This is a genomic window from Paraburkholderia kirstenboschensis (assembly GCF_904848585.1).
Taxonomy (GTDB): domain Bacteria; phylum Pseudomonadota; class Gammaproteobacteria; order Burkholderiales; family Burkholderiaceae; genus Paraburkholderia; species Paraburkholderia kirstenboschensis.
The window spans coordinates 57,672-115,342 of the sequence record NZ_CAJHCR010000020.1; the positions used below are offsets into that span (position 1 = coordinate 57,672).

Consider the following 57,671-nt stretch of genomic DNA (forward strand, 5'->3'; position numbering starts at 1 on the left):
GGACGGCCCGCTTCGTCCGAAACCCCGACAACCGCGATCGACCGCGGTTCGAGCAAATATTTGAAATCGTTCATCTCCGATCCGTCTCCAGCTGGTTGTTCCTGAAAAGTCTGCTCTGACAGCGAGCGATTTCTCGGCGGCCACTCCATTTCGTGAGCGATCCAATGGAACCGACTGTAGACCTTGAATCGACCGACGTCAACGATAAATGAAATGCGTTCCGATCAATGAAACTATAGAAAGCAGACTACGGACCGCTAAAAGTGATGCCCCTCAAAAGCTATGGTTTCGATGGTCGGAATCGATGCTGTTCCTCAAAACTCATGCTACGATCCCATCGTGGTTTGCCAGATGCCGGCGAACGCAACAAGCATCGCAGAGCGATCTGCGGTCGATGGCAGATTCAAGGAGACTTTGAATGATCTACACACGAAGCGGCGCCGACGCGCTTTCCAAGAGAGACGTCGTAGTTTCTCCGGGTACCGGAAACCAGCATTGGGGAACGGTGTTTTTTGGCCCTCGCAGCTCAAACGCCACGGGTTCAGGGCCGCAGGCCACCATGTCAGAACTGCAACCGCACGAGTCGGTTGTTTCGCATTTTCACGGTGTGACGATGTTCCAGATGTTCATCGCCGGCTCCGGGACGCTTGGGAACAAGCAACAGCCGCTCGAGCCGCTGACGGTACAGTTCAAGGACCACCACACGGCTTACGGGCCAATCGTCGCAGGTCCGCAGGGTCTGTCGTTTGTCGCCATGCGGATGTACACCGGGAATTCGGAACCCGTGTATCTGAACAAGGAAGGGTATCGGGACCGGCTCAAGCCGAGCAAGCGCCGTCATCTGACCTCGGAACGCGTGCGCTTCTCCATCGAGCCGGTGCTGAAGGAACGCGCTGAGCCAGTCTGGGAAACGCTTCTGAAGGACGACTCGGACGGCATGCACGCGCAGATCGTCCGACTCGGAGCCGGTCAGAGTGTCGAAGGCCCAAATCCGAAAGCCGCTGCCGGTTACTATGTCTTTGTCGGTAACGGTACCCTTGTGCATAACGAAGAAGAGCTTCCGCTCTGGTCCATGGTTGTCGTCGAGCCGAACGAAGAAAAGTTTACGATCCGGTCCGGCGACAAGGGGCTCGAGGCGCTGGTCCTCCAGTATCCGCGCGAGGAAAATAACGCCTGACGCAGCAATCGGGCTTTCAGGTCGGCCCCCGGGGACACGGAAGCTGTCTCCGGGGTATTTACTTTTCCTGCGACGAACGTTCCGATCGGCGTTTGGGGAACGGGTTCGCCTCATCGCGCAACAGGGTAAGGCCGGGTTCTTACTCGGCCGTCGACCAGCGATCGGAAATGACTGCCCCGGCAGTCTCAGACATGAGCGATGCGGGCGTTGCCGTCGCTCGCAGCCATACGGCATCCATCACTATGCAGAGGCTGGTGCGACGAGACCTTCGATCCTGTATCACGTGAATCGAAGGTCATCGGCATGTCGATATCAGATGCCCGGCGCGCGCAGGTCACGCAGTTGAGACCCTACAGCCGCGGCTTCGAGCAAGAGGCGCCCCGGCTTCCAGCGTTTGCCGAACTGCTCGTGCCACGCCTGGACCTGCTTGCCAACCGTCCTTGCCCCGACGGTATCCGCCCAATACATCAGGCCGCCCCGGTGGCGCGGAAATCCGAAGCCGTACAACCACATCACGTCGACGTCGCTCGCGCGGTACGCTTTCCCATCCTCGAGAATCTTGCAGACCTCGTTGACCGACGCGAAGAGCAGGCGCTGAAGAATCTCGTCGTCCGAGAACTCCCGCTGTTCGACGCCGAGTTCGCGTGCCACGCCTGCAATGATCGCGTCGACCTCCGGGTCCACAATCGGCTTGCGGTCGCCAAGGTTATACCGATACCAACCCGCGCCGCTTTTCTGCCCTTTGCGGCCAAGTTCAACCATCCGGTCAGGAACGTGCAACTTGCGATAGGTGGGATCCGCCGCCGCTCGCCGTTTTCGGGTGTCGTAGCTAACATCGAGACCTGACAGGTCGCTGACCGCGAATGGTCCCATCGGATACCCGAACGTTTTCATGACGCGATCGATCTGGTCGGGTCGAGCACCCTCTTCGAGCAGCAGCATCGCCTCGGTGACCAGCGGTGCACGACTGCGGTTTGCGGCAAAGCCGTCGCATGACCCCGCAACGACGCTTACCTTGTTCAGGTCGCGTCCAAGCCTGGCGGTACGCAGGATGGTCTCGACAGAACTACGGGTGCCTCGCACCACCTCGCACAGCTTCATGACGTTCGCCGGTGCGAAGAAGTGCGCTCCAGCCACGTCCGCTGGGCGGCGCGTCACGTTGGCCATCGTGTCGATATCGATCGCCGAGGAGTTGGTCAACAGCAGCGCGCCCTCCTTCATTACGCTGTCGATTTTTCCGAAAACTTCCCTCTTGAGATCAATGCGCTCGAAAACCGCCTCAATCACCACATCTGCGTCACCGATCTGTTCATAGTCCATCACGGGCCGGATGTACGCGAGGCTCTCGTCCATCTCACCCTGAGTCAGACTGCCTCGACTCACCCTTGTCGCATATGTATCCCGGATTTTCTGCATTCCGCGATCAAGGGCCTCCTGACTTGCTTCAAGCACTTTCACCGGAATGCGGGCATCGGCGAAACAGATGGCAATCCCTCCGCCCATCGTTCCCGCTCCAATCACAGCGGCGCTGCGGACCGCCTCGGGCTTGTAGTGGTCCGGCTTGCCCGGAATCTTCGCAGCTTCGCGCTCCGCAAAAAATGCATAACGGAGCGCCTTTGCCTCATCTGAACTTTCGAGTTCGCTGAAAAGCGATTGTTCAAGCGCAATGCCTTCCTCGAACGATCCGTTTACTGCCATCTCGATACAGGCCAATGCGCTGTGTGGTGCCTTGACGATTCGCGCCTTCCTGGCGGCTTCGTCACGCGTGGGTGTCCACTCCTGCGGATTCGCTTTGGCGTGCTCAATGCGGTCGTTCATGTCGCGAACGCGGCGCACGCCCTGACCCTGCGGCAGACCTTTTACAAAGTCCACCGCTTGCGCGAGGACCAGTTCGTCCGCCACGACGCGGTCGATCAGACCCAGTTCCAGAGCGTTTTTTGCAGACACGTGGCGCCCGCTGACGATGATGTCGATAGCCGCTTTCGGGCCGACCAGTCGCGTGAGGCGTTGCGTACCTCCTCCGGCAGGAATGATGCCGATCTTGACCTCGGGCAAACCCAGTTTTGCGTCGGGCGAGGCGAATCGATAGTGGCATGCGAGCGCATGCTCCAGTCCCGCACCCAATGCGTAGCCGCGGATGGCCGCCACAACTGGCTTTTGACTGGCGTCCAGTGCTGCAGTGCTGACCGACGATGAAATCTTGCGCTCCTTGCCGAATTGCCGGATATCGGCCCCCGCCACGAAATTGCTCCCGCCTCCCGTCACGACAACGCCCTTCACCTCGTTGTCGGCATTCGCGTGCTCAAGACATTCAATCAGTCCCTCCCGCATCCCGGGCGCAAGCGCATTCACCGGTGGATTGCTAAGCGTTATCACCGCTACGCCATCTACGACCTTATATCCAACTAACGTTTCTTCCGACATCGCCGGTCTCCTTTCAGCAAAAATCCGATTCCGAGCGCGCGATGCCCGACACCTAAGTCCCTGCAGCGCGTGTCGACGTGAGTCGACCCACCGTGAGTGCACCTTCCCGCCCGCATATTAGATGCGACCGATGTTATCACGCGTTCTACTGGATAGCATTAGTTCCATTCAATGAAACTAATAGCCTGAACTTTTGCGTGTCAGCCGCTGATGCGATGGGTAATCGTTCCCGTATTTTTCCCGAGAAACTGGGACTCTCCATGAAAGTCCACCGACGCGGCGCCGAACTGGCGCGAGATATCGGCTGCGGCAATCAGGACGCTGCGTACGATTTCATCCTCGTTAATCCTCATTCGAACGGTGGGAGCGCCAACAGAAATGCAGTACCTGACCTGGTCGGCCGAGTCGTGAATCGGCGCGGAGATCGCTGAAATGCCGAGAAGACGCTCGCCGTGCGACACAGCAAACCCCTGAGTGCGGATCTTTTCCATTTCCTTCTCGATCTCGGCCCTTGGCCTTCTTGTCACTCGCGCGACATCGACCACCATCGCAGACAGCTTCTCCGATGACATGTACGCCATCAGCACCTTCGACGCAGCGCCCGCCACCATCGGCACCTGCTCGCCAGGTTGGGCGACCATTCTGAGCGGGGCAGCGACGGTTGCCACCGCGTCGATGCAGATCCGGTAGCTACCCGAAAGCGTGTGCAATGAAGCTGTCTCGCGAGTGCGGTCGGCAAGCTGAAGAAGGAAAGGTCTTGATATCTCGCGAATCCCCAAGGTGCTGCGCACGTTGCCCGCCAGACGGGTAAACCGGAATGACAGGCAATACTGTTGATCTTCAAGGCGCACCAGATAGCCCGCCTTCTCCAGGCTCTGGACGATACGGAATGCCGTCGACTTGGGAAGCGCAATGCGGTCCGCTATCTCCTGAAGCATAAGACTTGTTCTGTCGACGCTGAAACTTTCGAACACAGCCAGGATGCGTTGCACCGAGCGCATGGTCTCTTTCACGGAAAACCCCTCAAATATCTTGCTACAGCTCGCGTCGAACACCACGCAAATCATCTCGGCTCGAAAACCGACTCATCAGTGAGCATGCGCTCTGGTCAAATCAACGCTGTCACCCCAAGCCACCGCCCTTCTTCTACCTGCTTCAGTGCCACTTCCCGCAAAACGAGACGCGCTGCCAGACCGGATGGCGTCAACTCTTCATCCGCCAGAGACGCGACAAGATTGATACGGCTGAGGGTGGTTCCAATAATCGGCGCCGTGTACAGCTTTGAGCCCTTGCAGCGCGCCAGGGCCGCAGCGGGCTGAATCGTCACGCCCAGGCCGCTGCTAACCGCCTCCATCAGCGTTGCAAGTCCATCTATCTCGGCCGTCACGCTCATTGCGCAACCGGCTCGGGAAAAGGCACTATCTACCAGAGACCGCAGCCCATGAGGACTACTTGGGAGGATCAGGGGAAATTGCGCGAGTTCAGCGATGTCATAACCAGACGGATCGACAGGGACCGGCAACGTGTCGGCAGAAATCACATACAGCCGCTCGGAAAGCAGTGGAGCGGTCTGGACACGCTTCGCCCTTGGACCGCCAAAGAGGATGGCTACGTCGATCCGCCGTGATGCAAGCAAAGATTCGAGGTTGCCGGACAGACTCTCTACGATGCGAATACCGACGTCCGGATACCGGGACCTCATTTCCCAAAGGAATGGCAGCGCAAGCACTCCCGAGGTGCTCGGTGCGAGTCCCACCGACGCTTCGCCCGACAGACGTTCCATCTGCGCCGCCCTGGCTGCATCGTCGGCCATGCGCAGAATCAACTGCGCCTTGTGCCAGAAAGTGAGACCTGCACTTGTCGGCTGTACACCGTTCTTGGTGCGTTTCAGAAGACGCACGGAAAGCTCGCTTTCCAGACGACTGACCTGCTGGCTTAGTGCCGACGTGACGAGATCGAGCTCAATGGCAGCACGGCCCATGCTACCGCTCTGAACGACCTGCACGAAATAGCGAAGCTGCCGGATTTCCATATGCGTTGCCTTATTGAGCACGTCCAGTCGGGTCGAGGCCCCTTCGGTATCGCAGTGGCGAGTTGTCGGGATACCCCGCCCACAGCACAACGAATACCGACTCCGGCGCGAATCGGGGACGTCCGTCCACGCGGGTATATTGCGTTCCGACTGTCGGAACTCATGCCGTTTAAAACACTCTACCGCATCGATCAGGCAAACTGTTAGAAATTTCATTGACGGGAGGAAGACATGCACAGCCACTGGAGATTCGGAGCTATTGGGCCCTTGCTTAGAGCAATCGTGTGGATTTTCGCAGCCGCGCTCATTTCGGGACACGCGTGCGCAGAAAGTAGCTATCCGGCGCGACCGGTGAGGCTGCTCGTTGGATTCAATGCTGCGGGCGCGACCGACACGATCGCCCGGTACTATGCGTCAAAACTCAGCGACGTCCTGCGAGCGAGCGTATACATCGAGAATCGACCCGGCGCGTATCAGATGATTGCGATACGGACTCTGAAGTCCGCGCCCGCCGATGGGTACACTTTGTTCCTCATCACCGGCAGCGCCGCGTCCCAGTACCCCGGCCTGCAGAAGGACCTTCCATACGACCCCGTCAAAGACTTTTCGTTTATCGGTCTGGTCGGCGAGGCACCCGGCGTGATCGTTGCGAGCCCGTCGCTCCCCGTCTCAGACATTTCAGAGCTTGTAAAGTACTGCAAGGCTCACCCCGGCTCACTGGACTTCGGGTCTTCCGGCATCGGCTCAGCCAGCCATATACAGATGGAATATCTGTCGAGCCTCGCCGGGATACGGATGACGCACATTCCCTTCAAGGCTGACGCCGAAATCATCACTGCACTGCTGTCCGGATCGGTACAGATCGGGATGACACCCATTCAGGGCGCGCTCCCGTCGATTCAGGGTGGCATGGTGCGCGCTCTTGCCGTTACGGGTAACAAAAGGGTGGCCTCACTGCCCAATGTCCCGGCGCTGGGGGAGGCGAAGATCGCCGGTCTGGGCAACGTCGATCCCTACACGTACTACGTGCTGGTAGGACCAAAAGGGCTTCCCGCGGACGTCATCCAGAAGCTTAACGTTGCAATCAACACGGTATCCCGTATGCCCGAGACAGTCGCTTACATGCACAAGCTCGGGTACGAGCCAGGAGTCAGCACGCCCCAGTCCGCGATGGACTACGTCCTTCGGGACACGAAGAAATGGACCGACTTCCACGCAGCGACGCATTTTGATTTACACATTAACCAATAAATTACGGGTTCCGTGCATCGGAACTGAAACCGACCAATGATTTGCGTGATAGGATCGCTGCAAACAGGTCGCTGCCTCGGGATTACCGCACCATTGCCGGCAGCATCCCGACAACAACCAGATACCATCAATCAAACTGTCATGTGAGGCGACAATGAAGATCGGATATATTGGGCTCGGCGCGCTGGGCGGCCAGCTTGCCCGGCGATTCCTTCGGGACCATCAACTGACGGTATGGGACATCAGCGCGACTGCGGTGGGAGAGTTGGCTTCTCTCGGCGCCAGCGTGGCGTCCACAGCGGCTGAACTCGCGAGGCGCTGCGACGTCGTCTTCCTTTGCCTGCCGCGCAGCGCTGATGTAAAGAACGCAGTGTTTGCACTAGAGGGGCTGGCTGCGGGGTTGAGCCCCGGAAAGATAGTGGTTGACCAGACTAGCGGTGTACCCGAAGAGACCCGCGAGATTGCGGCGGCGCTTTCCGAGTCGGGCGTACTGATGATGGACGCCGCTGTGTCGGCAAGCCCTCAGATAGTCTCCACGGGAAACGCCAACCTTATGGTGTCGGCACCTGCCGAGGTTCTGGACCGGGCAGAACCGGCTCTTCGAGCGATTACGGACAAGATTTTTCGCTGTGGACCCCGCGTGGGTGACGGTCAGGCCATGAAAACCGTCAATAATGCGATGAACGCGGGCAACCGTCTCGGCATGCTTGAGGTGCTGGCATTCGGCCGGAAGTCCGGACTCACGCTCCAGACGATGGCGGACCATCTTTCAGACAGCGAAGCGTGCTGTCAGATCACCGACCGTATGTTGCCCGCCCTTCTTCAGGGGAAGGCATCGACCGATTTCGCGCTGTCCCTGATGCTGAAGGATATTCATCAGGCACTTTCCCTTGGCATGACGCACGGCGCCCCGATGCCGATCACTGGTATCGTTCAGGGTCTCCTGCAGATCGGTGGGAATCTGCTGGGTCCACAGGCTCGCCTCGAGGACATGGTAAACATCATTGGGTCGATGGCGGGCTCGAGTATTACCGGCGATGCGGTTAAGTCTGCGGCTACACAGTCGGAAACCGATGGAGCCGGCATACTGGAAACCATCGCCAGCATCGGTGCGTCACAATCACGGGCGATATCTTACGAATGTATTTCTGCTGGCCTGAACTACGGGCTGCAATTGAAGGACATGAGCGAGGTTCTCCGTGATAGTTCGGGTTGGAGTACCGGGTCGCGATACATCTTTAGCGAGCTCATGAGCGGCGAACGGCCGAGCAACTCGTCCGTCGACGATGCGCTCAGACACCTTCAGGAAGGTTGTTCACTCGCTAGCCGAATCGGTGTTCCGTTGATGATCGCAAACGGGACGCGCTCTATCTTGGAGCAGATGCGCAGCCAGTTCGGACACGGAAAGAGCGTCCATGAACTGTCGTTGCTCTACCCCGCCACGCCTCAAAATTCGACCTAACTCGCCCGATACAGATGATGCGGATCTGACTCGGGTCTGTTGATCGAGCTGCCTGTCCCTGAAGAAAGGGTCGGCGGTTCTCCGTCATCTTTTCCATTTTCTACGGCTGCCCTACGAACTCCTCTGTGCCTTCGATGGGTGGTAGCCATGCGAACCTCCCCTTCGTCCAGATTTGCCTTGCAGGCTTCTGAAGTTCATATCGCTGTTCAAGCGCCCCCACCCGCAACGAATAGGCCTGTGCGTTTTCTGCTGCCGATGAATAAACGGGACCACCGCAAGTTGCGCAGAATGCGTGGAGTCGCCTGTTTCCTCGCTCAGAGATCTTCAGGTAAATCTTTGGCGTCCCTTTCAACAGACGGAATGTGTCCGCAGGAGCCGATATGTTCATTCTGAAAACGGAACCCGATTGACGTTGGCAGTCCGAACAATGGCAGATTGAAGCGGTTCCGGGCTCGACCTCTGCCTCATAGACAATTCCTCCACACAAACATCGACCTTCGACTCGCATTCTCGCCTCCATCTACCGCGATTGGATTCCAGGCGAGACACTGGCTCGCCGGCTTTAACTATAGGAGCGGAATCGTTGCAGCCGCAAGTCGAGCCTGTCAGCGAAGCTGTCGAGCCCCTCCGCGCTATTCAATTCATAGACTCGCATGTTGTCAAGCACACATCAGACCCGCCCGCTGACGGAAGCACAGGCGAGGCTACTCCACTCGTCCTCCCTATTGGCCGGACTTCGGAAGCTAGGATGAAGCGCGCTCGCGAACGCGCTGACGGCCCACCACCCGCGCCGCTCACACGCGCCGCGCTGCACGCGATCAACTCGCCAGACTGGCGTTTGATCGCGGCGACGTCGTTGGCTGGAGTACGCGGCGCGGTTTCGCTCTCCGGCGTGATGACCCTGCCGTTGTTTCTCGACGACGGCTCCTCGTTCGCGGCGCGAGACCTCGCCATATTGCTCGCCGCCGGCGTGATTGTCGTTACCCTGGTCGCTCTGAGGGCACGTACCGGCTTCAACATTAACCAGCTCATCGCAGAATACCGTGCACTCCGAGTCAGTGTGCTTCGGCTCTGGATAGACGATTGCGAGCCCGATCTGACTTATCTGGATGACGTCGTGCGCTTTGACGAAGCGATGGACCAGGCACTCGCCGAATCTGTCTGCTTTTTCAGTGCGCAGGTCGAACAGAGCCGCAATCTCCTCCTCGGCATGCTGGGCCACGACATGCGGAGCCCGCTTCAGGCAATACAGATTACTGCGTCGCACCTGGCCGCACTGAACGCGGACGAGAAAGTGTCGGACGCTGCGGCCCGTCTCATACGCAGCGGAGCCCGGATGCAAGCACTGCTTGACGACCTGAGCGATTTCAACTGGACCCAACTGGGCTAGGCATCAACGTGACACGCACCGGTATCAATGTGGCGGACGTCATTGCAGACGAACTGGACGAGGTGCGCGCCGTTCACCCCGACCGGCAACTCGACCTGCACGTGAATGGCGATTTGCATGGAGCCTGGGATGCGCACCGAGTGCAACAAATCGTACAGAATCTTGTACTCAACGCCATCAAGTACGGCGCACGGGACACGCCTGTGCGGGTTGAGGTGACAGGCGATTCAACACATGTCCGCATCGACGTCAGAAACCGCGGACGTGCGATTGAACCCGTGACTCTAGCCTGCATGTTCAATCCCTTGGCGCGAGTGCCCAGCCAACAGCAAGCATCCCACAAGGAAGAAAGTCTCGGACTGGGCCTGTATATCGCCAATGAAATCGCCAAGGCCCATCACGGTTCGATCGAAGCGCGCTCGGACGAAACGGAAACTTCCTTTTCCGTGTCCCTACCGCGCCAATGAAGCCAGCTTCCGCATCGACTTCGACGGCATGTGCGTTCGGACCCACCTCGCCATCGCCAATCTTCGAAATCTCCGATCCGGAAACGCTGAACGTAGATACGATGCCCTTCTCGCCCGCTACGTAGACCGTATCTGACTCGGGATCAGATGCGAGCACGTCTTGACCGCCACCAACGTCGAAAGTCGCGGTGACCTTCATCGTGCGCATATCAAATGCGAGCAGGCGATCCGTTATCTTCGCACGCCATAAAGGCAAGGCATTGTTACAGGGACGATGAGCAATCCATGCTTGCCTCGCACCCCGGCAATTCGGTGCGAGCGGCAATCTGATCGCGGTGGGATCAATCTCAATGTCCGCTAACGAACTTGGGGAATCGAAGTTGACTTTATCCTCGTAAGCCTCAGATTGTTCGTCGTTCGAGTCGACCATTAGCAAAAGCCAGGCCGACAGACGTGCTGTTCCCTCAGTCCGATCAATCGCGCTACTCGACAGCCTGACCAGTGCGCCTTAACCTTTTCCAGTTGATGAGATTGAACCGACCGGAGGGTTCGCCACATTCACGCGGGCCAGTCCGAACTCGAATTGGCTCTTCTTAACATATCGATCAACGCGCACGAAGCAATAGACGGGCGGGGCCGGCTGTCGCCTTTGCGGTATTGATGTCTCAACCGCTGCATTGGTTCGACCAGCTTACCCGCCGCTCGCGCCGGTGATGTCACCGTCCGCGCCCATTCGTGCATGACCGCGTGACAGGGTCAGGCCGGTATTGACTAGTGCAATGTGAGAAAACGCCTGCGGGAAGTTTCCGACGAGCCTTCGCGTGCGGACATCATATTCTTCGGATAACAGTCCGACGTCGTTCCTCAGGCCGAGCAGACGCTCGAACAGCTCCCGTGCCTGGTCGCGCTTGCCTTGCAGGAACAGGTTGTCCGCGAGCCAGAAGCTACAGGCCAGAAAGGCGCCCTCGCCTTCGCCAAGTCCGTCGTCAGCGTGCCCGGCACGATAGCGAAAGACCAGGCCGTTGCCCGTCAGGTGCTGTTCGATCGCGGCGACCGTGCCCTGCATGCGAGGATCCTGCGGCGACATGAAGCCCACGAGCGGCAGTAGCAGCAAGTTTGCGTCGAGTTCGCTGCCGCCGTACGTTTGCGTGAATGAATTGAGGTCGATCCGAAAAGCATGGCGGCAGATGTCGGCGTGAATCCGGTCGCGTAACTGTTCCCACTCGCGTACCGGTGCAGTCCGACCGAATTGCGTCGAGGACTTGATGGCGCGGTCCACCGCGACCCACGCCATGACCTTCGAAACGGTGTAGTGCTGCGGCTTGCCGCGACTCTCCCAGATGCCCTGATCGGGCTGCTGCCAGATCTGCGCAAGGTGCTGCACCATTTCGCTCTCGAGCGTCCATGCGGCGCCGTCTGGCCCGAGACCGGCCTGACGCGACAGGTACAGCGCATTCATCACCTCACCGAAGACATCGAGCTGCAACTGGCCGACCGCCCCATTGCCGAAACGCACCGGCCGCGCTCCCTGATAACCGTCCAGCCACGGACATTCCCACTCGGTCACATACCGTGAGCCGTCGACGGTGTAGAGGATTTGCATCTGCGAAGGCGCGCCGGCGACCGCCCGCACCAGCCAGTCGCGCCAGCGCCGCGCCTCGTCGGGGTAGCCGCCCCGTAGCAGCGCGAGCAAGCTCAGACTCGCGTCGCGCAGCCAGCAGAAGCGGTAGTCCCAGTTGCGCGACCCGCCCAGGCGTTCGGGCAACGAGGCAGTAGGCGCCGCGACGATCCCGCCGCCCGGCTCATGGATCAGCGCCTCCAGGGTGATCAGAGATCGCTTGAGCGCGTCGTCGTATGGGCCTTCGGTTTGCGCCCGGGCAGACCATGATTCCCAGAACGCCGCCGTATTCGACAACTGACGCTGCGCATCATTGTTCACCGCTGCCATGTCGCGAACAGCGCTGTAGTTCAGAACGAACGACACGCACTCGCCCGCGCGCACGACGAAGCGACCTGCGACGGTGCCGGCTTCGTCGCGCAACGCGGCGCGCGTGTGCAGGGTCAGCCTGTTCGATCCTTCCATGAGCGACCAGCCGGTTGCGTCGGCGAGCCGCCGGACCGCAGGAACGGCGCGTCCATAAGCGAAGCGCGGCGCCAGTTGCATGTCGAACTCGGCGTTTCCGGTCTCTCCGAAGACCATGCGAATCAGTTGCGGGCATCCCCCGCGCATCGGCATGAAGTCGACGAGTGTCGCGGTACCGGTTGCCGTGCTAAAGCTCGTTTCGAGAATCAGCGTTGAACCGCGGTAGCGGCGCGTGACATTCGCGGGCTCCTGCACCGGCGCGATCTGCCACCGGCCATTTTCTGCATGACCTAGCAGCGCGGCAAAGCAGGTGTCGGAATCGAAGCGCGGCCAGCACATCCAGTCGATCGAGCCGTTGCGCGCTACCAGCGCTGCGGTGTGCCCGTCGCCGAGCAGCGCATAGTCCTCAAGGTTCGATGCCATAGGGTGACTCACTGGATGGTGGATGGGACGACGACGCGCGGTGCTGTGCGCGCTACGGCTGGCGACATACGGAAGGCGCGCCGTCCTATCTGCGGCGAATGGCGAGCAGCGTGGCGATCAGCCCGGTCGCCGCACCGGCCAGCAGCCAGTTGCGATGCTCGTCGACCCACAGTGCGGCACTCGATGCGCTGACCCGGTCGCCGAACGGTCCGCAGGTCGCATGCAAATCGGGCACCGGATGCCAGAGATTGGACGCTCGATCGCTCGCCACGCTGCGCTCCTGCATTTGTGCGCTATAACCCGCACGAGCCAGGTAGCGGTCGAGCAAGCCCGCGACAAATTTGTTCGCCCAGATCGCCTTGATCGTGGAGGACCCGACATAGAGTTCGCGGCGGCGGTGAGTCGCGGCCCAAACGACCGCATGCGCGGCGACTTCCGGCTGAAAAATCGGCGGCACCGGTTGTGGCGGGTGCGGCAGCTTGCACTCTGCCCACTCGAACTGCGGCGTGTTCAACGCCGGCATCTGCACCATCGTCAGATGGACGCGGCTATGGTCATGCATGAGTTCGCTGCGCACGGAATCGGTGAAGCCCCGGATCGCGTGCTTCGCGCCGCAATAGGGCGATTGCAAGGGAATCGACCGGTAGGCAAGCGCCGAGCCGACCTGCACTATCGTGCCCCGGTTTCGCGGCCGCATTCGGCGCAACGCGGACATCGTGCCCCAGACGTAACCCAGATAAGTGACCTCCGTGGCGCGCCGGTACTCGTCCGGTGAAATGTCATGCAGCGGCGCGAACACGGTCGTCATCGCGTTGTTCACCCAGACGTCTATTGGACCCAACTCGGCTTCCGCGCGCGAGGCCGCGGCCTCGACGGCCGACGCGTCCGAAACGTCCAGCGCAATTGCGATCGCCTCGCCGCCGAGTTCTTTCACCTCGCGGCGCACGTCGTCGAGCGCCGCCTGGTCGCGACTGATCAGCGCGATCCTTGCGCCGCGCCGCGCGAACTCGTGCGCGCTTGCACGGCCCACGCCAGCGCTCGCTCCGGTTATAACAACGGTCATGCCATTCCTGTTCGCTCTCATCGTTGCCTCACCTGTGCAGGAAGGTTCGTGGACTGTGACGCTTAACGCTCACCCTTCATTTCTTGAGCTTGCCGCGCAGCACCGCGACGTCGCGGGTCGAAACCGGCGCCGCGCGGTTTCCCCACGTGCCCCGCACGAAGCTCAGCACGCGTGCAACCTCGGCGTCGGTGAACTGATCGGCAAAGGCGGGCATCTTGCGGTGGACCGGCCCCTTCAGCGTCTGCGGACTACTGCCGCCCTTGAGTACGAGCCGAACCAGCGATGAAGTGTCGGACGCCAGCACAGTGGGATTGCCCGCGAGCGCAGGATATTTGCCGCTTTCACCACGCCCGTCCGCGTGATGGCATTTCGCGCAGAACGACATGTAGAGCCCCGCGCCGGGACGCTCGACATCGCCGGTTTTCAGCGAGATGGCCGTTTCGTGCGCCTCGGGCGAGCCTGGCGCGTAAGCCCCCGACGGTTCGCGCGCAGGCAGGCTTTTCAGATAGTGCGCGATCGAATCCAGATCCTCGTCGTTGAAATATTGCGCACTGTCTTCCACCACTTCGACCATGCTGCCGAACGCGACCACGTGCGTATCGCTGCCATGTCCGGACTTGAGGAACGAGGCGATGTCGCGCGGCGACAGACGCCCCAGTCCCGACCCAGGGTCGCCGGTCAGGTTCGGCGCGAACCAGTGATCGTTCGTTCCGCCCGTCAGATACAGCTTCGATGACTCGTCGTAGCCGCGCTCCTCGTACCCGGGGCCGCGCGGCGTGTGGCACGCGCCGCAGTGGCCGAGCGATTGCACGATATAGGCGCCCCGATTCCATAGCGCGTCGTGCTTGCTGTCGGGAATGAAGCGCTCGTGCCGTACGAACGCAAAATCCCAGAAGGCCAGGCCCCAGCGCTGGCTGAACGGGAACGGCAATTTCGTTTCCGGCGGCCGGTGCGTGACCGGCTGCACGCCATGCATGAAGTACGCGTAGAGCGCGTGCATATCGGCGTCGTTGATCTTCGTGAACGACGCATACGGCATGGCGGGATAGAGCCGCTTGCCGCCGGGCGCCACGCCGTCGCGCAGCGCGCGCTCGAAGTCGGCATAGCTGTAGCGGCCGATTCCAGTTTGCGGGTCGGGAGTGATGTTCGTCGAATAGATGGTGCCGAACGGCGAGCCCATCGCGAGGCCACCCGCGAACGGCGCGCCCTGCTTCCGCACGGTATGGCAGCCAGCGCAGTCGCCTAGCTTCGCGAGATACTCGCCGCGCAAAATCAGCGCGGGGTCCGATAGCGCGACAGCATCGTCGGTATCTACTTGAGGGGGCCCCGCGACGCTGCGCACGCACAACCCCGTCAATGCGATGGACAACGCGAGGGCGAACGTGGCGTAGGCGGTGCGTCGCTTGATCCGTTTCATGCCGGTCACCGCCACGTGCTGCACGGCGAGACGAGCACGACGGCCAAACCGGTCGCCACCAGCCCGACGACGAATAGCAGGCTCAGTATCAGTCCTGCCATCGCGAGAAAACGGGTTCGTCCCGGTGCGGTGTCGGATATCGCCGCAACCGGATCCGGGTGCGCGTCGCGGCTCACGCGCCAGCTTCGCCAGGAGATCCACGCGCCTGCCACACCCACCAGCAGGGCGACGACCGAAATCACGTTCAGCACCGGCATCAGCCATGACCACTGAGGCGCCGCGAGCGGCGTCCGATGCGGGAAACACGCCTGCGCCGCGAGCGTCTCGCCGATTTCCGTCTGCAGGACCCAGGCGGCGGCTGCGCCCAGAAGGCCGAACAGGATCAACAGCGCCCCGCCGGGGCCGCGAGGCGCACCGCGGCGTTCGGACTTGCCGTCAGCAACCGGCGACGGCGCTGAAGCCGGCCGCGTTGCCCCGTTGGGCCGCTGATCGGGCGCTTTCTGATAAACCACTGCGGCTCGCATCGTCGCGCTCCTACAAGAAAAATGGCGTGACATACAGCGTCGTGAAGATGAAGAGCCACACGACATCGACGAAGTGCCAGTACAGGCCGCCGATTCTCAGCGCGGCACAACGTTTTTCGTCGAAGTAGCCCAACGCGGTCCAGATCAGCAGGCAGGTCAGCACGATGAGGCCGACGAGTACGTGCAACACGTGAAAGCCGGTGATCGTGAAGTAGAGGGAGCCGTACAGATCCGTTGCCATGCCATATGGATGGTCGTGCCACTCCTTCATCTGAATGGCGACGAACACGAGCCCCAGCACGATCGCGAACGCCATCGACGCCACCGCCCAGCGGATCCGGCGCCGCCGCACCATGCGCTCGCACAGCCACACGAACACGCTGCTCGCCAGCAGCACACAGGTATTGAACGCGCCGATGCCAATCTTCGGCAGTCCCTCGGGCGGCCAGTGCAGTTCGATCTGCGAGTCGAGATACAGATATGAAAAGATCAGATAGCCGAACAACGACGCTTCGGTCGCGACCGTCGCCATCATGCCCCACCAGCCGCTCGACAATTTCCCCGCGCTGCCGACGGGAAGGATCAGGTCCTCATCGGTCAGATCACTCATGATTCGCTCCGGCATCCTGCACGCGCTGCGGCTCCCGCTGGATCAGCAAACGCTCGGGCCACAGCCAGATCAGCATCGCCGCACCGCATGCGGCGACCATCAATCCGCCGGCAATCCAGGCGTGCAGCAGCATGGCGGCAAACAGCAGCGCACTGAAGAGGCCGAGGAGGAACGGGGCATACGAGTCGCTCGGCATCTTGAGGATGATGTCCGGCTTCGCATCGAGCGATGTCGTGCCCAGCGCCTCGCGGCCATGGTCGAGGATGAAGCCTTCGTCGAGTTTCGAGCGCGCGCCCTCTCCGATCCGGTCTTCCCACAGTGGGTTGCGGCTGGCGACGAACGGCACGACGGCGAAGTTGTAGGCCGGAGGCGGCGACGGCACCGACCATTCGAGCGAGGCGGCATCCCAGGGATTGTCGCCGGCGGGCTTACCGCGCCGCAGGCTCACCGCCACGTCGATCAGAAAGATGAGAATGCCCACGGCGAACACGAACGAGCCGATGGTCGTGATCATGTTGCTCGTGTTCCAGCCCATGTTCGCCGGATACGTATAGATCCGGCGCGGCATGCCGAGCAGTCCCGAGATGTGCATGGGGAAAAAGCCCACGTTGAAGCCGATAAACGTGACCCAGAACGCGAGCCTGCCGAGCCGTTCACTCGTCATGCGGCCGGTGAACTTCGGAAACCAGTAGTAGATGCCGCCGAGCACGGGAAACACGTTGATGCCGAGCAGCACGTAGTGCAGATGCGCGACGACGAAATAGGTGTCGGTGAGTTGCCAGTCGAATGGAACGGCGGCGGTCATCACGCCGGAGACGCCGCCTATCACGAACATCAGCACGAAGCCCGCGAAGAACAGGAACGGCACGCGATACACGGGACGTCCCAGCCAGATCGTCGCGATCCATGCGAAGGTCGCGACCGCACTGGGGATCGAGATGAGCATGCTGGCGGCGCCGAAAAACGCGAGCGCGAGCGGCGAAATGCCGGTCGCGAACATGTGGTGAATCCAGACCACGAAGCCGATCATCATGGTAGCGACGGTAGAGACCGCGACCGGCGTATAGCCCACGAGCGGCCGCCGGCAGAAAGTCGGCAGCGCGTCGGACACGATGCCCATGGCCGGCAACACGACGACGTACACCCACGGATGAGCGAAGATCCAGAACATGTGCTGCCAGAGCAACGGGCGACCACCATGGGCGGCATCGAAGAAATGCGTGCCCACCTGCCGGTCGAGCCAAAGCATCAGAAACGCGAGACTTACCGAGGGCACCGCCACCAGGTTGGCCGCCGACGCGGTCAGCGTGCCCCATACCAGGATGGGCAGCCGGTCGATGGACATGCCGGGGGCGCGCATGCGCAGCAGCGTCACGACGAAATTGACGGACCCGACCGTAGTGGAGACGCCGAGCAGCACCATGCCGAGCGCGTAGACGTCGATGTTCGGCCCGGTGTTGTATTCGAGACTCGCGAGCGGCACATAGTTGAACCAGCCGGCGTCGGGCGCCTGACCGAGCGGAAAGCTCGCGTACAGAAAGAGGCCCGCGAACAGGAAAACCCAATAGGACAGTGCGTTGAGACGAGGAAACGCCATGTCGCGCGCGCCGAGCACGAGCGGCCAGAGATAGTTCGAGAAGCCCGACAGCACGGGCAGCGCGTACAGGAAAATCATCGTGATTCCGTGCATCGTGAAAAGCTGGTTGTACTGTTCCGGCGACAGCAGATGCGAGTTCGGCCGCGCAAGCTGCACGCGCATCACGAGCGCCTCGATGCCGCCCGCAATCAGAAAGAGGAACGCGGTGACGATGTAGCGCATCCCGATGCGCTTATGGTCCACCGTGGACAGCCAGCCGCGCCAGCCAGGCTCGGTCTCCCACAGATCACGCAGACGCTTCTCGCGCTCCGAGCCTTGTGGCATGCGGCCGACTTCGGGCCGGCGCGCGAGCCGCAGATCGGGTGGCGTGGGTGCGAGGTCGGCCATGTTCTTCCTTGTCGGATAGGGACGCTCTAGTGGAGCGTCGCGAGATAGGCGGAAAGCGCCGCGGCGTCCTGCACGTTGAGCGTGAAGCTCGGCATCAGCGAATCCGGTTTGATCAGCTGAGCATGCTGGACCCAGTCGAGCAGATGCGCGGGCGTATTTGTCAAGGTGCCCGCCGCAAGCTGCTGGCGCGAACCCACATGCGTGAGGTCCGGGGCCTGTACGCCTGCCGCGTCGCTACCGCGTACGGCATGGCAGCCCGCGCAGCGGTCCATGAAGATTTTCTGGCCGTCACGCACTCGGCCGTCAGCGGGCGCCGCTGCCTGACGCAGTTGCGCGTCGCGCCACGCATCGAAATCCGCCTGGGGTTGCGCGATGACGTCGAAGGCCATGTGAGCATGTTGCGGGCCGCAAAACTGCGTGCACTGACCGCGATAGTCGCCCGGCGCGTCGGCCTCGATCCATTGCGTGTTGACTTGCCCCGGAATGGCCTGGGTCTTGCCGGCGAGGCGCGGCACCCAGAACGCGTGGATCACGTCGGCACTTTTGAGCCCGATCCGGACCGGCACGCCCACTGGAATGTGAATCTCATTGGCGGTCACGAAATGATGCGTCGCATCGGAGTCATCGCCGTAATCGATCTTCCACCACCAGTCGTACGCAGTGACGGTGATACTCAAGCCCGGAGTAAGCGACGGTTGCGCGACGGCCTCCAATGTGACGAGCGTGTAGCAGAGCGACACCAGCAACGCCACGGTCGACACGCCCACGCCGACATAGACCCATCGCATGCCGCCCGCCTCTTTGCCCAGCGCACGCGGCGCGGCCTCGGGACGGCGCCGCATCAACGCACCCGCGAGCAGGACAGCTACGATGACGACGACCGCGACGCACATTGCAGCCAGGCCCCAGCCCAGATGCATCGTCGGCGACGCGGCGGGCCCGGCGGAATGCAGGAAGTATTCGAGCGGCGCGTCAGCGTGCGCGGACGATGAGACGAGCAACGCGCTCACTAGCACCCTCGCGCCACTGCGCGAAGTCACCGCGACGCGCACGACAACTCCCCACGCGCGGCAAGCGCTTCGATGCGGTCGGCGGTGCGGCAGGCAATCGCCTGAATCGTCAGTGACGGATTGACGCCGCCAACGGTCGGAAACACCGAACCGTCGCAGATCCAGAGATTCGGAATGTCCCAGCTTCGGCAATCGCTATTGACCACGCTCGCGCGTGGATCGTCGCCCATGCGCGCGGTGCCGTTCAGATGGCACGTGTCGTTGTCCTCGTTCCAGATCTCGCGTGCGCCCGCGGCCTGCAAATGCCGCCCCATGAAGTCGAGCGAGTGTTTGATGAGACGCTTGTCGTTGTCGCACAGCGAATACGTGACACGTGTAATCGGCAGACCGTACTGATCTTTTTCATCCGCGAGCGTCACGCGGTTGCGCTCCTGCGGCAGTGTCTCGCCGACGATTTTCAGCCCTGCCTGATGATTGTATTTGGCCATTTCCTGAAGCAGCGCGTCGCCCCACAGGCCGCGCCCGTTCTGCGTCGACGCCCATGCGTTCGGAAGCGCGCCCTGGCTCATGTAGCAGTAGCCGCCGAAGAAATCCTTGCCCGTGTCGGTGTAGTTCCAGTGCTCGGTGAGTGCGAGCGAAGGTGGCCCCTTGTACCAGCGGATTTCTTCGTCCATGACGCCCCACGCCGCCTGGTTGGTCTGCACCATCAGGTTCTTGCCGACCAGTCCCGAACTGTTCGCGAGCCCGTCGGGGAACCGGGCGTTGGCGGACATCAGCAGAAGGCGCGGCGTCTCGATTGCATAGCCGGCGACGACCACGTTGCGCGCCCGCTGGAATTGCCATTTGCCTTCGCGCAGATAGTGCACGCCGGTCGCGTGCCCAGCGTCGTCGGTTTCGATGCGGCCGACCATGGCCAGATCGCGGATCTCGGCGCCCGCCTGCACCGCCCACGGAATCCAGGTCACGAGCGCGCTCTGCTTCGCATTGGTCGAACAGCCCGTCACGCAAAACCCGCGATAGATGCACTGATGCGATTCGCCTCGCGGCGCAGACACTGTCGCGAGCGGCGTCGGCGTCCAGTCGATGCCCATCGCCTCGGCGCCGCGCGCGAGCACGAGCGCCGCCGCGTTCAATTCGTGTGCGCGATAGGGATAGCGAGGACGCTTCGGGCCCCACGGATAATTCATCGGGCCGGAAATCTTCAGCGCATCTTCCACCTGCGCGTAGTAGTGCCACATTTCGCGCCAATCCAGCGGCCAGTCCGCGCCATAGCCGAGCTTCGTACGCGACTTGAACCACTCGGGCCGAAAGCGCAGCGACACCATCGCGAAGTGCACGGTGCTGCCGCCGACCGACTTGCCGCTGTTGTTCTTGCCCAGGCGCAACGGCGTTTCCCCGTCGACGATGCGCTCGTCGGTCCAGTAGACCTTTTCCTGATGCGCTTCGTCCGAGGCGAATTCTTCGAGAGGCCGCCACCAGGCGCCAGCGTCGAAGGCGACCACGGAGAAGCCTTTCTGCGCGAGCCGGCAAGCGAGTGTGCCGCCGCCCGCCCCCGTGCCGACGATGACAAAGTCCACCGCTTCGTTTTGCGGATACTCGCGCATCTGCAGCCAGCCGCCGACCCGGTGTACGTCCGGCGCCCGCCCGTTTTTGCCGCGAGGCGTGTGCAGGGCGTCATCGAACACGTTCGTTCTCCTTGCGCGCCTCGTCTTCACCGCCCGGCGCGGCCTCGACCGCTTCCCACGGATCGCGCCGGCCCGCGACCAGCCGGACATAGCCGCGCGGACTCGCGGGGCCGCCGAATCCGATCTCGCTCCACGAGGCAGGATGCGAGTAATACGCGCCGCAGATGTCGTGCAGAACCCGGTCCGTGAAGAACAGTTGCGGCGGCATACCGCGCCAGGCAGCGTCGCTCAGTTCGCCTTTCTGCATCTTCGTGATCAGTGCGTCCTGCTGGCCGTCGTCGAGCTGATGGAACAGGACGTCGTGGCGAGTCCGCGATTCGGCGTCGAGCGCCGCAAGACCCCACCGCCACGCGTCGCCGGCGGACGGCAACCGCGCGTCGCGATAGCCGTCGCCCTGACCGCGCTGCAGACGCTCATCGACGAGCGCCGCAACCGGCACAGGCGGCCGGTCGGCAGGTTGGGGAACGACACGCCCGCACAGCGCCTCGAGCGTGCGCCACGCAGCATCGTCGAGAAACGTCGGCTCGCGCCGGACCGCCAGCCGTGCATCGACGACACGCCGGGTCGTCTCGTCCCATGAGGGCGTCTGGCGCTTGCGCAGCACGTCATAGCCGGGGTAACGCGAAGCGTGCGGCTTGTGGTTTTCGTCACTCATCGGCTTCCCCTTCCCTCAGGCCAAGCGCCGCGAGCCCGGCCAGCGCGAGCGCCGTGAAGCTGGGCGGCGCCGGAAGCGGTGGCCCGCTGAAAATGTTCTGCGACCAGTTGCGCCAGCCCCCCATATTGCGCGCGACGCCGAACGTATGGAATCCGACGCCTGCAAAACCGAGCAGCGCGGTACACCGAAGCCACATCCGCGTGATCCAGCGCTTCGGCTGCGGCTCGGCAATCGCGGCATGGGCGAGCAACGCAACAGCCAAAGGCGGGATGGCGACCGGTGCGTACATCGCCGGATTATGGAATGCACCCCTGAAATGCAGCAGTGCGGCCTCGCCGACGGTGCCGATCAACCCGACGCTGGCCAGCAGAGCGAGGGCACGGCCGGCGGGCATTCCGGCGAGGCGCGGATCACGCGCGGGTTCGTCGCGCAACCGCTCGGCGACCGCGCCAAGCGCGCCAGAGAGCAGCATGGCGATGGGTGCGCCAATTGGCGCCGCGTAGAACAGATTGCTCCATCCGAATCCGCCCGGCCTTTTCACGATGTTGTACAGATGAAAGCCGTTGCCGATCACGCCGGTGGCGGCCGCCGTCAGATAGATCGCGTCACGCAGACGATGCGCTGCCGCATTGCGGTCCATGCCGCCGTGTACGCCAGCGCCGAGCGAGAGCACCGAGACGACCAACGGCGTATACATCACACGGTTCTCGAACGAGCCGCGATAGTGCTCCATGCCGCTGTCGGCAAGCACGGACAACGCGAGCAGCGCGGAACTGCGATTGAGTTTTCTCGCCGCGTCCAGATGCGCCGGGATCGTCGTCCGCGCCACATTCTGCCGCCCGGCATTGCCTGGTGTGGTACCGGTACGGGTCAGCGCAACGGTCGCTGCCAGCGCCGCCGCGGCACTCACGATCCCTAGTCCGATCACTTCGGCCTTCTGCATCGTCACTCCTTCAATGGACGCGATAACACTGCGCGTCCGCATGCTTGAATTCGAGGCCGCATCCCGGACGCGACAGGTCGGGTGCGATCACGCCGTCGTGTGGCGCCGGCGCACCGTCGAACAACATGCGCTCGATACGGACGTGATCATGGAACCACTCCTGATGCCGTAAGCGGGGTGCCGCACACGCCGCATGCAGATGCAACGCGGGCGCACAATGGGCGGACAGCGCAACGTGATGGGCATCTGCGAGATTGGCCGCCTGCATGAAGCCCGTGATGCCGCCGCATCGGGTTGCGTCGGCTTGCAGGACATCCACCGCGCCGGCGTCCAGCATGCGGCGGAAATAGTCGGCCGTGTATCCATACTCGCCTGCTGCCACCTCCATGTCGCCCGGCAGCAGGTCGCGCAAGCGGCGCAAACCCTCGAGATCGTCGGATGACACGGGTTCTTCGAACCAGGCGACCTTCTGCTCTTCGAAGCAGGCTGCCAATGCGGCAGCCTGCTTGATGTCGAGCGCGCCGTTCGCATCGACGAAAAGGCCGCGCTCGCCGATGGCGGCGCGCGCCACTCCCACGCGATGCGGATCTCGTGCGGGATCGGTGCCGATTTTCATTTTCACCCAGCGGCATCCTTCGTTGGCAATCCAATGGGAGAACTGTTCGCGCAGATCATCGTCCGTGTAGGTGGTGAAGCCGCCGCTTCCATAGATGGGCACGACATCGCGCAACCTGCCGAGCAACTGCACGAGCGGCACGTCGAGCAGCTTCGCCTTCAGGTCCCACAGCGCGCAGTCCACTGCGGAGATAGCCGTCGCGGCGAGGCCTTCGCGCCCGAGATTGCGCACGCTGCGCTGCATAGCAAGCCATGCGCCAGGGATGTCGAACGCGTCGAAGCGCTGAATGGTTTTCGTCAGCAATTGCTCGATGAGCGGCAACACGGAAGCACTCGTGTAGGTGTAGCCGAGTCCCGTTTTACCGCCCGCATCGATCTCGACCAGGACTAGCGTCGTCGAGTCCCATGCGATCGTGCCGTCCGCTTCGGGCTTGTCGGTCGGAATCGTATAAGCCAGCGCCCGTACCGTGCCGAGCGGCACGCCGCCTGTATAAGCTCGCATCGCCTCAGTCCTTCTTGCCGTCCGGCTTGCCGCCAGATTCGTCGTGATTCTTGTGCCCGTGCGGCAGCACCGCGCTCAGTACCTGCTTTACGGCACCCACCAGCATTCCGCTTTCCTGCGGGTCGCCTTTGATAAGCGTCTGCGCGAACGCCTTGGCTTCCTTCAGCGAGATGTGCGGCGGCAAAGGCGGCACAGTGGGGTCCGCCTTCACCTCGAGCACGACCGGACGATCCGCTGCGAGCGCTTCTTCCCAGGCCGCGGCGAGGCGCTCGGGATCGTCGACGTAAATCCCTTTCAGTCCGAGCAGTTCCGCAAACTTGTGATACGGCACATTAGGAATCTGCTGGGATGCATTGAACTTGGGATCGCCCTCCATCACGCGCTGTTCCCACGTGACCTGGTTCAGGTCTTCGTTGTTCAGCACCATGCAGATCCAGTGCGGACTGGACCATTGCTTCCAGTACTTCGAAACCGTGATCAGTTCGGCCATGTTGTTCATCTGCATTGCTCCATCGCCGACGAGCGCGATCACCGGCCGGTCCGGGTAGGCGAACTTGGCGGCGATTGCATACGGCACCGCCGCGCCCATCGATGCGAGACCGCCGGATAGCGAGCACATCATGCCGCGGCGAATCTTCAGATCGCGCGCATACCAGTTCGCGCACGATCCCGAGTCGCTCGTGATGATTGCGCGTTCCGGCAGACGTGGTGAAAGCTCCCACATCACGCGTTGGGGATTCACGTCTGTTTCGGCATTTTCCATTGCCCGGGCTTCGAGCGTTTTCCACCAATCGGCCACCCAGCCTTCGATCTTCTTGCGCCATGCGCGGTCCGTTTTTTCCTTCAATAACGGCAGAAGCGCTTTCAAGGTATCGACGCTGTCGCCGACCAGATTCACCTCCATCGGATAGCGCAAGCTCAGCATGTCCGCTTTCAGGTCGATCTGTACGCCGCGCGCCTGTCCTTCTTTCGGCAGGAATTCCGAGTAAGGGAAGCCGGAGCCGATCATCAGCAAGGTGTCGCAGTCGGTCATCATGTCCCAGCTCGGCTTGGTGCCAAGCATGCCGATGGAGCCCGTGACCCACGGAAGTTCGTCGGGCAACGCGGCCTTTCCAAGGAGCGCCTTGGCGACGCCGGCGCCGAGTTTGTCAGCGAGAGCGATGACTTCGTCGGTTGCGTGCAGGGCGCCCGCGCCGACCAGAATCGCAATCCGTTCACCTGCATTCAATACGTCAGCGGCGCGACGCAGGTCGTCATGTTTCGGCACGACAGTGGGCGCCGAGTAGCCGATGCCCGAATGAACGGTGCCGTGCTGGCGCTTCGGCTCCTGATATGCCACGTCCTGAAGATCGTTAGGCAGCACAATCGCGGTCACGCGTCTTTCGGATAGCGCGGTGCGGATCGCGCGGTCAGCAAGATGGCGGACCTGGGCCGGCACGCTCGCCTGCTGGACGAATGCGCCGGCCACGTCCTTGAACAGTGAAGGCAGATCCAGTTCCTGCTGATAATGGCCGCCGAGCGACGCGCGCGCCTGCTGGCCGGCGATGGCCAGCACCGGCATGTGGTCCATGCGCGCGTCGTACAGTCCCGTGACGAGGTGTGAGGCGCCTGGTCCGGACGTCGCGAGACACACGCCAAGTTCGCCGGTGAATTTCGCGTGGGCCGAGGCCATGAAGGCAGCCATTTCCTCGTGCCGGACCTGGATGAACTCGATTTTTCCGTCGGCCCGGTTCAACGCGCCCAGAATGCCGTTGATGCCGTCCCCGGGATAACCGTAGATGCGCCTGATGCCCCATTGATGGAGGCGCTCGACAAGGAAATCGCTGACCGTCTGGCTCATTGTTGCTCTCCTGAATCCTGGACAGACTGCCAAGCGACTCTCTGCTCACACCTGCGTCGTGCAATCTGATCTGAATGTTGCGTAACGACCTATCACGCCGTGATGTATCGCAAGAAGCCTGCCCGCTTTGCACCTCTGTGCGTGGTAAAGGCCCGCTGCCCGCTTGCACAGGATGGCGCAGGCATATTGCAAGGACTGCAAAACCTCATTGAAATTTTCAGTCACCGTGTAAAACTGCCTAAAAATGTATTTCCGCCACGGGCGCTGCGCTGAACCGCTAGTCGCATTTCTAGATGCTGCCTTCGGACGGACTAACGGCGACTGGCGCAAAATCCGCCATGCAGCTATCTCAGGTCGTCGCGTAGGTCGCGAACACCGCGGCCTAGACGCTCTCGCAACAGTGCCCTGAGTGTTCCCCCGTCGCTGTAGCCAACCTCCGTCGCGATAGCTTCGAGGGCGAGGCCGCTTCCATGAAGCAGCGATTGCGCACGCTCGACACGCAGGTCCCGGAAAAAAGCTCCGGGTGATTTGCCGAGAACGGCCGTGCAACGGCGTTGCAAAGTACGAGCGCTTGTAGCGAGCTCGTGCGCTGCCCTTTCTAAAGAGAAGCCATTCCTGAGGTTATCGCGCGCCCACCGTTCGAACCGCTGAATCAACGGGTCTGCATGCGTCAGATGGTTCGGGATGATATAGGCCGCCTGCATTGAACGAAAATCGGCGAGTAGATCGCGGGAAACCGTGGCGGCCAAATCGGGGCTGACCTTACGGATCAGCCACAGGGCGAGGTCGAGATGGCCCATTGCTGCGCCAGCAGTCACACCGATAGCAGACGGCACCAGCATCCTTGATTCGTCCAGTCGTACAGCGCGGACTGAAGATCAGCAAGTACTGGGGTTCGAATTGCCAGCAATGTTCGCTAAAAGGGGATTGCACGCCAGGTCTTTGAGGCGCACGGTGGACTAAACTTATGCGCAGGTCGCTTGCGCAGCATTGATGTCGCAATTGCCGCGAAGCAATGTTAACCCCTCTAATGCGAAGAGACGCGGTCTTCGGCCGCAGCGCTATGTCACGACAGGCGTGCGGAAACGCACTTTCCCGTTTTATTGAGATGGTCGCGAGCTGCGGAATCGCTCAGCGCGGCGGGCGCTGTTGTGCCAGCCGATGCACCACATCGGAAACACCGATGAATCCAAGGAAAACGACTTCAAGGCACCGGATCGCGCAGCGCGCGATCCGCGCGTCACGCCCTCAAAGGATTCCCGGCTATTTGACCGTATATGCCAGCGCGCCGCATTAAGTTCACAGACGGCCCACTCTTTCCAGGCTATGCAGCATGCAATGTATCCAGGTTCGACAACACGTCAGTCGTCGCTCCCGGCTCCTCAGCGAAGAAGCGCCAGGTGACATGACAATGTCAAGCTCGGAGCCGACGTGCCTCACATCTTAAGGATACCTCATGTTGTGCCGCGGTAGCGACCCGCTGCGATCGCAAATCCGCCGCTCCGAGGGAAAAATCGCGCAATGAAACGTCAGGTTGGCTTCTTGCTGGCGGTCGTAACATGATCGACCAGTGCCAACCACAAGGAGTGAACATGCACCTGTTCAAGCGTCTAGCTATTGCGATGGTCTTACCGTTGGCGGCTTGCGCCGTCGGTCCATCAAATTCACTCGACACCGGCCTGGGCGCCTCGCCCGCCATTCCAGCTCCAGAGTCATCATTGATCCCGATGGTCAACATCGCGCCGGTTCGGACGCGCCCGCCGGGCTTCATGCCGAGCGCGCCCGTCGGCTTCACCGTCACGCAGTTTGCCAGTGGCCTTGCCCACCCGCGCTGGCTTTATACGCTGCCCAATGGGGACGTACTGGTCGCCGAGAGCGATGCGCCCAAAGAGCACGACAAAGGCAGCGGCCTCTTTGGCTGGATCAGACGACAGGTAATGAAGCGCGCAGGCGCCGGTGTGCCGAGCCCCGACCGCATCATGCTTTTGCGCCCTGTGAAGGAGAGCGGTGTCGCGCAAATGCAGACAGTGTTTCTGCATGATCTGCACTCGCCGTTCGGCATGGCGCTCATCGGAAGCCAGCTTTACGTTGCCGACACGGACGCCCTGCTGCGGTTTGACTACGTGAAGGGTGCGACCTCGATCGCAGACTCCGGCGTCAAGGTTGCCGATTTGCCGGCCGGGCCGATCAATCACCACTGGACCAAAAATATCCTGGCCGACCGGGACGGCGAGCATCTCTACATCACGGTTGGATCGAATAGCAACGCAGCGGAAAATGGCATCGACGCCGAGAAGGACCGGGCGCGGATCCTCGAGTTCGACGTGAAAACGGGGCACTTGCGGGCCTATGCAACGGGTTTGCGCAACGCGAACGGGCTTGCCTGGCAGCCAGACACCGGTGCGCTATGGACGGCTGTTAATGAACGCGACGATCTTGGCAACAACCTGGTGCCAGACTACATGACTGCGGTGAAAGACGGCGGGTTCTACGGCTTTCCCTATAGCTACTATGGCCAGCATGTGGATACGCGGGTCAAGCCTGAGCGGCCCGACGTCATAGCGGAGGCCATTGCGCCAGACTATGCCCTGGGCAACCATACGGCATCGCTAGGTCTGGTCTTTTACAACGGGACGCTGTTCCCCACGCACTACCGCGGTGGCGCGTTCGTCGGTCAGCATGGTTCATGGAACCGCAAGCCGCGCACGGGTTACAAGGTGGTGTTTATCCCTTTTTCCAATGGCAAGCCGGCGGGTGCACCGGAGGATTTTTTGACGGGCTTTCTAACGAACGACGGCCACGCGGTTGGACGGCCTGTCGGTGTCGCGCTGGACAGGCGCGGGGCGCTACTTGTGGCGGACGACGTTGGCAACGCGGTGTGGCGGGTCGCGCCCATCAGCGCGGCCCAACGCTCCGGCAAATCTTCGAGCGGCGACTGATGCTGTTGTGACCGTAAGCAACCCATTCGAGGCCTGAAGGTCCGGGCCCAGCGCGGTCATGACGACCGTGCTCGATGCAGTCGCCGTAGGGGCGCCTCAATAGCGCCCCTTCTTGTTGGGCGTTCTCCGGCAAGCCGATGTGCTTTGAGCCGTCAGTCGCACGACACCCACAACCAGCCGCAGCGCCTACTGGCTAGCGAAATCATTGACCGTCTCCCTTGCATCACGCCGGGGACACATTCGTAGTAGCTCCTAGGGTAGACACTAAGACAGTTAGGAAATTTATGGCACATGGTGATATATAATAGAACGCAGGGGTCGCTGAGATATGAACCGCTATTGCATCGACGATAGCTGTCTTCTGCATTTAGTGAGCGGAGCGGCCGACTGTGCGCCGCAGCGGGTCATTGCGGGGCGTCCGACCGAACAGTGGCTCGACAGCGTGGGATCGACGGGCGAGCATCGCCTGCCTTGCGCTATTCCTGGCAGTAGCCGGCCATCTTTCTCGTGGTGGAGACGATATGAAAGAGTCAGCTGTCTACGCTGATTTTGAAATCATCAGTGAGACGAGAGACGAAGAGTGCGCGATCGGCGCATGCGTCTGGGTCGACACGGTGGTGAGGCACGCGGTGTCCGGTGAAACCGTCTATGCATGCGTCGAACCATTTTCGGGGTTGGGCCAATCGGACGCGATCGAGCGAGTAGCGCTGGATCAGGCGCTCGAGCATGCCCGTGACTCATTGAAGCGACGGCTGGGCACACGCTAGCGCACGAGGCAGACCTTCCTTGAGCAGTTAGACTGCAGGTATTCGCCTATCGGCATCCAGACTGCGACTCGCAGCTCAAAGCCGCCAGTCCCGGCAGGGAAAGGCGCGGGCGAATATTGGTTACCGGCAGCCGCGCAAAAACAACCGGCGGCCGCCACACCAACCGGGGGGTGCGTCCAGACAGACCGCAAGCGCTGACGGCCGCGCGGCGCTCCGCCATGTTGGGCGAAGGTGGAAATAGCAGGCGATCAAAGACCGATGAACCAGGTCTGGACATCCATCTCTTCGGCCCAGATCTGTACATCGAGCATCTCTTGAAGCTCAACGGTTTGCCCCCGATAAACACAGCAGAAACCGTAAGCAGTCCGGTAGACGATCGCCCATTGTGGTGCCTCTTCGGGTTGAGCTACGCCCTTTCCTGCTAATACCTGCTCCAGGTCGTCGAGATGGAGTACCTTGCCGATGCGTTCTCGAAGGCCGCTCAAGTCATGTGTCAGTTTCATTTCTCGCTCCATTGCCGTCGCGGCCCTTCCATCTCTTCTTACCTTTGCGGCCAAACGGCCAAACAGTGTCGCGCTCTGGCCGATCTTCGGCCTGGCCCGGAAATACCCGGATGCTGCTGGCGACAGCGTCGGCGATGTGTTCTTTGGCAATCACGCCAAGCACGCGGTCGGGACCAACGCCTTCCTGCCGCCCTACCACAACCGCCATCGCTGCATGGCTTTTCGAGAGGCGTGTGATGACGCGAAAAGCGACATCATTTGCCTGGACGACAACGAAATTGCGCTGCGCGAGTGCACCGACCGAAATATGCGGCGCGCCATGGCTAACCGCGCGGCGCAGGCCGGTATTGATTCGAATCACGCCGTATATCTCATGCGCCCTCGTGACGACGACATGCCGGAAAGCCGCGCCTTCCGACCGGACAAGCACGTCACTGAACGGTACATGCTCATCGAGCACGAAGACATCGGTCTCCATAATCTGGGCCGCGCTTTGCACGAGGAACATGTTCGCGTGCAAAGCGTTAGGAATCGGGTGTCCGCGCCGCACGAGCTTAAGCGTATAAATACTTTCCGGTGACAGTAGCCGCCGGGCGCCCAGGCTAAAGGCAACCGCAATGATCATGGGCAGCACCATGTCATAGTCCCGGGTCATTTCGAAGACCATCGCGACCGCGGTCATGGCGGCACCCGTGCCGCCGCCGACCATCGCGCCCATACCCACCATCGCAAACGCGGGAGCGCTGATGGGCGCGTGCGGAAAGACCATTGCTACAGCCGACGCAAATGACGCTCCGAGCGTAGCACCGATGAACAGCGATGGCGAGAAGACCCCGCCGGAAGAGCCGGAACCCAGACTGACCGAAGTTGCCAGTGTCTTGCAAAGCGCCAACAGCAAAAGGAAGACCCCGCCCTGCAACTGTCCGTACAGTGTCGCCTGGATTGTCGCGTAGCCTACGCCTTCGACGTAATAGTGACCCGCGTAGCGCCACAGGAAATACATGGTCACACCAACTATCAGCATCCCAAGGGCGTGACGGCCGTAACGCTCGGGAATCTTGTCGAATGCATCTTCGGCCCAATGCAGTGCGCGGATCAGTAGCGCGGCGGCGGCGCCCGTGACGACACCAAGTAGCGCATAAAGAATCAATGTCAGCGCACTGCCCGGTTGGTTCGGAATTGCTCCGAGTTGCGCCGGAACAAAGAACGCCGGCGCGGCACCGAAGAAGAGTCGACCCAGGAAAGTCGCCGTGCCTGTTGCAATCGCCACCGGCAAAAAAGTGTTGACGCTGATCTCCGGCATCATCAACTCAGTGGCGAAAAGCACGCCACCAATCGGGGTGTTGAAAGTCGCCGCGATGCCTGCGCCGGCTCCTGCCGCAACCAGCGTAATACGCTGGCCAGCCGTCATGGCGACGAGCTGGCCAAGGGTCGAGCCGAGTGCAGACCCGATCTGGATGATCGGCCCCTCCCGCCCGACCGCCGAGCCGGAACCGATCGCCAGTGCCGAAGCAATGGATTTTACGACTGCCACGACCGGCCGGATAGCGCCGCGTTTGTAGTAGATAGCGTCCATCACCTCGGGCACGCCGTGCCCTTTCGCCTCGGGCGCGAATGTACTCACAATCCAGGTAACGGCGAGTCCGCCTATGACGGGCACGAGCACCACGAATACACCCCACGGGGCAGGGGCGGTAAAGCGGCTGGCGTCGTAGTCAAATGAGAGATGCCCAAGGAAAAACGCGTTGTGCACCAGCCCGATCAGCCCGCGAAACCCTACGGCGCCGAGGCCGGTCACGATACCGACGATGAACGCGAGGAAACATAGCCAGTACAGAGCGACCTGCACGGCCGAATCGCCGTCGTCGTGGGTCAGTGCGCGTGGCTGCACCGGCGCGACCTCGACGTGATGCTCATCACTGCCGGTGCCCCGCTCAGGCCGGCTGGTTTCGCCTTTCATCGCTTAGGTTCCAGGAAGGAGCTATCGTGCTATTACATCGTAGTACATCGCACCCGGCACGAAACCGATCAGCACGCCCAAGAAGGAAATCGTCCGATCCTGAACAGTCAGATTGCTGAAATTGAAGTCAATGGACGCCTATGACAGTTGCCTGGCGAGTGGCCGGAAGCTGTCCTGACCTTCATGGAACGGGCGCCAGGCTGTGCCACAAACGGCAGCTGTCTACCTCAAACGGCGGCCGGCGCTCACGGGGCGCTCAAAACAAACGTGGAACGGTCTGGCACTCTATGACATATGCGCAAAGCCCAGCCCCGTTGTTCCTCGCGCCGGCGCGGCCCGGAACGGATGCACTATTGCCTGACTCTTTCGGCGAAGGCCCATCCAAACGATTCCATCTCCGACTTGTGAAGCGCCGCCAGTTTGAGGAGACAGCGCTCCCCTTTGGCCGTGAGATGCACCTGGACCTGACGACGATCCACCCGTCCCGGCTTACGTGTCACAAAGCCGGCCGCTTCGCATCGTGAGACCAGCGCCGCGGTGCCATTCGGCGCGGCCTGCAGCCGCTCGGCGAGATCACCGACTGTTGCCCACTCGCGGCCGGGAAACCCTCTCACATGAAGTAGCAACTGGTATTGCAGTGGCGTTATCCCCGCTGCGTGAGTAATCTCCTCGGAAAACCGGAGAAATTGCCGTAGCTGATAGCGGAACTCAGACATCGCCTCCAGATCCTGCTTGCCTGGAACCGAAACCATTGCGCCTTTGCTAGAACCCATCGCACCTCCCATTGCGTTCGCCAATGATATTGAAAATACGTCACCTTGTGACTAAACTGAAGCGTGGTCCGCTTCAACTGACTGGCTAACCCGGGCCTCTGCTCTGGTAGCGCGGCCAATTGAAAACCCACGATCAGGAACCACAGGTGATCGGCGCGCACTTCCCATCTGAAGGGCAAAGACAAACACTTCGAGCCGATCAATATTGCCGCGACGAGCAGCGTGAATCGGTGTGTGCCCTCAAAAATGGTCACAACCATATTATCAAAGCGTGTTGAGGTTCGCGCCGACAAGGCCGCGAGCCGCGACATGACGATCTTTAGGACGTATAGCAGCGTGACATAACTAACGAAGTTGGAGATACATGCATTGCTCCACTCCGTAGCGGAAATGCCGAGAAACGAGTTGACATCAAGCCGCCGTTTCATTGTTCCACCGAGCGTCGAATGGCGGGTGTTACCGATGTAAATTCCCTAAACATAGGTGGCCGTTCTGTTCGGGAACGACAGAGATAGTTCCTCGCAAAGTCCGATGCAACGCGCCCGCTTCCAGGTGGATGCGCCACGACTTCTGCTATCGATTCAAGGCAACGCAGTTTTTCAGCTGTCGAGCCTGCATACGTTCCGGTCGAAGGTCCAGCGCGTCGTTCGAGTACCACGCAAGTGATCTAGGATGCGACGGTCGTTTGGTACCTGTAGGTCGGGTCTGCGACTCGTTGCCAGCCTGCCCGGCGCGACACGGGCAGCACGAGTAAGCGCCGTAGTCGGGTGGCGCCGGCATTAGCTCCTGCGGCTGCCCGACAACCTGCTCGAGCCGGCGACTGGAACGACGCGATCACGTGAACTGAAAGTGGGCAATCGTAATCACCGGGAGAGCCATGCGAGAGCATAGAATCGCCGTATTGTGCAGTGTCGGCCACTATGGTCCTGCTGCAGCCGGGAACTGTGGCATCACCGAGTATCCAGATGAGCCAGAAGCAGCCCACCAGCGCAAACGGTACCGTGGACATCAGCAGGAGCGCGTCCGCAACCGAGTTGAATGTGAAGAACGGCCCGCCATCGTGCCGCTCACGAATATGATCTTGCGCGAAGTCAGCTGTGCCATCAATACAGCGCCTGTGTTGGCCGCGGAGCTTCGCGTCGTCACCTCGATGCCGGCGCAAAGTTTCGCAATTTAGATGGTGGGTACCGACGGGACAACGGAGCCGAGGTTCGGGTCGACGAACACAGTCGGGTTGTTGCCGCCGCCGCTGAAGTTGAACAAGCCCATGATGCTGCCGGCCGTCGCATCGAAAGAACCGCCGCCGATACGCTGGCTGCCCAGCCAGTTGTCCTCGATGAAGCGGACAACAGATGCCTGGCTAATCGGCGTGTGGTCAACGTAGTTAACCTTCGCCCACGGCGAAATGACTAGGAACGGAATACGCGTGCCCGGACCGCATCGACCATTGACCGGAGCGCCCTTCACGCCGTCCGGAGCCGTTCCCGTACCGCACTTACCCGCACCGTTTAGCTGGTCCGCCTGAGCGTCGAACGACGAGCTCGTCGGATTCGCATAGGCATGGTCGTACCAGCCATCCGAATCGTCCCATGCGACGATAACTGCGGTGCTCTTCCAGTCAGGTTGCTGCTGCAGGAAGTTCACCACCTTGGCCGTGAACGCCTGTTCGTCGAGCGGGTCAGAGTAGCCTGCATGGCCATCCTGAAATGCCGGGGCTTTGATGAAGCTCACAGACGGATAGTTGCCCGCCTTCACTGCCGCGAAGAAGTCATCAGAGTCGTACTGGTGATTGGCCGGTTCCGGCGTCTTGCCATCAGGCAACGTGCTGAGGCCAACAGTCGACATCGAGCTCGGGCGCGTGTGCTCCGGATTTGCCGTCGATGCGTAGTACTGGAACCAGTTATGGTGCGGGATGTAATCGGCCGTCGCCTGACCGACTGCCGGGGCTACAGTACTGCGCTCGCAGCCGGTCGTACCGTTGCTGTTGGACGTTGAGAGGTTGAAGCCGCCCATGAAGCCGCCCCACGTAATGTTCCTGGCGTTGAGCAGGTCGCCGATGTTCTTGCCGGACATCAGAATCGGGTCAGTCGTGCTGGAGCACACGTCGTTTGCCGGGTCGGCGTCATTGATTAGGGTGACGCCACCTTGACCGTCGTTCACGTAGTACGAATGTGATGCCGTCGTGAGATTGAACGGCTGCTGGCTGGTCTCGACTAGTTGCACGCCGTTAGTCTGACCAGAGATTACCTCTAGAGCTCCGGGTGTTGACGGTCCAAACGTGTCCGTGTAAGCGTTGTCGCTCATCGCAAAGTGCTGAGCGTAGTTCCACAGGGCCGTCACTGTATTACCGTCGTAGTAGCCCATGACCTGGCCGGTCGTGCCGAATGCACCTGCTCCGCCGCTCGACTCTTTACCGGTATAAAACGGGAAGAGGTCAGCGGCACCATTGTTATACGCCTGCTGCTCTGCCGTATATGCGTGGTTCTGGTCAGCCGTTGCGGCCTGCGTGCGGTCCAGACGGAACGGATTCGCGGCGCCCGCGCCGTTCAGCGTATTGATGAAATTCGGATTACTTGTCAACAGCGACCCGCTCAAACCGTTGACCATTGGCGTGCCATCAGCGGCCGTGAACGCAGGTTCGCCCGACGGGTTCGTCGCGTTCGGATACGTCGCAAAGTAGTGGTCGAATGAGACGTTTTCGTTATAAATCACAACCACGTGCTTGATGGGGGTGGCCGTCGTCGACTGGTTCTGTCCCAAGACTGGGGCCGATGTGTTACCACTGCCGCCGCACGCATAAAGCCAGACGGCTAAAGCGATACCTGGTACGCCAAGCAGGAAGGCTCGAGAAAACATATGCGCTAACTCCAAAGTCTTTTTGCTGACGGTTTTTCGTCTGATGTTCTAACGCCAAACAGGCGGGGCAGGGAGAGCCTTCAAACCGCCACACCATTAACCGGTCGTTTCGGGCAAATGGCGCCTAGGTTTACCTCGTCCCCTACGCCAGTGAGTGCGAAATAAAAGCAGAGGGTTCATCGCGCCAGTAAACGATGTCTTGGCTTGCGACGGCGGAGCTGGCAGGCCGCGCCTCTGCGAGACTCGTTGATGCTGTCCCTGCTGTCCCTGCTGTCCCGGCACGGCGCTCCCTGCGCAAAGCTAACATAATTTTTAGGTCGCCGACTCGTCGCCTTCTTTGGTGGTGCCCTTATCGCTGGACCGTATCATGGGGCGACATCTGTGCCGCCTATAATCGCGCACCATTCGCCGAAATCAGTCGACGGGGATATTGGCAACAGAGTTCAAAACATGTGGCATATCAGGGTATCGCAATCGCTCAACTGCGCGCACAAGCAACTGGCTGAAGCCAAGGAACGAGACACCCGCCTCGTGTTGAACGAAATCGTGCAAAAGATGGGTGAGTACGGCATCTCCGTCACCGAGTTGACGGGTCGCAAGCCAAGCGTTCAACCGAATGAGCTTGCAGCAAAATACCGCGACCCTGTAAGCGGCTCAGCGTGGAGCGGCCGTGGGCGAGCGCCCGCCTGGACTGCCGGCAAGGACCGCAACGAGTTTCTGGTGGATAAGCGTGCGGCCCCGCACGCTATGGTGCGAGAGGCGCTATTTCCTGAAGGACATTGAACAAGTCCCGGTGCTCCACCGTCTCATGTGGGGTTACGCCTTCACCGGCCCTTTAGCGTCACCTTGCGAATTGCTTTTCGGCGGGTCGGGCGGCGTCAGGTAGCCATGCGCAAAGGCTGCCGTTCATCGGGGTTCACATCGCAGCCCTGGCTCGCAGCAGGCCGTAGGTCGACCAAACGTGAGGCTCTGAACGCCTACCCAACGTCGCTGCGAAAACGCTCCGCTTTTTCGGGTCTACAGAACCGATACAGCTCTGCTGCGTTTGGGACGAAAGCGCTTGCCTGTAGCTCGCAAGACGGTGGCAGCGACGCAAGCCAGTCCAGCATTTTCGCGTCGTCGGTAGGCGATACAGTGTTTACCGGTCCGAAGAATAACTGGTGATAACAGGGCGGCGCCAAAGCCGGCCCGCTCTGGCAGATTCAGAGCGGCCAGAGAAACGGAACCCGGCTAAGGCCAACAGTCAATTGAGCCTCGAGTTCGTCCGCCAGCTATCAGAGTGGAGTCTAACTTCTCACGGGCGTTGACCGACACGACGCACTAGGAGCACCATGCGCTCGTACGTAGAAGGGTCGCCAAGGCCGCACTACGGCTCCGGAAGCACCGAGCTCATCCAGGGTAATTTTTCTAATGCCCCGCCGCTTCATCCGGAGTACGAAGATTGTGAGAGGTCATCTGTCTTCACCGGAACCAATGGACTGACGTTGTGCATCGTCGTACTGCGGTTCCGCCCCGATAACATCACTTTTGCCGTAGCCCGCCCTCGTCGCAGGCGGAGTGGAGTGCGCGGGGCGGTGGGCCAGCCAAGCTTCGGAGGCTGTGGTGCAAATAGGGCGTGCGAGCGAAAAGCCGCTGGCGTTTCGCTCGCCTCAAGGAGCTGAAAGGACTGCCATCCAGACAGCAGGCGCAGTAGTCTCTTTGATGCGTACGTTGGTAACACCGAACTGATCTTTGCGAATGCGATGCATCAGTTCGATCGCGGAGATCGTAACGGCCGAATTCCTGATCAGCTACGTCATGACGATCGCCGGGCCCGAGCCGCTGGAGACGCTGCGCTCGGCAATCGATTACGAACACTATCTGACGCGGCAACTGCAGCCCGTTGCCGATGCGATTCTGCCGCTGCTGCGCTGGGATTTCGAAAACACCTCCGCGTCGGGCCCGCTCCGCACTTCCATGTAGTGTGACCACGCGTTGCGCCGCTGCCGTTCTTCCTTGAGCTTCATGGCGCCTTCGGAGCCAGGCTTGATCTTCGCGAGGTCGGTGCCGATCAGCCCTGCAATCGTGCTGCGCACTTCGGCCGCCTTGGCGGCGTCACCGCCCGCCTGCCCTTCGATCACGCGTTCGAGCAGATTGACCGCGAACGTGACGCCGCAGGCCTTGATCGCCTGCACGTCGCACGGCGCGAGCAGGCGCACACTAGCCTCGCGGGCCAGCACGAGACTGGCTTCGATCAGCGGACCGACCGGCCTCAGCGGCTCGCCGGGCGCTGTGCGAGCAAGCTCGGCGGCATCGCGACGGTGGAACAGACCGGCGGTGGCCGGCACGAAGCGCGTGATGTCGAACACCTCGCCGCCGCGAACCACGACGACGGACCATCGACCGGAGCCGGCCGCCACACGCGTCCGATCAGCAGCGCGCGGTCGAGGTCGTCGGGAAGAAAATGTGAATGAAGAGAGTGCGTATGGTCAGGTCCCGTGCGTATTGGTTTAACTTTGATGGATCACAAGCCGTGGTCCGGGTTCGCGTTGTCGCCGCACGCTCGACCCGACAATGGCATGGCACGCGGCCGCCCCCATGCCGCGTTGTCCATGTCTCAATTCGAGCGTGCCGTCACACATTCCATAGCGTCGCGCATCGCGTCGTCGAAACTCTGCACCGTCGCGACATGCCGGTTGTCGACAATGGACGAGCCATCCTCGCGCCGAACAGCACCAGCGAATGCGGCGCTCTTCGAGCAGACACGAAAGCCAGCGCCAGAGGTCGGCGTCTTCAGCGTTCGCGGCAAGGGCGGCCCGCTCGCCCATCATTAGAAGATCTTCCCTGGGTTGAGGATCGCGCGCGGATCCAGCGCCGCCTTGATCAGCCGCATGGCCGTGATCTCCGCTTCGGTGCGCGTGTGGCCGAGAAAAGCCTTCTTTTTGACACCAATGCCGTGCTCGGCGGACACCGAGCCGTGAAATTCGCGCGTCACGTCGTAGATCAGGCCGTCGATCTCGTCGTGCAGTCGCCCTTCCGAACCGGGGATATCGACAACGATATGGAGGTTGCCGTCGCCCAGGTGCCCATAGATCATGACTAACGCATCAGGCCACCGTTTCTGCAAACGTTGCTCGCAACGCGCGGCCACCTGCCCGACTTCGCTGATCGAGAAGCTCACGTCATACGCGCTATGATGCGGAATAAACTTCGGATACTCGCCGGGCGCATCGCGGACCGTCCAGAAAGCGAGCGCATCCGCTTCGGACTGCGCAAGCGCCGCATCGCTAACTACCCCCTCTTCGAGCATTTTGCCGAGAAACGCCTCGAATGCCTCGGCATGCGGCCCGGGATCGCTGCCCACACTTTCGAGCAGCACGTAGTAAGGATGGCGTCTGTCCAGCGGTGCGCGTAACTGCCCGAGATTCGCCAACACGGCATCGTAATAGCCGGCCCACATCACCTCGAAAGCGGACACGCCAGCGGACAGCTGCGCCTGGGAGCAGGCCAGCAATTTCGTTACAGCGTCGTAGTCGGGCAATGCGCACCATGCGGTGGCGACGGCCGTCGGCCGCGGACGCAGGCGCAGCACTGCCCGCGTGATCACCGCAAGCGTACCCTCGCTGCCGATCAGCAGATGCCGCAGATCGTAGCCGCTGTTGTTCTTGATCATCTTGTGCATGCCGCTCGTCACTTCGCCGTTGGCGAGCACAGCTTCGATACCGAGCACCTGGTCGCGCATCATGCCGTACTTGATCACACGATTGCCGCCCGCATTGGTCGCGAGATTGCCGCCGATGGTGCAACTGCCACGCGCGCCAAGGTCGAGCGGAAAATAGAAGCCAGCATCGAGCGCGGCCTCCTGAACGACCTGCAGGGATACGCCCGCCTCGAGCGTCATCGTCGCCGAGGTGCGATCCACTTCCACAATCCGGTTCATCCGTTCGAGGCTCAGCGCCACTTCGCCGCCAAGAGCGTTCGCTCCGCCGACGAGACCCGTCAGGCCGCCCTGCGTCACGACGGGCTGAGAGAACGCGTGGCACACGCGCAACGCCTTGGCCACGTCCTCCGTACTGCGCGGCCGGATCAGGGCGGCCGGCACCGCGCCGGGCACCCCACTCCAGTCCTGCAGCTGGCGGCTGCCGAACTCGGCCGGCAACTGCACCAGATCTGCGCCGAGCTCGGCAAGCAGCGCATCGATTACTGTCGATTCCGACATGTCAGGTTTCCGTTTCAGATGTGTGTTTCCGATATCTTGCGATCACGACCGTTCACCAGATCGTGTGGCCACCGTCTATCACCAGGGCCGAGCCCGTCATGAACGCGCTCGCTTCGGACGCGAGGAAGATCACGCCCGGCGCGATCTCGTCGGGCGTCGCGAGCCGTCCCATCGGCGTGCCGTTCACCCAGGCATCGCGCCAGGCTTTGGACTGACGACTGGCCGCTTCAGGGCAGCGGAATTCCACTGGCCGCTTTCCAGCGATGAGTTCAAAGAGAGGACTGACGCAGCCCGACCCGGTGCAGACAGTCATTATCGTGCGAACTGTGCGGCGCGTCTCGGAGTGCAGCGGACACTCTCGGGATGAGGTCGTTAGCGGATTCTCGGCCGAAGCTCTATTGGGTCACCGAAGGACAGCGGGTCGGCATTTCCGCTGCGGCTTTCGACGCGCTGATCGACGAGTATCGACCTCGTGTCGCCATAGCGATTTTCCGATAGACGTCGCCGACGCGGTATTCGTCGGCATACGCGGCCCCGAACGGGAACTCGCGAGTAAGCCGTCAGTAAAAGTTGGCGATGAAATTGCGCAGTAAAAGTTGTCAGTGAAAGTAAGCCCCAAAAAATCCGGCGCATCCGACGGACTATGCTACCCCTCGATGCGACTACCTAAGTTTCTTACAAAATAATGAACGACTTCGATTCGTCTATCGAAACATATCTGTCCAACATACACTTCAGTCATTTCGCGACCCAATCCATAGAAGCCATCGCCGATCTTTACACCTTCAAAGGCCTCGTACTCATTCCCGTACTGTGGTGGATGTGGTTTCAGCAGGACGAACGCCGCGAATGGCGGCGAGAAATGGTTCTCGCGACGCTTCTCAGTGGCGTCGTGGCGCTCTTCGTCGGAAGACTGCTGACTCACTGGTTGCCGTTCAGAGTGCGCCCCGTCTATAGCGCCGAACTGCATCTGCACTTTGCAGGTAGCGCTATCAAGGACGCACTGCTGACAAGTTGGAGTTCCTTCCCAAGCGATCACGCGATGCTATGGATGGCGGTCGCCACCGGCATCTTCCTCGTGTGGCGGGGGATCGGTGGGCTGGCGATTGCCTATACCGTGCTGTTCATTTGCCTTCCGCGCGCCTATCTGGGCTTTCACTACCCAACCGATTTGCTGGTGGGCGCCGCCGTGGGAATCGGAATTGCCTATGTCGTGACGCGAGATGCGATCCGCGTGCGCTACGCGACTCCGGCGCTGCGATGGATCGAACGCTGCCCGGGGCTTTCAGCGATGCTGGCCTTTATTCTGTGCCTCGAACTCGTTACGCAGTTCGACGAACTGCGCAAGCTGGCGAGCGGTGTGTTCAAACATCTATGAACCACGCATTGCGGTGCGGCGCCGGGAGCGTGTCGGGAGTGGCGCCCGAGCGAGTGGATTTTATCCAAACTAGGTTCATCGACGTGACACGCGTCGTTGTGATCGAACGGCCGCTCAGAAAGGCGGAGCAGTCCCACGAATGTCCATGTGACGGCTTAGATGAACGTCGCTTCATGGCCGACTTCTGCCCACGTGGCGCACGAGGTCACGAACGTCGGCAACGATCGCAGCCAGTTGTCGAACATGGCCGCCCAGGCGCGGGCGGCTACCGGTATTACCGATCTGACCGTTGTTGCCGACCGGGGCTACTTCAAGAGCGAGGAAATCCTGCAGTGCCATGAGGTGGGCATTACGGCCTTCGTTCCTAAACCGCTGACTTCGGGCAAGGTCGCTGACGGTTACTTCGGCAAGCAGGATTTTATCTACGTTGCCAAAGATGACGAGTACATTTGCCCTGCCCAGCAGCGGCTCAACTGGCGTTTCACAAACATCGAACATGGCATGCCGCTGCATTGCTATTCGAGCTCGGCCTGTACCACCTGCTACATCAGGAAACAATGCACATCAGGCAAACAGGCTCGCCGGATAAAGCGCTGGGAGCATGAGGCCGTCGTTGAAGCGATGCAGCAACGGCTCGACCAGAAGCCGGACATGATGCGCATACGCCGTCAGACTGTCGAGCATCCATTTGGTACGCTGAAGTTCTGGATGGGCGCGGCGCACTTCCTGATGAAAACCCGCGAGCATGTCAGCACTGCGATGAGCCCTCATGTGCTGGCGTACAACCTCAGGCGCGTCATGGCGATCCTGGGCACTGGGTCGATGATGCAAAAGATGCGGGCCTGAGGACCGACTTGCATCAGGTCCGCTGTGCCGGCGCGCATCAAGGCGCCCAGGCACCTCTGCTTCTCTCAACGTCATCAAGGACCCGATAACCGTAAGACCGGCTCAACGAGGCCGACGACGGCCGTAATGGCTCGTTGGGAAAATCCTCGGGGCGCCCGCGCCGCGTTTTTACACAACCCGGACCCATTTCTGCCTCTCGGCCGAGGGCCGCGACAACGGCAACTCCGCAAGCCTTTTCGGACATAGCGCGAGCCTCACGATACACATGGCACAGCGGTGCTTCATGGGACGCGGCGCCAATACATCCACAAATCTCGCCTACCTCCTGTCGGCGCTGCGCAGACCTGTCAAGACAACGCTAAGTCCGAGTCCCGGCTTGTTGTTTTTCAGACTAAGCATGGCGTTATGTCGAAGTGCGATTCGCGCCGCAATCGCCAGTCCCAGACCGCTGCCTTGCTCCTTCGTCCCCACGCTGCGATAGAAGCGGTCGCAAACCCGGTCCAGTTCGGCCTCGGGAATCCCCGGGCCGCTATCGACAACCGTTATGCCGACCTCGGCCCCACTTCGGGCAAGCACCACGTCGACCTTTCCATGTTCCGGCGTGTACCGGATAGCGTTGTCAATCACGTTATTTAGCAGAACCTCGATACCGGCGATCTCCGCGTGAACGTTGAATGGATCGACCGCGAGCAACGGGTCGGCAAAGTCCAGGCCGAGGTCGATCTGCTTCGCTTCGGCAAGAAACGACGCGTCCGCTACAGCACGCTCCGCGAGCCCACGTAAACTGACAACTTCGAACTGTTCAGCGCGGGGCGCATCTTCGCGTGCAAGAATCAGGAGCTGATGCACGAGGTGGATCATTCTGTCGAGCCTGCCCTTGATGCGCTCAAGTGTGCCTGGGCTGGCCAGTGAACCGTCACGTTCGGCCCCCTGGATTTGCAGCTTCAGCGCGGCCAGCGGCGAACGTAGTTCATGCGCGGCGTCAGCAACGAAGGTGCGTTGTGCGCGTGATGCGATGTCGAGTCGGTTGAGCAGATCATTCAAAGCATTGACCAGCGGCTCCAGTTCAACAGGACTGCGCCTGTCGAGATGCAATGGAGCAAGTGAATTCAATGAGCGCGCCGCGAGCGCGTCAGAAATTCGTTCAAGCGGTAATAGAGCGCGGCCCACTACAAGGAGCACGATAAGAATAATCGCCGGAAAGAACAACCCCAGAGGCCACAAGGTACGAAGCGCGAGACGCAAGGCGAGATCGTTGCGTACCGATACGGGTTGCGCGACCTGCACGAAACGATCACCCTGCCGTGAGCCGAACACGCGCCAGTGAACCTCCTGGTGTTCGATCGTGCGAATGCCTGCAGGAAACCGGGGAAGATCAATACCGCCCAGCGACGTGTAGACAGGCGTCTCCGCGCTGCCCCAAATTTCGATAAAAAGCCGGTCTTCTGCGAGACCTTCGAAGTCGGGGCCGCGATGCTCCAGTGACTTGCCATCAGTGAGGGTGGCCGGCAAAGAAAGGGCAACCGTACGCAGTTCGTAGTCAAACAGTTCGCTCGCCTCTGACCGCGCGGTATGAAAAATGCCATAACCTGCAGTCAATACCGCGGCGCCCAGTCCTGCTATCAACCACCCGAGCAACCAGCGGCGAATCGACGTCATTCGCACCTCTTGAGCCGATAGCCGACTCCGCGCACGGTCACAATGTGCTCCGCCCCCAGCTTGCGCCGCAGGTAAGAAACATGAACTTCGATTGTGTTGCTGCCGACCTCCTCGCCCCAACCATACAGTTTCTCTTCAAGTTCAGAACGGGTGAACACCCGCCTGGGTTCTTCGATAAGCGCCTGTAGCAGGCTGAATTCTCTTGGTAGCAGCGACAGGTGTTCGCCACGCAACGTCACCTCGTGGCTGACGGGGTTGAGCGTCAGGTCACCGTGTGCGTACAGCGGGTTGGTTTGCCCAGTGCGACGGCGCAGCAGCGCGCGCACCCGCGCCGCCAGTTCATCGAGATCGAACGGCTTGACGAGATAGTCATCGGCGCCGGCATCGAGACCTGTGATGCGGTCTTCAACTGCGTCGCGTGCGGTCAGGATAATAACCGGGGCGCTTCCGCCACGCCGCCGATATCGGTTGAGAACATCGACGCCGTCCGCCTTCGGTAGCCCGAGATCGAGCAACACGACATCATAGACATCGTGATCGAGTGAGAGCTCGGCCTCACGACCATCGCGGGCCCAGTCAATCGCATAGCCCGCGCGCCGCATGGTCTCCGTGATCGGCTCGCCGATCATCTCATCGTCTTCCACTAACAACATTCGCATGGTGGTGCATCTCCTGACTCGTCCGTCACTGCCGGTTGCCGAAGCTTAGCGCGGATGCGAGCGGCGCAACGGTATTCGAGCGTGCGGCGCATCGCTCAATGATGAGCGAAAAGGCCGCTCGCCGCGCTGGACGAGTCGGCATTCCGCGAGGGCACCGTCCGCGATTCCGACGATCCCCCGGGCTGCCTGCCGTAGCCGGTATCGGTGGACCCGGTCAGATTCGCCGACTGCTCCGTCGCCGGATAGTGCACCTTCGACTGCAAGCGATGGTCTTGCGCCGCCTGAGCGCTTTGCGCGCGCACGTCCGCGCGAGCCAGCGGGCCGTTCGCGGGCTGCTGCGCAAAACTTGCAACCGGCACGGCGGTGGCAACAACAACGAGGCTGATCGACAGTAGGTTTTTCATGGTGGATTCCTTCCGTGTATGTCTGTGGTGAATTGCGCACGCCGGGGTCTTTTCGTGTCCGTCGTCGGCTGCAAGGCCAAGGACATGTCGCGACGCACAGCCTCAGACTACGCACACAACCTTAGCGGATGCTTATGCGCGTTGCGCGTCCTTCGCGATACTCAACTCGAACCTGTCAGGTTGACTCGGCAGACCTGATAAAAAGCGGCCCGTGGTTCCACGTCAATGAATCAGCCGCGGTCAAGCCGCAATCAAGCCGCCAATCAAGCCGCGAAAGAAGGCGCTGGTGCACAGAGACAACGCCAAAGAGACGCGCCAGAAGGCTCCCACTAGACGCAAGACAGTTCGTTAAGGGTTTCTTAAGCGGCTTTATGGATAATGGCCCGCTCTTCAGGCATCCGCTCGCGGCTGCCGCAGGTTTTGCTTTGGGAGCCGATTTTGAGCGTACGCAGAATGGCAGCGGCCAGTGCTTCGGCGGCGAATGCAGCGACGAGTTCTTTTGCGGTGACACCGCCAGGAATATTGGCAGACCGGCCGACCCGCCGCTCATGCTCGCGGTGCCACACGCTGATCGCTATCTGCGCACTGCTGATGAGCGGCTGTACGTGGTACCACCGCGAGCCGCTCGCACTTCAGGCAACGTCGACCTCCGCCCGCACGCTTGCGCGCATCCAGATCGATCCTCCGACCATGCCGTTGCCTGAACTGGCCGCGCATCGCTTCGATCCGTCGGACGGATTGGACATCGATGAAGTCGCCATGCTCGCAGTGGCCAACAATCCGGACCTCAAGCTTGCACGCGACGATCTTGGCATCGCTCGCGCCCAAGCTTATTCGGCAGGCCTGCTGCCGGACCCCCAGTTGAGTGTGTCGAGCGACTATCCGGGCGCCGTGGGCACGACACGCGCGTTCAGTTATGGTCTGAGCATCGACGTGATGGCGATCGTGCTTCGCAGCGCGAACAGGCAATCCGCCGATGCCACGGTCGCCAAGACCGATCTCGGCCTGCTTTGGCAGGAATGGCAGGTCGTCGCTCAGGCACGGCAACTTTTCATCAAAACACGCTTCCAGCAGGACACACTGCCGCTCCTGCGACAACAGCGCGATCTGTCGCGCACACGTTACGAGCGTATGGCTGAAGCGCATCGAGACGGCAACCTCACCGATGACACCCTCACCGCCGCACTCACCGCGTATAGCGACGCCCGCAAGCTGTCCAGCGACGCCGAACGCGCAGCACAACAAACGCACCACGATCTGAACGCGCTGCTCGGACTTGCGCCCGACGTGCAACTGCAACTCACCGACATCGGGGAAACAGCTCCACTGGACGACGCCACACTCGACGCCGCGCTCGCGAACCTGGCGCAGCGCCGCCCCGATCTGATTGCGTTACAAGCTGGCTATGAAGCGCAGGAACAGAAATATCGCGCGGCGATTCTCAGCCAGTTTCCGAGTCTGTCCGTGGGCTTCGTGCGGGCGCGCGATACATCGAACATTTACACCAGCGGATTCCAGATCAACCTGAGCCTGCCGATCTTCAACCGCAATCAGGGCAACGTGGCGATCGAAAAAGCCACGCGCCAGCGGCTGCGCGACGAATACCAGACGCGCCTGAACTCGGCCTATGCCGATGTCGCACAGTTGCGCGCGGACGACGCGATCCTCTCGCGCCAGTTGGAGCAGACCGAGGCCGCGCTGCCCGATGTCGATCTCGCTGCTCGACACGCGGCCGAAGCGTTCGCCGGGCACAACCTCACGCTCGGCCCATATACCGATGCACAGAGCGCGGCATTCACCAAACGCATCGACGTCGCGACACTGCGCGAGTCGCTTGCCGAGCAGCGCGTTGCCCTGCAGGCACTGCTCGGCAGCGCGATACCCGACGCCTTCAACTCCGCTCAGAACTTCACTGAAACCCATGCGAAATAGCCCATCTCCGACGCGCCGGGCGCACATTGCGCTGCTGGTGATCGCAGCGGCCGGCGTCGTCTCCGCGATCTCCGCCTGCCACTCATCGAGTGCTGCCGATGCTTCCGCATCCGATGCTTCGGCAGACAAAACGACCGTGTCGGTGAAGACCATAGATCCGCAGCGTGCGGCGATCGCTCAACCTGTGCACGCGTATGGCATCGTCGCGGCGTCGGCCTCCAATGTCACCACGATCAATCTGCCCTATACCGCCCGCATCGTGCAGATGCGCGTGCAGCCGGGACAGAGCGTGACGCGCGGTACGCCGCTTTTCGTCGTGCAAGCCGATCCGGCAGCCGTGCTCGCCGCGAGTCAGGCCAAAGGCACCGTCGCGCTGGCACAAGGCGAACTCGCCCGCACGCAGTCTTTGTTCGACAAGGGGCTCGCCACGCAATCGCAACTCGCGGCCGCGCACAAGTCGCTAGAGGACGCGCAGCAGGCACTCGCCGCACAAAACCAGAGCGGCGTCGCAAGCGGAAACAAGATCGTGACGGCGCCGTTCGACGGCGTAGTGCTCCAGACTTCGGTCGCGCAAGGAGACCAGGTCCAGGCGGGTGCGGCGTTCCTGCAACTCGCCGGCGGCAACGGCAAGGACATGCACACGAATGTCATGCTCGGCGTTGAACCGTCGGATGCGGCCGCGATTCACGCCGGTGACGTGGTGGCGGTGCACGGGCTCTCAGCCTCGCTCGCCCGAACCGCAGTGGATGGCCGCGTCGTGCTGGTGGGCGCCTCGATCGATCCGCAGAGCCAGCTTGTCGACGTCGGGGCGAACGTGCCGCTCGATCAAAGCGCGTTCATTCCGGGCACGCGCGTCAGCGCCGACATCGCTACGCGAAATGGCACGCACTGGATCGTGCCGCGCTCCGCCGTGCTGAAGGACGATAAAGGCACGTACGTCTTCCAGATCGACGCGCAGAACAAGGCACGGCGCGTCGCCGTTGCGATCCAGGTCGAAAGCGGTGACCGATACGGCGTGGACGGTCCACTCGACCCGGGCAGGAGTCTCGTGATCAGCGGCAACTATGAGCTGGAAGACGGCATGGCGGTGCAAACCGGTGGAGGCGCACCGTAATGAATTTTGGTCAATGGATGCAGAAGCACCGGCGCTCGCTGCTCTTTGTAATCGCCCTGCTGGCGATTGCGGGCGCCATCAGTGCCTTCAGGTTGCCGATTTCGCTGTTCCCGAACGTCGCGTTTCCTCGCGCGGTCGTCTCTCTCGATGCAGGCGACCGCCCCGCCGAGCAGATGGCCACGCTCGTGACTATGCCCGTTGAAGAAGCGCTACGCCGTGTGCCCAACGTGCTCGACGTCCAATCGAAAACCAGCCGTGGCTCCGCGGAAATCTCGCTCAACTTCAGCTGGGGCACCGACATGGCGCAAGCCACGCTGCAGGCCCAGTCGGCTATCAGCGAAATTCTCGCCACACTGCCCCAGGGCACCTCGATGCAGGTGCGCCGAATGGACCCCACCGTGTTCCCGGTGCTGGCTTATAGCCTGACGTCGAAAGACCAGTCGCTCTCGGCGTTGCACGACCTGGCGCAGTTCCAGATGCGCCCGCTGCTCTCTTCGGTGGCGGGCGTGGCGCGCGTGGACGTGACAGGCGGCGCGCAGGACGAACTCGAAGTCGCGATCGATCCTGCCCGGCTCGCTTCGTACAAGCTCTCGCTTGCCGATGTGTCGAAAGCGATTGGCGCAAGCAATGTGCTAATGGCAAACGGCCGCATTGAAGACCACTACAAGCTGTATCTCGTCATTGCCGATGCCACGATCACACAGCTCGACGAACTGCGTAGCGTCGTCGTGTCGGCAAACGGCGCCACGCAGATTCGCCTCGGCGACATCGCGACTGTGCGACGCGGCGTCGTGCCCCAATGGATGCGCGTGACCGCCGACGGCAAGGAAGCGGTTCTCATCAACGTCTATCAACAGCCTGGCGCGAACAGCGTGGCAATGGCCAAAGCAATTCGGGCGAGACTCGCGGACTTCCAGCACCAGATGCCGCGAGGCGTGCATCTGTCCAACTGGTACGATCAAAGCGAACTCGTGATCGCCTCGGCGACCAGCGTACGCGACGCGATCATGATCGGCGTCGTTCTGGCTGCGTTGACGCTTTTCTTCTTCCTGCGCAACTGGAAGATCACAGCAATTGCCGTAGCACTCGTGCCGGTTGTCATGGCAGCAACCATCCTGCTGCTCCAGGTATTCGGCATGGGCTTCAACATCATGACGCTCGGCGGCATGGCCGCAGCGGTCGGGCTCGTGATCGACGACGCAATCGTGATGATCGAACATATCGTGCGACGCATGCGCGAGGGCGGCGCCCGCGCCTTTCATGGCCGCGTGATGGCCGCGGCGCTCGAATTCACACGGCCGCTTGCCGGGTCGTCGGCGGCGACGTTGATCATCTTCGTGCCGCTCGCATTCCTCTCGGGCGTCACCGGTGCTTTTTTCAAGGCACTGTCGATCACGATGGCGAGCGCCCTCTTCATTTCCTTTCTGGTCACGTGGCTCGCGGTGCCGATTCTGTGCGACCGTTGGCTCAAACCGAAAGACGCCGAGGAACACCGCGAAACACGCTTTGCCTCGTGGATGAACCGGCGCTACGCAATACTCGTCGAGCGCGTCACTGAACGGCCCGTCCTGGTGTTGTTGGGTGTCTTACCGCTCGTCGCGGTGGCCGCGTTCGCCTTCACGCGCGTGGGCAGCGGCTTCATGCCCAGTATGGACGAAGGCGGCTTCGTGCTCGACTACCACACGCAGCCGGGCACTTCCATCAGCGAGACAGACCGCCTCATGAAGCAGGTGGAGCGCATCATTCAGGCGAATCGGAACGTCGCGACGTATTCGCGGCGCACGGGCGCGGGTCTCGGCGGTGATCTGAACGAGCCCAACAAGGGCGACTTCTTTGTGCGACTCAAATCCGGCAAGCGAGAGCCCATCGACACCGTGATGGAAGAGATCCGATCGAAGGTCGAGACGCAGGTGCCCGGCGTCAATGTCGAACTCGCGCAGCTCATGGAAGATCTGATCGGCGACCTGACGGCAGTCCCGCAACCAGTCCAGATCAAGATTTATTCCGACGACCAGAACACGCTCGATACAACCGCACGCAAGGTTGCCGCACGAATCGGCAAGATCCAGGGCGTGGTGGACGTGAATGACGGCATCAACCCGGCGGGCGACGCACTCGAATTGCACATACGACCCGAAGCCGCTGCCGCCGAGGGCATGGATCCGCAATCGATCGCGCAGGCCGTTTCCGACATGGTCGAGGGTAACGTAGCGACGCAGTACCAGAATGGGCCGAAAACGGTCGGCGTGCGGGTGCGCGTGATGGGCGCGACCAGTTTGACCGACACGCAACTGGGCCAGCTACAGATACGCGCCCCGGACGGACACCTATTCGCGCTGAATCGCGTGGCGGAGCAGATCACCGTGACGGGGCAGCCGGAAATCAGTCGCGACAATCTCAAGCGCATGGTCGCGGTGACGGCGCGCATCGACGGACGGGATCTCGGCTCCACCATCGCCGACGTACAAAAGTCACTCAGCGATAAAAGCCTGTTGCCGGACGGCGTCTACTACGAACTGGGCGGCTTGTATCAGCAGCAGCAGATCGCGTTCAAAGGCTTGCTGACCGTGTTCGGCGCGGCGATCGCACTGGTGTTCGGGCTGCTGCTGTTTCTATATGAGCGCTTCCGTGTGGCGCTGGCGGTTATGGCCATGCCGTTACTTGCGGCGGGCGCTGTGTTTATCGGCCTATGGATCACCGGCATCGAACTCAATATCTCCGCCATGATGGGAATGACGATGATTATCGGCATCGTGACCGAGGTGGCGATTTTCTATGTGTCGGAATTGCAAGGACTCAGTCGCGAAGACGAGTTGCCGTTCGCGGAGGCGTTGACCGCTGCCGGACGTAATCGCCTGCGGCCCATCGCAATGACGACCATCGCGGCGATTCTTGCACTGCTGCCGCTCGCCTTTGCGCTTGGTCAGGGATCGGCCATGCAGCAGCCGCTGGCGATTGCGATCATCTCCGGGCTGATTGTCCAGTTGCCGCTGGTGTTGCTGTTGCTGCCGGTGTTGCTGAAGTTGCTGATGAAGAAGCAGGCGATATAAGTTCGGACTGGGTAAGAGCCCCATGCCGATCAGCGCTCGCCCCATCACTCAACGCGCGATCGACGGTCGAGGCGGGATGGCCATCAATCTTGCCATCGCCGACCGGCGAATCGACAAGCGCCGCGGACTACGCCGTCTCATGGCGCGCCCGCTCCGCTACGATGATCAGAGCGCCGACTTTGCGATTGCTGCCGTGCACGCACTTGCCCATCGCGAGTTCCATGTCGTGGTTCGCGGCACCGGCTTCAAGCGGCACACGAGGGCGATGGCGGGCCTGTCGCGGGCCGACATGCCAAAATCAGTTGAAAATGGCCGCGGTGCGGATCGGAGAAGTTCGGCACGGCGGCCGAAAAGCGGCTCGAGCACACTGGCGCCGACCTTCGTACGTGACACAGCGCGTATCGGCGTCGCCACGTGGGACTGCACATCCGCTTCGCGCAGGACATCGTTGAGGCAGTGGCGGCCGAGGCGTCACCCACCACGTTGTGCGGTACCGTGCACCCGCTGCGTGTGACGGTGAACGTGCCAAACGCGGCACTCGACGTTGTGCCTGTGCTGATTTGTGACACGGCAAGCCGCACACCTCTCCTGACGAACTCCTTCACATACCTTGCGATGACAAAACTCGAAGCGCTCAACCATGCTCTCTTTTTAATGATAAACGGCACCGCGTCGACGCCGACATGGCAAATCGCCGTCACACTGCTGATCGCGGACTACCTGATCTATCTGATTCCAGCGCTGCTCGTTGGCATGTGGCTCTCAGGCGACGACGAGCAGCGCAGTCTAGCTATCCGAGCGTGCTTGGTCGCGATGCTTGGCGCAGGAGCGAATCAGCTCATCGCGCTTGGCTGGCAGCATCCCCGGCCATTGACGATCGGACTCGGCCATACCTTCCTGCCGCACTCGCCAGACTCGTCCTTTCCAAGCGATCACGCGACGGTGTTCGCCGGCGTCGCTTTGACGCTGCTGTTGGGCGGTTTGCGACGACTCGGAGGACTCGCCCTGTTCGTCGGCGCCGCAGTGGCTTGGGCTCGCGTATTTGTGGGCGTGCATTTTCCGCTGGACATGGTGGGGGCCATTGTTGTCGCATGCCTGGCCTACGCGCTAATCACGCCGCTCTGGCGAATCGGCGGCAGGTCCGTGACACTCTTGGCGATCGGGCTGTATCGCAAGCTGCTCACAAGACCGATTGCCCTCGGCTGGCTGCGCCGCTGATCGACCGATGCAGATTCACCACTACTTTAATTCTTCCGAGTTTGACCGCTCCATCATGACGCCGCCCGTCGACGGCGTTTGTTCGATACGCGACCGGTCGACGATGGCAAAACAAGCTGTTTTGTCAGGCGACTGTGTCAAGGCGCCGCAGTACATCGCGGAATGCCGAAACACCCGAGCGCTGTGATCAGTCTCGACAATCAAGTCCGCCGTCGGGCCGGCCAGCGGATGGTCTGATTATATTGTCAAGGTTCGACGCTGGGCGCCGACAGCGTGCGGTAAAAAGAAAAACGTGAAGCTCCGCTCATCGCGGAAGCATTCGGGTAAAGCCGACGTTCCGGTAGAGTCGCAACAAGTTGCCAACAAGTCCGCGTTTGCGAAACGCGCCGTTGCGGATTGAACACTGCCAGATAGACCTCCGCGAATCGGGCTTGCAGGTCCGGAAATCAAAGATCCGTCATGAATTCGGTCATGTGGCCGTCAACGCCGGCCCCTCAAGTGAGCCGTTGCCGGGATTACATGCCAGTGTATAACGTCAGCGTGCAGGCGCATGGGCGCGTTCTGGGCATCACATAATATCCAGTACAGACTGATGGCCCTGCGTCCTGCCCATCATGGCGAGAGTAATGCAAAGTCGCGCACCGCCCGCTGTCCGCGAGGCGTGGGCAAAATTCCCTTGACGGGTCACCGCTTCACGAAGAGGTTGCGGTTACCTGACCCCGGCTTCCTCTGGTTCGCGAGATAACGGGCAACCGATCGCTATGGTTTCTGTTCCCGTCATCCATAATTCGAATTTGTCGGCTACTGGTACGCCGGGCCGCCAAAACTGGGACAGGAACTGTATGATGCGATGCACTGCGCGGCGACCCGGAATAAGCGCCGCAACTGAAGTCGGGATGTTGACGCATAGGCGTCCAGCTCGACAGATGCGACTCTTGCTTGCCGTTGCCGCGGTCGTTGCGGCCTCCGGCACGGAGGCCGCCGCCGACTGGGTTCGGGTCGCCTCGAGTCCGGACGTGCAGATCTTCGTGCACGCTGGAACGCTGGCGAAAGATTCGCGTGGCTTCGTCAGCGTCTGGACGAAAACTGTCTATGCGGTGCCGCAGACCGCGGTTGGGATCCGGTATGCGGCCGACATGACGCGCTTCGTGCTGGACTGCGCCGACGCGCGTTACGGCGTTGCCGGCGGCAAGTTCCTCGACGCCCGCGGTAATGTGCTGCGCCAGTTCGACGAGCCGGCTGGCGAACTTCAGCCGATTCCCGTGGCAACAGGCATCGACGCCATCGCGAAGGCTGTCTGCACCGTGGACGGCGAGACCGCGCCGGGCAAATAGTGCGCCCCTGCGAGGCGAGATAGCATGCGATCGACGCTGTGCCGGTCAGCGCGCTTGACATCGCCAGCCTTCATGGGAGCATGCACCTGGTTCGTCAGTCCCTGCGTATATGCGGTTGAAGCGCCGCTTGGCGGCGCCCTCGGGGCGTTGGACCGTGCGTCTGGCTGTAAATTTGCTGATTATCGAGCGACGACAACAATCCCCGCATGATCAGGAGGCTAAAGGGCAATCCCAGAAGCGCATGTGCATTGTCGATGCGGACAATGGTTTATGCCGGGAGATCACCCGGCGGTAGTTCAAAGAGGCGCGGCGTGATCCGTCGCGACGCCACCAGGACGTATATCGGCGGACGGGTGTCTTTGAGCCGAATCTGCAAGCCGGGCGCGACTTACCGGGTTGCCCCTGCATTCCCTCCGCAGTGCGGAGACAGTCTTCACGTCGGCCCTATCAGTTTCAACACAACTACCCGGCCAGGCTTCCAGGAGTGCCCGTTTCACACGGCCAGCGCTGAGGTCTCCCGCGTCTGGCGCCAGCCGTTATCCGCTCGTCAGGTCCAGCATCGAGCCCGTGCACTTCTTCGCCCCGCATCGGCAAGCATAGTCAGCGGCCAATTCGGGCGTGATCGCCTCGCCGATCGTGAGTCTATAGGCGATAAAAAGCTCGTCGCCCGCCTCCACGTTTCTGATCGTCTCGATGAAAACCCGCCCCCGCGCGTCCTCGATCGCCTCACAGTTCGGCTGGCAGGAGTGGTTCAGCCAGCGGGCGCTGTTGCCTCCGATGCTGCCGTCAATCACGCGCCCGTCAGCCAGCCCGAAGATGAAGGTGTGACCGGGCACGCCGGAACGCCGCTGCCGGGCTGATGCCTGCCGCCACGAAGTTACCTCACCGCGGTATTCCAAGATCCGCTGGCCGGCGCCAATCGCCTGCAGTGCGAAGACGCCGCGGCCATGCACAGATGATTTCCTGACTGTCACGCGCCGCACTTCTCGCTCCGGGTCTATGTTGGAGGGTGGGAGCACATCGACCAGCCGCTGAAACGTAGCTCGAACACGCCGGTTTCGCCGGACGGGCATGGCGCGGCTGCGCGGAAAGAGAGGCGCACACCCCGCCGTTTCGCGCGGGCCATCATCTGCGTGCGGCTCATGCCTGGCCAGCAATCCGACACGAAGCACGTCACAGTCCCGGACAGTGACTCATCGCGACGCCCTGAGGAATAGCTCGAGCGCATGGACGCAAAGCTCTGCCGCGCAGGACGCCGAATTCGCCATCAACGGCACGCGGCATCCAGTTCGACGAACGCCGTGACCAGCGCGATCTCGGGGGTCACACTGAACCTGACTTCCGCAGCGGTTACGACTCCGGCGACCACGCAGACGCTGACCGTGGCAACCGACACGACGACGCAAGCCAGCACGAGCAACAATTTCGTGTCGCTCTATAGCACCGTCGTGACGACGATGGGCACGCTCGCGCAGTACACCTCTGGCACGACGACGCAAGACCCGTTGCTCGACGACTCCACGCTCAACACGATCAAGAATACGCTGGTTTCCACCATTGCAGGCGGTGTAAAGACGGCAGCACGACCGCGCGCTGAACTACCTAGGCGACCAACAAGTAATAGCGCGGAGAATCGCAAATGGACCAATCTGCCCCGATCGAGAAAGTGCTGGCGCTGACCGCCGAAATCGAGCACGCGACCGCGCTGGCTGACTGGCCCGAAAGCGCGCGACTTGCCGAGATCCGTTCGCCGCTCATCATGTCGCTCGATGCTCAGCAGGTGCAGGGCTCGTTTGACGTGATCCGCTCGATTGCCGTGCACAACGACGCGGTCTTCGCCGACGCGCAAACCACGCAGGTCGAATTGCGGGCCGATTACACGGCTGCCATGCGCCGCGGGAGCGTCGCGAATCAGTATTTGCAAGGAAAGGTCCCCTTGGCGTCTTGCCAGCGTTCGCAACGTCGTCGACGAGTGCCAACCACAAAAAGTTAATACGCACCTGTTCAAGCGTCTAGCTATCGCGATGGTTTTGCCGTTGGAGGAGGCATGCGCCGTCGGTCCGTCAAGTTCGCGCGACACTGGTCCGGAAACTTCCCCCGCGCTTCCTGCTCCAGAATCAGCATTGATCCCGATGGTCAACATCGCGCCGGTTCAGACCCGCTCGCCGGGCTTCATGCCGAGCGCCCTCGCCAGCTTCGCCGTGATCGAGTTCGCGACTGGCTTTGCGCACCCACGCTGGCTTATACGCTGCCCAACAGGGATGCCCGCGCGGTCAAGCCGCGTCCTTGACCCGCGCGATCCAGAGTCTCAGCCACAGCGGCGCATTCGGCTCGAACGGCAAACGGATCGCCTTCACGCCGAATTCGCGGCCAATCTCAACGGTCAAACCGAGCACCGTCGGATGAACATGAAAATGCTTGCGGCCGTTCACGTGATCGAGCACGAGCCCGTATTGGCGAACGCCTCGAACTGCGCGCGAATTTCGCGCGCTAGCTGCTCGGGTACATGCGGCAGAAAGAAGAACCAGACGCCGTCGCGGACCATGTTGTCGCCGAAGCGGCCATGCTCGTTCAGCAATGCCGCGATGCGGGTGCGCGGCAGTGCGGCGTCACCGTCCGCGAGCACCGGGTGCAGACCCACACGCAAACGCGGCAACGCGTGGGCGCGCTCGACTGCGTCTGCCGCAGCGCGCACCGATCATGAGGTTGGCGGCGGTGAACACACCGTGGCGATGCGCCCGTTCCACGGCCAGATTCACACGAGAATGCAGGCCGAAGTGATCGGCGGTGATGATCAACGCGCGGTACCTCGCGCGACGCGTTTTCAAAAAGCGCGACTCGACGATCTGAGACTCAGCGGCCATCGGATGTCTCCATCGTGTCCATCGCACGCAGCGGCCTGGCACGCGCAGCCGCATGTGAACCTCCCACCGGAACGCGCGTGCCCCGCCACGTCACATGCGACCCGAAAACGGCGGCGAGCCATTGGAATAGGAGCAACGTATCGCGCAACGGCAGAAGCGGAAGATCGCGCCAGAACGCACGCGCGAGCGAATCCGCCGCTTCACCGGGAAATGCGCACCGTAATGCAACTTCATGGCGCGCGGCACGCAGATGCAGCAGCAAACGCGCGGCAAGCCCCGCCATTGTGCCGGCCGCGCCGGCGAGCGCGCCCCAGGCAGGCGCGCCACCGCTCGCGCCCGCAGCGAACACACCGGTCAGACATGCACCGGCAATGAGCCACGGAGTCGGAAATGTGATGAACAGAAAAGCGAAACCGAGCGGATTCACCGAACGTATCGTGCGCAACCAGCGGGTCTCGCGTTGCCACAGTTCCGCAAAGGTGGGTTCGGTCACATCGGTGGCCACCATCACGCGCGAGAGCACCGTTTGCAACCCGAGCGCGCGCGCATGTTCGGCCAGCCAGTAGTCGTCGGCAAGACAGTTCTTGAGGGCCTCGAAACCGCCGATGCGTTCGAGAGTTTCACGCCGCAACGCGAGCGTAGCGCCGAAACCGAAGCGGCGTGAACCCGCCATGTGCGCGACGCGTACCGAGGGCGCAAACCATTCGTTGACGAATAGCGCGCCTACGCGCGGCCAGAAGCCGCCCACGCCTTGCGCGGCATAAAGACAGGTGAGAACGCCGATGCGTGGGTCAGCGAGGGGCGCTGCCACGCTCTCCAGATAATCGGCCCGCACGGCGATATCGCTATCGGCAATCACGATCACGTCGTGACGCGCGCGCTCGGCCATATTCATCAGATTGCTGACTTTCAGGTTGCTGCCGTGCACCCGCGTATCGATCGCAAGTTCGATATCGAGCAACGGATACGCAGCTTGCAAACGACGCGCGACGGCAATCGCGGGATCGTCAGGAGAACATACGCCAAGAACAAGCTGGAAATTCGTGTGACGCTGCTCGCAAAACGTCCGCAGGTTCTCATAGAGGCGCGGCTCGGCGCCGCACAGCGGCTTGAGAACACTCACGCCCGCATGGGGGAACGGATAAGCCCGACCTGAAGCAGGTGCGCCGAACTCCACACCGTGCGCAAGGCTTGCCGGATTGACTGCGGGAGTGGCTGGCGAAAGACCGTCGTGGCCAAACGCGGCGCGGCCACGAACGGTAGAGAACGGCATCGCCACCGCCGCGACCAGCGCATACAGCGACGCCACGATGCAACCGGCGAGCAGAATCCATTCGCCTACTGTGAATGCGTGCGCAACCATTGGCGGATTCCGTCAGTGTCCGCGCAAGACGAACGGTGTGCCAGTGAGGCGAAGATGCAAGATGACGAGCCAAAGCCGCGGACAATCGGACGCGACGGCGACTGGCCTGGCGTAGAGTCCAGCAACGTTCGCGTAGCGGTCTTCAACGGCAAGGTGGAATGCGGCCTGCGCCACCTGGCGGGCGACGATCACGCCGCCCACTACCATGGCGAGCGCGGCGAGCCGGAAAGCCGCGGAGACAAACAGATGCTGCGCGCCTGGCAGCGCCGCTACCGTCACACAGGCGAGCACGTCGGC

The 57,671-nt window shown here is 61.5% G+C and carries 43 protein-coding genes and 7 pseudogenes (2 of these 50 cut by a window edge); 16 read left to right on the forward strand and 34 right to left on the reverse strand.

The features are described from left to right. A protein-coding gene (locus JMY24_RS32460) for an acetate--CoA ligase family protein (protein ID WP_201703589.1) crosses the window boundary here: on the reverse strand, positions 1 to 74 show its 5' portion. 2,092 nt of this gene lie to the left of the window's left edge; the window shows 74 of its 2,166 coding nt (coding positions 1-74); it begins with the start codon at positions 72 to 74; its stop codon lies beyond the left edge, outside the window. A 485-nt stretch (positions 75 to 559) separates the two neighbouring features. On the opposite strand from JMY24_RS32460, the gene JMY24_RS32465 reads away from it, so the two are divergent. Beyond that, complete coding sequence (locus JMY24_RS32465) at positions 560 to 1,177, forward strand: cupin domain-containing protein (protein ID WP_128596311.1); 618 nt, start codon at positions 560 to 562, stop codon at positions 1,175 to 1,177. A 312-nt stretch (positions 1,178 to 1,489) separates the two neighbouring features. Here JMY24_RS32465 and JMY24_RS32470 read toward each other — a convergent pair whose 3' ends face one another. The 3 genes from JMY24_RS32470 to JMY24_RS32480 form a co-directional block, all read right to left on the reverse strand. After that, positions 1,490 to 3,601, reverse strand: a complete 2,112-nt coding sequence (locus JMY24_RS32470; RefSeq protein WP_201703591.1) for a 3-hydroxyacyl-CoA dehydrogenase NAD-binding domain-containing protein — start codon at positions 3,599 to 3,601, stop codon at positions 1,490 to 1,492. A 200-nt stretch (positions 3,602 to 3,801) separates the two neighbouring features. Beyond that, positions 3,802 to 4,614: an IclR family transcriptional regulator gene (locus tag JMY24_RS32475; RefSeq protein WP_236597617.1), complete on the reverse strand. Its 813-nt coding sequence runs from the start codon at positions 4,612 to 4,614 to the stop codon at positions 3,802 to 3,804. A 95-nt stretch (positions 4,615 to 4,709) separates the two neighbouring features. Beyond that, complete coding sequence (locus tag JMY24_RS32480; RefSeq protein WP_128596312.1) at positions 4,710 to 5,633, reverse strand: LysR family transcriptional regulator; 924 nt, start codon at positions 5,631 to 5,633, stop codon at positions 4,710 to 4,712. A 351-nt stretch (positions 5,634 to 5,984) separates the two neighbouring features. On the opposite strand from JMY24_RS32480, the gene JMY24_RS32485 reads away from it, so the two are divergent. Next, positions 5,985 to 6,884, forward strand: coding sequence for a Bug family tripartite tricarboxylate transporter substrate binding protein (locus JMY24_RS32485; protein WP_236597618.1), 900 nt, complete (start codon positions 5,985 to 5,987; stop codon positions 6,882 to 6,884). Between the two features lie 154 nt (positions 6,885 to 7,038). Further along, positions 7,039 to 8,346, forward strand: coding sequence for an NAD(P)-dependent oxidoreductase (locus JMY24_RS32490; RefSeq protein ID WP_128596314.1), 1,308 nt, complete (start codon positions 7,039 to 7,041; stop codon positions 8,344 to 8,346). Positions 8,347 to 8,446: 100 nt separating this feature from the next. On the opposite strand, the gene JMY24_RS32495 is transcribed toward JMY24_RS32490, so the two are convergent. Further along, the gene (locus JMY24_RS32495; RefSeq protein ID WP_328809311.1) at positions 8,447 to 8,866 is read right to left on the reverse strand and encodes a GFA family protein; all 420 of its coding nucleotides are present in this window, start codon (positions 8,864 to 8,866) and stop codon (positions 8,447 to 8,449) included. 462 nt (positions 8,867 to 9,328) lie between these two features. On the opposite strand from JMY24_RS32495, the pseudogene JMY24_RS32500 reads away from it, so the two are divergent. Next, positions 9,329 to 10,203: pseudogene (locus tag JMY24_RS32500) on the forward strand (sensor histidine kinase); the annotation flags it as partial. A gap of 691 nt (positions 10,204 to 10,894) precedes the next feature. Here JMY24_RS32500 and JMY24_RS32505 read toward each other — a convergent pair. The 13 genes and pseudogenes from JMY24_RS32505 to JMY24_RS32565 all read right to left on the reverse strand — a co-directional run. Next, a complete protein-coding gene (locus JMY24_RS32505) occupies positions 10,895 to 12,709 on the reverse strand; it encodes a glycoside hydrolase family 15 protein (RefSeq protein ID WP_201703593.1) in 1,815 nt (604 codons plus the stop codon). Positions 12,710 to 12,794: 85 nt separating this feature from the next. After that, entirely contained in the window at positions 12,795 to 13,772 is a 978-nt protein-coding gene (locus tag JMY24_RS32510) for an SDR family oxidoreductase (RefSeq protein ID WP_236597619.1), read from the reverse strand. A gap of 76 nt (positions 13,773 to 13,848) precedes the next feature. After that, positions 13,849 to 15,189, reverse strand: coding sequence for a c-type cytochrome (locus JMY24_RS32515; RefSeq protein ID WP_201703595.1), 1,341 nt, complete (start codon positions 15,187 to 15,189; stop codon positions 13,849 to 13,851). A gap of 5 nt (positions 15,190 to 15,194) precedes the next feature. Continuing rightward, complete coding sequence (locus JMY24_RS32520) at positions 15,195 to 15,713, reverse strand: hypothetical protein (protein WP_201703597.1); 519 nt, start codon at positions 15,711 to 15,713, stop codon at positions 15,195 to 15,197. Positions 15,714 to 15,723: 10 nt separating this feature from the next. Beyond that, the gene (locus JMY24_RS32525) at positions 15,724 to 16,323 is read right to left on the reverse strand and encodes a cytochrome c oxidase subunit 3 (protein WP_128595080.1); all 600 of its coding nucleotides are present in this window, start codon (positions 16,321 to 16,323) and stop codon (positions 15,724 to 15,726) included. Then, the gene (gene ctaD / locus JMY24_RS32530) at positions 16,316 to 18,307 is read right to left on the reverse strand and encodes a cytochrome c oxidase subunit I (protein ID WP_128595079.1); all 1,992 of its coding nucleotides are present in this window, start codon (positions 18,305 to 18,307) and stop codon (positions 16,316 to 16,318) included. Before ctaD ends, JMY24_RS32525 begins: the two co-directional genes overlap by 8 nt. Positions 18,308 to 18,333: 26 nt before the next feature. After that, on the reverse strand, positions 18,334 to 19,317 hold the full coding sequence (gene coxB / locus JMY24_RS32535; RefSeq protein ID WP_243671919.1) for a cytochrome c oxidase subunit II: 984 nt from the start codon (positions 19,315 to 19,317) through the stop codon (positions 18,334 to 18,336). A 26-nt stretch (positions 19,318 to 19,343) separates the two neighbouring features. After that, entirely contained in the window at positions 19,344 to 21,002 is a 1,659-nt protein-coding gene (locus tag JMY24_RS32540; RefSeq protein WP_128595077.1) for a GMC family oxidoreductase, read from the reverse strand. Beyond that, positions 20,992 to 21,657 (reverse strand): gluconate 2-dehydrogenase subunit 3 family protein, encoded by a 666-nt coding sequence (locus tag JMY24_RS32545; protein ID WP_201703599.1) that lies wholly within the window; start codon positions 21,655 to 21,657, stop codon positions 20,992 to 20,994. Before JMY24_RS32545 ends, JMY24_RS32540 begins: the two co-directional genes overlap by 11 nt. Further along, on the reverse strand, positions 21,650 to 22,600 hold the full coding sequence (locus tag JMY24_RS32550; protein WP_128595170.1) for a hypothetical protein: 951 nt from the start codon (positions 22,598 to 22,600) through the stop codon (positions 21,650 to 21,652). Before JMY24_RS32550 ends, JMY24_RS32545 begins: the two co-directional genes overlap by 8 nt. A 10-nt stretch (positions 22,601 to 22,610) precedes the next feature. Next, complete coding sequence (locus tag JMY24_RS32555) at positions 22,611 to 23,717, reverse strand: enolase C-terminal domain-like protein (RefSeq protein ID WP_128595171.1); 1,107 nt, start codon at positions 23,715 to 23,717, stop codon at positions 22,611 to 22,613. 4 nt (positions 23,718 to 23,721) lie between these two features. Further along, the gene (locus JMY24_RS32560; RefSeq protein WP_201703601.1) at positions 23,722 to 25,557 is read right to left on the reverse strand and encodes a thiamine pyrophosphate-requiring protein; all 1,836 of its coding nucleotides are present in this window, start codon (positions 25,555 to 25,557) and stop codon (positions 23,722 to 23,724) included. Between the two features lie 344 nt (positions 25,558 to 25,901). Further along, positions 25,902 to 26,423: pseudogene (locus JMY24_RS32565) on the reverse strand (helix-turn-helix domain-containing protein); the annotation flags it as partial. 726 nt (positions 26,424 to 27,149) lie between these two features. Here JMY24_RS32565 and JMY24_RS32570 point away from each other — a divergent pair. Both JMY24_RS32570 and JMY24_RS32575 read left to right on the forward strand, forming a co-directional pair. After that, positions 27,150 to 28,496 carry a PQQ-dependent sugar dehydrogenase gene (locus JMY24_RS32570; RefSeq protein ID WP_128595172.1) on the forward strand — a complete coding sequence of 449 codons (1,347 nt, stop codon included), beginning with the start codon at positions 27,150 to 27,152 and terminating at the stop codon, positions 28,494 to 28,496. A 521-nt stretch (positions 28,497 to 29,017) separates the two neighbouring features. Beyond that, positions 29,018 to 29,263: a hypothetical protein gene (locus JMY24_RS32575; RefSeq protein WP_128591753.1), complete on the forward strand. Its 246-nt coding sequence runs from the start codon at positions 29,018 to 29,020 to the stop codon at positions 29,261 to 29,263. Positions 29,264 to 29,511: 248 nt separating this feature from the next. Here JMY24_RS32575 and JMY24_RS32580 read toward each other — a convergent pair whose 3' ends face one another. The 4 genes from JMY24_RS32580 to JMY24_RS32595 all read right to left on the reverse strand — a co-directional run bounded on the left by JMY24_RS32580 (position 29,512) and on the right by JMY24_RS32595 (position 35,355). Then, complete coding sequence (locus JMY24_RS32580; protein WP_164853506.1) at positions 29,512 to 29,766, reverse strand: hypothetical protein; 255 nt, start codon at positions 29,764 to 29,766, stop codon at positions 29,512 to 29,514. Next, positions 29,750 to 31,726 (reverse strand): chloride channel protein, encoded by a 1,977-nt coding sequence (locus JMY24_RS32585; protein ID WP_236597620.1) that lies wholly within the window; start codon positions 31,724 to 31,726, stop codon positions 29,750 to 29,752. Before JMY24_RS32585 ends, JMY24_RS32580 begins: the two co-directional genes overlap by 17 nt. Positions 31,727 to 32,076: 350 nt before the next feature. After that, a complete protein-coding gene (locus tag JMY24_RS32590; protein WP_128591446.1) occupies positions 32,077 to 32,499 on the reverse strand; it encodes a MarR family winged helix-turn-helix transcriptional regulator in 423 nt (140 codons plus the stop codon). A gap of 1,173 nt (positions 32,500 to 33,672) precedes the next feature. Continuing rightward, positions 33,673 to 35,355 carry a phospholipase C gene (locus tag JMY24_RS32595; RefSeq protein WP_128595175.1) on the reverse strand — a complete coding sequence of 561 codons (1,683 nt, stop codon included), beginning with the start codon at positions 35,353 to 35,355 and terminating at the stop codon, positions 33,673 to 33,675. A 450-nt stretch (positions 35,356 to 35,805) separates the two neighbouring features. On the opposite strand from JMY24_RS32595, the gene JMY24_RS32600 reads away from it, so the two are divergent. Next, positions 35,806 to 36,138, forward strand: coding sequence for an H-NS histone family protein (locus JMY24_RS32600; RefSeq protein WP_128595176.1), 333 nt, complete (start codon positions 35,806 to 35,808; stop codon positions 36,136 to 36,138). Between the two features lie 866 nt (positions 36,139 to 37,004). Here JMY24_RS32600 and JMY24_RS39895 read toward each other — a convergent pair. The 4 genes and pseudogenes from JMY24_RS39895 to JMY24_RS39435 all read right to left on the reverse strand — a co-directional run. Further along, a pseudogene (locus JMY24_RS39895) lies at positions 37,005 to 37,145 on the reverse strand (IS6 family transposase); the annotation flags it as partial. Positions 37,146 to 37,256: 111 nt separating this feature from the next. After that, positions 37,257 to 37,840 (reverse strand): annotated as a pseudogene (locus JMY24_RS32605) (fumarylacetoacetate hydrolase); the annotation flags it as partial. 324 nt (positions 37,841 to 38,164) lie between these two features. After that, on the reverse strand, positions 38,165 to 39,553 hold the full coding sequence (locus tag JMY24_RS32610; RefSeq protein ID WP_128595177.1) for an FAD-binding oxidoreductase: 1,389 nt from the start codon (positions 39,551 to 39,553) through the stop codon (positions 38,165 to 38,167). Positions 39,554 to 39,605: 52 nt separating this feature from the next. Continuing rightward, entirely contained in the window at positions 39,606 to 39,800 is a 195-nt protein-coding gene (locus JMY24_RS39435) for an SDR family oxidoreductase (RefSeq protein WP_279387486.1), read from the reverse strand. A gap of 438 nt (positions 39,801 to 40,238) precedes the next feature. Here JMY24_RS39435 and JMY24_RS32620 point away from each other — a divergent pair, with 438 nt between their 5' ends. Next, positions 40,239 to 40,931, forward strand: coding sequence for a phosphatase PAP2 family protein (locus tag JMY24_RS32620; protein WP_128595179.1), 693 nt, complete (start codon positions 40,239 to 40,241; stop codon positions 40,929 to 40,931). A 192-nt stretch (positions 40,932 to 41,123) separates the two neighbouring features. Further along, positions 41,124 to 41,777: pseudogene (locus JMY24_RS32625) on the forward strand (transposase); the annotation flags it as partial. A 318-nt stretch (positions 41,778 to 42,095) separates the two neighbouring features. Here JMY24_RS32625 and JMY24_RS32630 read toward each other — a convergent pair. The 4 genes from JMY24_RS32630 to JMY24_RS38680 all read right to left on the reverse strand — a co-directional run bounded on the left by JMY24_RS32630 (position 42,096) and on the right by JMY24_RS38680 (position 45,065). Continuing rightward, on the reverse strand, positions 42,096 to 43,436 hold the full coding sequence (locus JMY24_RS32630; protein WP_128595180.1) for a sensor histidine kinase: 1,341 nt from the start codon (positions 43,434 to 43,436) through the stop codon (positions 42,096 to 42,098). Beyond that, positions 43,433 to 44,095 carry a response regulator gene (locus JMY24_RS32635; protein WP_128595181.1) on the reverse strand — a complete coding sequence of 221 codons (663 nt, stop codon included), beginning with the start codon at positions 44,093 to 44,095 and terminating at the stop codon, positions 43,433 to 43,435. The genes JMY24_RS32630 and JMY24_RS32635 overlap by 4 nt, the downstream gene beginning before the upstream one ends. 95 nt (positions 44,096 to 44,190) lie before the next feature. Then, the gene (locus tag JMY24_RS32640; protein ID WP_128595182.1) at positions 44,191 to 44,499 is read right to left on the reverse strand and encodes a DUF4148 domain-containing protein; all 309 of its coding nucleotides are present in this window, start codon (positions 44,497 to 44,499) and stop codon (positions 44,191 to 44,193) included. Positions 44,500 to 44,858: 359 nt separating this feature from the next. Beyond that, the gene (locus tag JMY24_RS38680) at positions 44,859 to 45,065 is read right to left on the reverse strand and encodes a hypothetical protein (RefSeq protein WP_236597621.1); all 207 of its coding nucleotides are present in this window, start codon (positions 45,063 to 45,065) and stop codon (positions 44,859 to 44,861) included. A gap of 25 nt (positions 45,066 to 45,090) precedes the next feature. Here JMY24_RS38680 and JMY24_RS32645 point away from each other — a divergent pair, with 25 nt between their 5' ends. From JMY24_RS32645 to JMY24_RS32670, 5 genes are all read left to right on the forward strand, one after another. After that, positions 45,091 to 46,431: a TolC family protein gene (locus tag JMY24_RS32645; protein WP_236597622.1), complete on the forward strand. Its 1,341-nt coding sequence runs from the start codon at positions 45,091 to 45,093 to the stop codon at positions 46,429 to 46,431. Between the two features lie 142 nt (positions 46,432 to 46,573). Then, positions 46,574 to 47,545: an efflux RND transporter periplasmic adaptor subunit gene (locus tag JMY24_RS32650; protein WP_236597623.1), complete on the forward strand. Its 972-nt coding sequence runs from the start codon at positions 46,574 to 46,576 to the stop codon at positions 47,543 to 47,545. Then, the gene (locus tag JMY24_RS32655) at positions 47,545 to 50,595 is read left to right on the forward strand and encodes an efflux RND transporter permease subunit (RefSeq protein ID WP_201703606.1); all 3,051 of its coding nucleotides are present in this window, start codon (positions 47,545 to 47,547) and stop codon (positions 50,593 to 50,595) included. Before JMY24_RS32650 ends, JMY24_RS32655 begins: the two co-directional genes overlap by 1 nt. Before the next feature lie 615 nt (positions 50,596 to 51,210). Further along, positions 51,211 to 51,813 (forward strand): phosphatase PAP2 family protein, encoded by a 603-nt coding sequence (locus tag JMY24_RS32660; RefSeq protein WP_128598657.1) that lies wholly within the window; start codon positions 51,211 to 51,213, stop codon positions 51,811 to 51,813. Between the two features lie 926 nt (positions 51,814 to 52,739). Further along, a complete protein-coding gene (locus tag JMY24_RS32670; RefSeq protein ID WP_201703608.1) occupies positions 52,740 to 53,147 on the forward strand; it encodes a surface-adhesin E family protein in 408 nt (135 codons plus the stop codon). Positions 53,148 to 53,683: 536 nt separating this feature from the next. On the opposite strand, the gene JMY24_RS32675 is transcribed toward JMY24_RS32670, so the two are convergent. After that, complete coding sequence (locus tag JMY24_RS32675) at positions 53,684 to 54,130, reverse strand: SET domain-containing protein (protein ID WP_201703610.1); 447 nt, start codon at positions 54,128 to 54,130, stop codon at positions 53,684 to 53,686. Between the two features lie 157 nt (positions 54,131 to 54,287). On the opposite strand from JMY24_RS32675, the pseudogene fliD reads away from it, so the two are divergent. Beyond that, positions 54,288 to 54,724, forward strand: a pseudogene (fliD, locus tag JMY24_RS39900) (flagellar filament capping protein FliD); the annotation flags it as partial. A 62-nt stretch (positions 54,725 to 54,786) separates the two neighbouring features. Further along, the gene (locus tag JMY24_RS32685) at positions 54,787 to 55,140 is read left to right on the forward strand and encodes a flagellar protein FliT (protein WP_236597624.1); all 354 of its coding nucleotides are present in this window, start codon (positions 54,787 to 54,789) and stop codon (positions 55,138 to 55,140) included. Between the two features lie 267 nt (positions 55,141 to 55,407). On the opposite strand, the pseudogene hpnK reads toward JMY24_RS32685, so the two are convergent. The 3 genes and pseudogenes from hpnK to JMY24_RS32700 all read right to left on the reverse strand — a co-directional run. Further along, a pseudogene (hpnK, locus tag JMY24_RS32690) lies at positions 55,408 to 56,011 on the reverse strand (hopanoid biosynthesis-associated protein HpnK); the annotation flags it as partial. After that, complete coding sequence (gene hpnI / locus JMY24_RS32695; RefSeq protein ID WP_201703612.1) at positions 56,001 to 57,374, reverse strand: bacteriohopanetetrol glucosamine biosynthesis glycosyltransferase HpnI; 1,374 nt, start codon at positions 57,372 to 57,374, stop codon at positions 56,001 to 56,003. The pseudogene hpnK and the gene hpnI, both read right to left, overlap by 11 nt. Before the next feature lie 12 nt (positions 57,375 to 57,386). Further along, positions 57,387 to 57,671, reverse strand: partial view of a hypothetical protein gene (locus tag JMY24_RS32700; RefSeq protein WP_201703614.1) — the 3' portion only. 66 nt of this gene lie beyond the right edge of the window; 285 of the gene's 351 nt are visible here — the last part of the coding sequence; its start codon lies beyond the right edge, outside the window — the gene reads right to left on this strand; it ends in the stop codon at positions 57,387 to 57,389.

What these genes read in the sequence shown, in the direction of transcription:
- JMY24_RS32465 (WP_128596311.1), top strand. Translation starts at nt 560, where the DNA reads ATGTCAGAACTGCAACCGCACGAGTCGGTTGTTTCGCATTTTCACGGT.
- JMY24_RS32470 (WP_201703591.1), bottom strand. Translation starts at nt 3,601, where the DNA reads ATGTCGGAAGAAACGTTAGTTGGATATAAGGTCGTAGATGGCGTAGCG.
- JMY24_RS32480 (WP_128596312.1), bottom strand. Translation starts at nt 5,633, where the DNA reads ATGGAAATCCGGCAGCTTCGCTATTTCGTGCAGGTCGTTCAGAGCGGT.
- JMY24_RS32490 (WP_128596314.1), top strand. Translation starts at nt 7,039, where the DNA reads ATGAAGATCGGATATATTGGGCTCGGCGCGCTGGGCGGCCAGCTTGCC.
- JMY24_RS32495 (WP_328809311.1), bottom strand. Translation starts at nt 8,866, where the DNA reads ATGGAGGCGAGAATGCGAGTCGAAGGTCGATGTTTGTGTGGAGGAATT.
- JMY24_RS32505 (WP_201703593.1), bottom strand. Translation starts at nt 12,709, where the DNA reads ATGGCATCGAACCTTGAGGACTATGCGCTGCTCGGCGACGGGCACACC.
- JMY24_RS32510 (WP_236597619.1), bottom strand. Translation starts at nt 13,772, where the DNA reads ATGACCGTTGTTATAACCGGAGCGAGCGCTGGCGTGGGCCGTGCAAGC.
- JMY24_RS32515 (WP_201703595.1), bottom strand. Translation starts at nt 15,189, where the DNA reads ATGAAACGGATCAAGCGACGCACCGCCTACGCCACGTTCGCCCTCGCG.
- JMY24_RS32520 (WP_201703597.1), bottom strand. Translation starts at nt 15,713, where the DNA reads ATGCGAGCCGCAGTGGTTTATCAGAAAGCGCCCGATCAGCGGCCCAAC.
- JMY24_RS32525 (WP_128595080.1), bottom strand. Translation starts at nt 16,323, where the DNA reads ATGAGTGATCTGACCGATGAGGACCTGATCCTTCCCGTCGGCAGCGCG.
- ctaD (WP_128595079.1), bottom strand. Translation starts at nt 18,307, where the DNA reads ATGGCCGACCTCGCACCCACGCCACCCGATCTGCGGCTCGCGCGCCGG.
- JMY24_RS32545 (WP_201703599.1), bottom strand. Translation starts at nt 21,657, where the DNA reads ATGAGTGACGAAAACCACAAGCCGCACGCTTCGCGTTACCCCGGCTAT.
- JMY24_RS32550 (WP_128595170.1), bottom strand. Translation starts at nt 22,600, where the DNA reads ATGCAGAAGGCCGAAGTGATCGGACTAGGGATCGTGAGTGCCGCGGCG.
- JMY24_RS32555 (WP_128595171.1), bottom strand. Translation starts at nt 23,717, where the DNA reads ATGCGAGCTTATACAGGCGGCGTGCCGCTCGGCACGGTACGGGCGCTG.
- JMY24_RS32560 (WP_201703601.1), bottom strand. Translation starts at nt 25,557, where the DNA reads ATGAGCCAGACGGTCAGCGATTTCCTTGTCGAGCGCCTCCATCAATGG.
- JMY24_RS32570 (WP_128595172.1), top strand. Translation starts at nt 27,150, where the DNA reads ATGCACCTGTTCAAGCGTCTAGCTATTGCGATGGTCTTACCGTTGGCG.
- JMY24_RS32575 (WP_128591753.1), top strand. Translation starts at nt 29,018, where the DNA reads ATGAAAGAGTCAGCTGTCTACGCTGATTTTGAAATCATCAGTGAGACG.
- JMY24_RS32580 (WP_164853506.1), bottom strand. Translation starts at nt 29,766, where the DNA reads ATGAAACTGACACATGACTTGAGCGGCCTTCGAGAACGCATCGGCAAG.
- JMY24_RS32585 (WP_236597620.1), bottom strand. Translation starts at nt 31,726, where the DNA reads ATGAAAGGCGAAACCAGCCGGCCTGAGCGGGGCACCGGCAGTGATGAG.
- JMY24_RS32590 (WP_128591446.1), bottom strand. Translation starts at nt 32,499, where the DNA reads ATGGGTTCTAGCAAAGGCGCAATGGTTTCGGTTCCAGGCAAGCAGGAT.
- JMY24_RS32595 (WP_128595175.1), bottom strand. Translation starts at nt 35,355, where the DNA reads ATGTTTTCTCGAGCCTTCCTGCTTGGCGTACCAGGTATCGCTTTAGCC.
- JMY24_RS32600 (WP_128595176.1), top strand. Translation starts at nt 35,806, where the DNA reads ATGTGGCATATCAGGGTATCGCAATCGCTCAACTGCGCGCACAAGCAA.
- JMY24_RS32610 (WP_128595177.1), bottom strand. Translation starts at nt 39,553, where the DNA reads ATGTCGGAATCGACAGTAATCGATGCGCTGCTTGCCGAGCTCGGCGCA.
- JMY24_RS32620 (WP_128595179.1), top strand. Translation starts at nt 40,239, where the DNA reads ATGAACGACTTCGATTCGTCTATCGAAACATATCTGTCCAACATACAC.
- JMY24_RS32630 (WP_128595180.1), bottom strand. Translation starts at nt 43,436, where the DNA reads ATGACGTCGATTCGCCGCTGGTTGCTCGGGTGGTTGATAGCAGGACTG.
- JMY24_RS32635 (WP_128595181.1), bottom strand. Translation starts at nt 44,095, where the DNA reads ATGCGAATGTTGTTAGTGGAAGACGATGAGATGATCGGCGAGCCGATC.
- JMY24_RS32640 (WP_128595182.1), bottom strand. Translation starts at nt 44,499, where the DNA reads ATGAAAAACCTACTGTCGATCAGCCTCGTTGTTGTTGCCACCGCCGTG.
- JMY24_RS32645 (WP_236597622.1), top strand. Translation starts at nt 45,091, where the DNA reads ATGAGCGGCTGTACGTGGTACCACCGCGAGCCGCTCGCACTTCAGGCA.
- JMY24_RS32655 (WP_201703606.1), top strand. Translation starts at nt 47,545, where the DNA reads ATGAATTTTGGTCAATGGATGCAGAAGCACCGGCGCTCGCTGCTCTTT.
- JMY24_RS32660 (WP_128598657.1), top strand. Translation starts at nt 51,211, where the DNA reads ATGACAAAACTCGAAGCGCTCAACCATGCTCTCTTTTTAATGATAAAC.
- JMY24_RS32670 (WP_201703608.1), top strand. Translation starts at nt 52,740, where the DNA reads ATGCGACTCTTGCTTGCCGTTGCCGCGGTCGTTGCGGCCTCCGGCACG.
- JMY24_RS32685 (WP_236597624.1), top strand. Translation starts at nt 54,787, where the DNA reads ATGGACCAATCTGCCCCGATCGAGAAAGTGCTGGCGCTGACCGCCGAA.
- hpnI (WP_201703612.1), bottom strand. Translation starts at nt 57,374, where the DNA reads ATGGTTGCGCACGCATTCACAGTAGGCGAATGGATTCTGCTCGCCGGT.